Source organism: Fischerella muscicola PCC 7414 (assembly GCF_000317205.1).
Taxonomy (GTDB): domain Bacteria; phylum Cyanobacteriota; class Cyanobacteriia; order Cyanobacteriales; family Nostocaceae; genus Fischerella; species Fischerella muscicola.
This window is the reverse complement of record NZ_AJLK01000028.1, coordinates 1-48,515: the sequence shown is the minus strand read 5'-3', so window position 1 is coordinate 48,515 and position 48,515 is coordinate 1. Positions and strand designations below refer to the sequence as shown.

Here is a 48,515-nt window from a genome sequence, read left to right as displayed (position 1 = left end):
AGGGTGAGGTTTTTTATGATTGCCGATGAATTTTTTTCATCGGGACTGCCCTATTTTCTAGAGTAGTGATCTGTTTCATTAGTTTTGAGGAGTTGCGACGGCTAGATCCGCAACTTTTCAAAAAATTGGGGATCCTCGCAGTCCATCATAATTAATGCGAACCAGTAAGGTTAACAATTGGACAGGCGCAAGATATGAAAGGAGGGGAAGTAGTGAAATATTTTTATTAAGACTGCTTCTACCTATTATATTTAGGCAAATAAATAATAAAAAATTTTTATAGGTAATACATAGGTGTATATCTTTCAGATAGTTTACTTATAACTTGATCTAGAGTGAAGATACTTCATTGGGATGGTGATCTGAAAAATTTGTACCACTATTATTCAATACAGCAGCCTGAAACAGCAAGCTCGCTAAATCATCTCTAACACCAATATACGTCAATGATTTTTTTAGGTTACACTGCTAGTGATAACTCAAAAAGCGAGGTATTATTTTATAACTTAGAGTCTATTTTTTCTTTCTTTAATAGTTGCTTATTATTTGTTGTGTTTTTAACGACTAACAAATAACAAAGGACTAGTGACTCTTCACAGTTGATTTTTTGCTGTACTTGTTGACTTATTACTAGTGGTCTATATCTTAAGTTATAAAAAATATATGGCAGATTCAACTCCAACTCGCGGTCAAGTAGAACGCACTTTAGCACAACGTATACAGGCTTTATATCGCGAACAACTCGGACATCAGCCTAGCAAAGTAACATGTCGCCTATCAGATACAAATCTAGTGATTGTAATTGAAAATTCGATTACACCACCAGAACAGTTGTTGGCTCAAACAGGTAGACACGAATTAGCTGAACAAGTGCGTTCTGATTTAGATGAAGCTATTCAACCTCAATTGAAAGAATTAGTTGAGGATATCTTACATGTGTCTGTAGTAGAGATACTAAGTGATGCTACTTTAGAAACTGGTCGTTCAGGGATTATTGCTATCTTATCCGAAACACCTGATCTTCGTGATTCTGCTTCTAATACCAAAATGAGGAAAAAAGCCTCATGAATAATCAACTCTTCTTGTTTTCACATACTGTGGTCTTAACACAAGTCAACAGCCGAATTATGTTTTAATTTACTACCAAGATGGCGAGAAACGATATCTTCTAAATCTTCAATCATGTAAGGCTTGCTGATGTAATCGTCAAAGCCAGCTTCAAGAATACGCTCTCTATCTTCTAAACTAGCTAAAGCAGTAACCGCAACAACATTAATATTGTGTGTTAGCGGTTCTTGTTTTAAGGAGCGTACTACATCAATACCATTGATTGCTGGTAACAAAATATCTAGTAGTATCAAATCTGGCTGATATTCTTTGGCTACCAGCACTGTTGTAGAACTGTCTGTTTGACAAATTAGCCTACAACCAAATGATTCAAGAGCATAGCTCATCAGTACTAGGTTGTCATCGTTGTCTTCCACCACCAAGATCAACGGCGGTTGGAATATTTGTTTATTTTCATCAGCCATAAACAACTGCGCCAGTTCCATTCCTTCTCCAGGCAATCTCATGTGCATTCGCCGTTCCTCCCGAACGAACAGACGAGGCATTCCAAGAGCGGTAGGATAACGCTCATTCAAGACTGGCTCGTTTATTAACTTTATCAAGTCGGTACTTTTTGCTCTAACAACAAAATTATATAGAGGAAAAAGTGTATCAAGCTGAAAGAATGTAGCTACACCTTCTGATTATAAACAAAATAAAGAAAATATTTAGCAAATAAATTATAAGTACTTAATATATCTAAGAAAATTTTAATATAAGTTCTTGAATTTAAAAGCGAAATTGGCATTGATACCATATGTCAAGCAAATTTTGATGCTCTTTAACATATGTAGGATTTACAAATCAATAATTGTCAAGATATGTGTACTACTTTTTTTGATATAAAAATCCTAATTATATAAGTATAAATACTTTAGAAGCTGACATCTGTAGCGATCGCTCAGAACAATAATTAGACTAGTGTAACATTTAAAAACAGATTATGGAGACTCGAGAAAAATTGCGTCTCTACTTACTTTTTGGGTTAAGTGCAAAACATTAAATTGTGAAAATTGAAAAAACTTTCTTTTACCCCTTGACATCTCTTGTAGTACATTAGTAGTATAGGAGCAACAAACAAGTTAAACAAACACAACAAGTCTTACCTCCCAAAAATCTATATAAAGGAGGTTGTAGTATGGTTCATATTCGCTTTGAAGGTCGTTCTTATGATGTTAGCGAGTCACAACTAGGCTTAACAGCTAACATGAATGACAATATTATTAAACAGCGACTAGCACAACATTTTGATGTGCAACTAAACCGCTTTGAATCTTACATAATTGACCGTAGACCAAGTGGGGATTTAATCGTAAGACCAGAAGCAGTTTACGGATAAAGGATTAAGTTTTTGTCCCGCATCCTCACAGGTGAAGCTTACATACATTCAACTTCGCAAGAAGTTTGTAGGTTCAAACCCTACCACCTCCACTTAATGGGGGTGTAGCCGAATTGGTATAGGCAAAATGTTCATGGCTTTACCAACTTATGCGGGATACGATTATTCCCAATGATTAAATATTCCACTTCGCGCCCTCACAGGAAAAGCTTACATACTAGCCGAATAGGTACAGGCACTTGATTTCCACTCAGGATAATGTAGGTTCAAATCCTACGTATGAACAAACGGCTTTTTCAACTTGCGCGAAGTGACCTATAAATTTCACAATTCAACCCGTGTCCTAACCTGAAAAGCCTACACACGTGATAACGATCCTAAGGTAGCGAAAATCGGGCAACCGATCTAGTGACAGCGTTGTTAATCTCACGCCAGATGCGGAATGCACGCCCACTGCTCGAGAATCAAACGGGTAAGAGCGATCGTAAGTTGGAAAAAGCTTTTTAAACTTGCATGGGTGATCAAATATTAATGATGTTCTTGAATAATTTTTGCCGTACCCTCATCGAGGAAGCTTACACACTCCTAATATAAACAACTTAAAAAACAGAGTCTTACGTCTGAAGCCGTCTTCAGGCTTATGCTTCCTCAACTTGTGCGGCAATTTTATACTAAGTCTAAATGTAGCATTTGACATCTAGTCTTCTTGCAGTTACAACAGTAGTTGTCACCGCGCCCTAACAGAAAAAGCTTACATACTAGCTCAATTGGTAGAGCAGTCGGCTATTAACCGATGGGTAACAGGTTCGATTCCTGTGTATAAACCAACAGCTTTCTCAACTTGCGCGGTGATTTTATTCACCTCGTAGCGTGTGACAACTACACTCCACAGTTTTAGATTTTGGTTGCAATTAAAGTTTAGGCTGGCGAAGATATTTGTTAGAAATCGAACATCGTGCAAGGCGATACACACGGATTGACACATATAGATTATGAGTGTGTATTTATGTTTTCGTGATCTAACCTCCGGGAAGCCGCCTGAGGCTAAAAGCAACAAAATCTAAGAACCAAAATTCTTAATGGAGGTAGTACTTATGAATACAGCAGAACGCGATTTGCGTTTAGAACTTCTCAACAGCTTGCTGACTACGCCTCACCGCGAGTTGGAGAAGGTAGCAGAATTTCACAAGTTAATGATAGAACTTGATCCGATTTTCTATGGACACCTGGCTGTATGGTATCAGCATAATGGTGATGTCCGCGACCACAAGGAAGTGTTTTTGGGACATCTGCTAACAAGCAATGTAACTGCACACCGTGACGCTGGTTTTGTCTTGCTACAAGAATTTCCGCCTTATCAAGTAGCGCGAATTGTGGATTTTATGAAGCAGCAACGCGGTAAAGTTCCCCGATCTGCACGTACTGCTGTACAGCGCTATTTGCGCGCGCGAGAAATAAACCCTCAATTTTTTGACCGCGCTGCTTTACGGGGACGTAAGGCGATGAAACATCTGTATGCAACTTTGCATATTAAACCAAGTATGCGTGCAGATGCAGTGTTATTCAAAGATGCACCCCCAGAAGATAGCTTGGCATATATGCTTAAGCAGGTAGCAAAGGCAGAAACACCAGCTGCACAAGCTGCTTTGATTGTTGAGCATAACATCCCTTACACCATTGCGATTGGTGCAGTTAAGCAACTTACCCCAACGGTGTTGGTGGCGTTGATAAACTCTATGTCACCACAGGAGGTAATAAACAACCTCAAATCTCTGAAGCAGCGCGGTGCGATGGATCATCCAGAAGTCAAGGCGTTGATTGATGGGAAGTTAGAACAAGCGGCTAAGAGTGATAGGATATCTGCGTTCAAAGCCACGGTTGCAGCTGATGTCACCCAGCTGGATACAGAAACTGCGGTCCGACTGGAAAATGTTGCCAACGAACAAGTCAAAAAGCGCGGTAAAATTGCCAAGCCGACAGCTTTGTTGGTTGATAAGTCTGGAAGTATGGATGTAGCACTAGAAGTTGGTAAGCAAATAGCTGCTTTAATTTCTGGTATTACCGAAGCAGATTTATTTGTCTATGCTTTTGACACCATTGCTTACCCAGTCAAGGCTCAAGGGAAACAACTATCAGACTGGGAAAAGGCATTCCAGCATATTTTCCCTAATGGTGGAACCAGTGTGGGTGCAGGTCTAGAAACCATGCGCTTGAAAAAGCAGGTGGTAGAACAAATCATTATTGTCACCGACGAAGGCGAAAACACCCAACCCTACTTTGTCGCCGCTTACCAAGCTTATCAGCGCGATTTAGGAGTTATGCCTAATGTGATTATCGTCAGAGTTGGTGGATGGTGTGATTACATCGAACGCAACTTGAAGGAGAAGCAAATACCTGTGGATACCTTTACTTTTGCGGGTGACTACTACTCTCTGCCGAACTTAGTGCCATTGCTGTCTCGTCCATCCCGGTTAGAATTGCTGATGGAGATTTTAGAAACTCCGCTACCTGTGCGGGATGACAAGTAATATCATGTCCGCTTAAACAGTTATATTATCCGTCCTTGTCGGTAATTGGTGAGCCAGCGCACTGGCTCCTCAATGCCCAAGCTTTATATCGTAAGCTATTAATCGGACATCATAATAAATTACGTCTAGCGGCACAGCCGCTAGATGTCATTTAGGTATATTCATGCTAAATGTACAAAAATTAAGAAGAGCGGAAACGTTTCTTATACCGTCTAGAATTAGCAACCGCTTTTGCTTTCCGCTTGTTTTTCTCAAGAGGAGTTTCAAAGTGACGATGTTTCTTTAAGTCAGGCATAATCCCTGCCTTGGAAACTTGGCGTTTAAATCGGCGTAAAGCCGACTCTAGTGCTTCATTTTCGCCCACTACTATTTGGGTCATTTTATCTCCTTAGATATTAGTACTGGGTAGTGATAAGCTCATAAACATTCAATTTGCATTTTTGGGTAGAGGGGATTTAACCATGCTTCCCTATTTCCCTCAAAACCAAAAATATCCAATTAAAATGCACTTTCGCTTTACTCATCCAGTCAGCTGAGAACAAAAAAGGGCAGACTCCTAGCCTGCCCAAGAGACTTAAAAGTTAAACTTGGGTTTTAAACCTTAGTAACGTCGGGAGTAGCCTCCACCATTGTTGCCACCACGTCTACCACCACCAAAGGAACCTCCCTCTGATTTAGGTCTTGCTTTGTTAACTTTCAGGCTACGACCCATCCATTCAGCAGTATCTAGGGCTTCAATTGCCGCAGCTTCTTCTGCCTCTGAACCCATTTCTACAAAAGCGAATCCTCGCACACGACCAGTTTCCCGGTCTACAGGTAGTTGAACGCTCTTCACAGTTCCATACTCGGAAAATACCTGCTTGAGGTCATCTTGCTCAACCTCATAGGACAGATTACCAACGTAAATCGACATAAAACATCTCCAGAATCAAATGGCGTAGAGTTTTAGATCCGGAGAAGTCTGTAATACTAAGTACAAATAAAAACAAACCGCACAACCGAATTTAAACTTCTTTTCTTAGTTTATCACAAATTCCTAAGATTCAAGCAAATTTATTAATATCAAAATTCTATGAAACCTCTTATCGCCTTTTGTGACTATCGGCAAAGTATAATCAGGAAGAAAGCCATAAGTTAAGTATAGTTAAGTAATAAGGATTGTTACACCACGCAGACAGGCAGTGAACACAGTAGAGATTCTTCAACAGTTGAAAGAATGGGGATTTAAAATCAAGTTGGTTTTAGCACATAGTATATAAGTACTATATTTGGATGACTATTAAAGGATTAAATGTTTCAATCCCTAATAGGGATTAATGTTAGTTGCAACCAAGCCTGTGGTTTGAAGCCTTGCGATGTCTCGCGTTTCAATCCCTAATAGGGATTAATGTTAGTTGCAACAACCAGGATTTAAGCCGTACTTGTTAGCGTACTGTTGGTTTCAATCCCTAATAGGGATTTGTGTAAGTTGCAACTTAAGTGCTGTAATAACTGCTGTAGCTGTAGGCGGAAGTTTCAATCCCTAATAGGGATTTGTGTAAGTTGCAACCGACAAGGCTCCGCAAAGAGCGGAAGCCTTGCTTCTCGTTTCAATCCCTAATAGGGATTTGTGTAAGTTGCAACCCGCCGGCATTGCCAGATTCTTCTTCACCAGGATTGTTTCAATCCCTAATAGGGATTTGTGTAAGTTGCAACCTCTAAATCTATCTGTGTATTCAGATATAATCTGATGTTTCAATCCCTAATAGGGATTTGTGTAAGTTGCAACGCGGAATTGAAAAGATATTACCCACAACTGTGGCGTTTCAATCCCTAATAGGGATTTGTGTAAGTTGCAACTCTACCTCAAGCAATGCAAGGTTGCAGTAGAGGGCGTTTCAATCCCTAATAGGGATTTGTGTAAGTTGCAACGCAACCAGAGTCAGAAGCTAAGTAATAGAATCCGTCGTTTCAATCCCTAATAGGGATTTGTGTAAGTTGCAACATTCCCAGGGATGGGTGGCAATGAAAGCCATTAAAGTAAGAGTTTCAATCCCTAATAGGGATTTGTGTAAGTTGCAACTTGATTGATGCCTATCTAATTGGCGCCAATTTAAGTCGTGCGGTTTCAATCCCTAATAGGGATTTGTGTAAGTTGCAACATTGGGGATGGCGGCCACCTGCATGGTTGCATTCAGTTTCAATCCCTAATAGGGATTTGTGTAAGTTGCAACACCAGCAAAGAATCTAGTGATGGTGTCCAATCATCATAAAGTTTCAATCCCTAATAGGGATTTGTGTAAGTTGCAACCGCTCTGTCACCCCTAGCGAGATCCTGTCCTGGGTGTTTCAATCCCTAATAGGGATTTGTGTAAGTTGCAACTTTTGAGGATTTAAATCAAGCCAAAGCTTACTTTGCAGTTTCAATCCCTAATAGGGATTTGTGTAAGTTGCAACCTATTGGTTGCCTTACCCAAGAAACAAGAGGGAAGTTTCAATCCCTAATAGGGATTTGTGTAAGTTGCAACTTCTTTTAGATTTATATTCCATAATTAATTAAATTAAAAACGTTTCAATCCCTAATAGGGATTTGTGTAAGTTGCAACTTTGCAAAGAATGCACGCTTCGCAAAGACAACAATTCAATGTTTCAATCCCTAATAGGGATTTGTGTAAGTTGCAACGTGTCAACCTGTAGCTTATCCAGCTGGCCCGCTCTGTTTCAATCCCTAATAGGGATTTGTGTAAGTTGCAACCCAACTTTGTTGTCGGTAAGTGCCAGCCTCCCGAGGGAGTTTCAATCCCTAATAGGGATTTGTGTAAGTTGCAACTTACTTGAGTACGATCGCGCTCAGTTTGAGAAGCGTTTCAATCCCTAATAGGGATTTGTGTAAGTTGCAACTGGTGATTTTTACGCCAAAGGGCGTACCATTCCGGTTTCAATCCCTAATAGGGATTTGTGTAAGTTGCAACCCACCGTGTACTATCGCGGCGATGCTGAAGCAGTGGTTTCAATCCCTAATAGGGATTTGTGTAAGTTGCAACGGGAATCCGCATTAATAGTTTTTTCCCACATAGAGATCGTTTCAATCCCTAATAGGGATTTGTGTAAGTTGCAACTATTCATGGAAGGCTTATGACCGCTCCAAGTCCTGTTTCAATCCCTAATAGGGATTTGTGTAAGTTGCAACCCTAGGGAGCCCTGGGGAGTGCCTAAGGACGCCCTGTTTCAATCCCTAATAGGGATTTGTGTAAGTTGCAACGTCTGAGTATAAATACCTAGCATATCCCAAGGAGTGTTTCAATCCCTAATAGGGATTTGTGTAAGTTGCAACCTTTTATACAAGGATAATCCTGATGCTCTTGTCCCGTTTCAATCCCTAATAGGGATTTGTGTAAGTTGCAACGCTGATTGCGCTCTAAAGAGATTTTGTTGATCAAGTTTCAATCCCTAATAGGGATTTGTGTAAGTTGCAACATATGAGATGTCACCAGTGCCGCTAGCTGCCCCCGGGTTTCAATCCCTAATAGGGATTTGTGTAAGTTGCAACGTTTTTAGACTAAAAAAAGCTGTAAGTCTTGCCAGTTTCAATCCCTAATAGGGATTTGTGTAAGTTGCAACTCCGTGACAGCAACTCCCACAGCAACCCTAGAGTTTCAATCCCTAATAGGGATTTGTGTAAGTTGCAACCATATTCCCAAAGAGCATTTGCTGATAGCTTTTTTGTTTCAATCCCTAATAGGGATTTGTGTAAGTTGCAACCCAAAAAATTCTTATCCGAAAAAATCCGAATTAATTGTTTCAATCCCTAATAGGGATTTGTGTAAGTTGCAACATGCGGGCAAGAAGGAAGGATTTGAGAAAGAATTATTTGTTTCAATCCCTAATAGGGATTTGTGTAAGTTGCAACACGACTTGGGGCATCCAGTTGGCCATCCCAGGCCGGTTTCAATCCCTAATAGGGATTTGTGTAAGTTGCAACGCAATTTATAAATTCTTTTCCTTGGGTGCCATTTGTTTCAATCCCTAATAGGGATTTGTGTAAGTTGCAACGTTTCTTTTGTTTCTTTATAATCCGCTAAAGTTGTGGTTTCAATCCCTAATAGGGATTTGTGTAAGTTGCAACTGGCCCAGGCTCAGGCGGGGTTCCCTAGGAACGGTGTTTCAATCCCTAATAGGGATTTGTGTAAGTTGCAACAGGATATAAAGTGACCTCATTTACTCCTGGTGGTGTTTCAATCCCTAATAGGGATTTGTGTAAGTTGCAACTTGAGAGGATCCTTACAAGTTTGCTGTTGTTCCGGGCGTTTCAATCCCTAATAGGGATTTGTGTAAGTTGCAACTCCAGCCGTATATCCGGCACGTGGACTTCGGAGTCTCGTTTCAATCCCTAATAGGGATTTGTGTAAGTTGCAACGGAAAGATAAAGGCATTTCCTCCGTTTCCTCCCCGGTTTCAATCCCTAATAGGGATTTGTGTAAGTTGCAACTAATGCGCCCAAGTTAGCATGCTTCTAACTGTTTTTGTTTCAATCCCTAATAGGGATTTGTGTAAGTTGCAACTTTAAAATCACCCAGAATTTATTATGCAAAATTTTGTTTCAATCCCTAATAGGGATTTGTGTAAGTTGCAACATAAATACCTAGGGATCCTTAGAGGACTCCCTTGGTTTCAATCCCTAATAGGGATTTGTGTAAGTTGCAACTTCCGCCATTGCCGCCATCGTTTGGCGTTACAATGTTTCAATCCCTAATAGGGATTTGTGTAAGTTGCAACTTGATCAGGGCATCCACTTGGATTCCTCCCGCATCCGTTTCAATCCCTAATAGGGATTTGTGTAAGTTGCAACGCGCCATAGAGGTTTGCATCCCGCAAATCTGCACCAGTTTCAATCCCTAATAGGGATTTGTGTAAGTTGCAACTCAAGGATACAATTACCGCCTTGGGGTTCTCTTGGTCGTTTCAATCCCTAATAGGGATTTGTGTAAGTTGCAACTCTCTACTCTCAGTCAGGGAACTGCTAGATACCTTAAGTTTCAATCCCTAATAGGGATTTGTGTAAGTTGCAACGCCCTTTGACCACGTAGACCAGAGGTGTATCATCGGTTTCAATCCCTAATAGGGATTTGTGTAAGTTGCAACCAGCTAAGTCCCTAGGGTTTATCCAGGGGGGTATCGTTTCAATCCCTAATAGGGATTTGTGTAAGTTGCAACTATCTATGGCCGCACTCTTTTTTTGAGTTGCGTAAGTTTCAATCCCTAATAGGGATTTGTGTAAGTTGCAACCCAAATTCCCAGGCGTGAAATAATCGCCAAATGCAGGTTTCAATCCCTAATAGGGATTTGTGTAAGTTGCAACCTGACCACTGGCTACGGTCAGCAGCTCACCATCTGGTAGCCGGTTTCAATCCCTAATAGGGATTTGTGTAAGTTGCAACACCACCCCATTAATTTTGGATTAGCCGTCTGTTGTTTCAATCCCTAATAGGGATTTGTGTAAGTTGCAACTTTTATAGCTTTGAAATTCTAAAACTTTCTGATGGAAATAGTTTCAATCCCTAATAGGGATTTGTGTAAGTTGCAACGGCAGCAAGAAAAAGACCTGCTTTGCTCCATAGGTAGTTTCAATCCCTAATAGGGATTTGTGTAAGTTGCAACCCAAAGCTCCCTATACATTCTTGGTCTTGGATTTGGTTTCAATCCCTAATAGGGATTTGTGTAAGTTGCAACAGATGTATCTCCATTTTTATCAGGTAAATTTACGTTTCAATCCCTAATAGGGATTTGTGTAAGTTGCAACTTGAAGCGCAAAATGTTTGAAGATTACAACATTTTTGTTTCAATCCCTAATAGGGATTTGTGTAAGTTGCAACCTAAGAGGGTAATAAGTTGTTATAAGTGTATTTGTGGGTTTCAATCCCTAATAGGGATTTGTGTAAGTTGCAACAAAGAGCCCTGTGGAATCCTACCAATCACCACAGAGTTTCAATCCCTAATAGGGATTTGTGTAAGTTGCAACAAAATAATATGCTTAAAAGCACCTCTGCAATATTAGTTTCAATCCCTAATAGGGATTTGTGTAAGTTGCAACCAAACCCTCAGCAGCACTTTGAACGACTCTAGGCGAAGTTTCAATCCCTAATAGGGATTTGTGTAAGTTGCAACGGAGTACCCGATGGAGGACAGTGGCAACAGATTCATCGTTTCAATCCCTAATAGGGATTTGTGTAAGTTGCAACAATTCTGCAATTTCAATTCTTGCTCAGCTATTTTTTGTTTCAATCCCTAATAGGGATTTGTGTAAGTTGCAACTTCAATATCCATGTCACCCGTATCTGGCAAGTATCCAGTTTCAATCCCTAATAGGGATTTGTGTAAGTTGCAACGGTAAAAAATTTCTCTTAAATTAAGCACGATTTGCCGTTTCAATCCCTAATAGGGATTTGTGTAAGTTGCAACCCTAATGTCCCTATTTTTCCAGATATTAAGACTTACCGTTTCAATCCCTAATAGGGATTTGTGTAAGTTGCAACGCCAAAGGGTTTCTCTCTAAAAATAAGAGAGAGTTTCAATCCCTAATAGGGATTTGTGTAAGTTGCAACATTCGTACTTTCATGCCTTGGATGTCTGTACTAGGGTTTCAATCCCTAATAGGGATTTGTGTAAGTTGCAACTCAAAGAAAAATTATTCTAGAAGCTTCCAAAGAGTTTCAATCCCTAATAGGGATTTGTGTAAGTTGCAACGCTTAAAATTCTAGATTCTTATTTAGGCGATCGCCGGTTTCAATCCCTAATAGGGATTTGTGTAAGTTGCAACTGCAATCAATTGAAGAGTTATTGCTTTTATGAAAGTTTCAATCCCTAATAGGGATTTGTGTAAGTTGCAACGAGCATCAATAAGCATATTATTTAAAAAAAGACTTGTTTCAATCCCTAATAGGGATTTGTGTAAGTTGCAACTCAAGTTTTGCTGGAGGCATAAAGCCAGGCCCGTATGTTTCAATCCCTAATAGGGATTTGTGTAAGTTGCAACTAATTCTTTCTTTATCTTTATGTTTTTGTGCAGCGTTTCAATCCCTAATAGGGATTTGTGTAAGTTGCAACAGTAAGGGCGATCGCAGCGGCTAAAGACGATTGTTTCAATCCCTAATAGGGATTTGTGTAAGTTGCAACTCTTACAACCACCACAAAGGTATCCTAATCCTTTTAGTTTCAATCCCTAATAGGGATTTGTGTAAGTTGCAACGGAATCCGCATTAATAGTTTTTTCCCACATAGAAATCGTTTCAATCCCTAATAGGGATTTGTGTAAGTTGCAACTGCTCAATTTGGAAGCCTTGCTGTATTTGATTTTCAAGGTTCAGTGGTGCAGACCTGGAGTAAATATAGCGTTTGAGCGATCGCACTGTCAAGAGCAAATGAGTATAAAATGGCTCAAATGTAGTCAGGGCAATAATTACAGAAAAGGTGCAGATCCCATTTAGCATCTATTCAGCCTCTAACTTAGACAGGATCAGTATTTCAGCCCCAAAAATTGACTGCTTTTTTTCTACACCTACTGATTTGCACCATCATCAAGCAAAAAACACCGTAGTATCCATTGGCATTTCACCACCAATGCGCTCAATTTTACCCTGACAGCAAGCACAAAGAAAATAGAAGCGGATGCTGTCTTCATCAGGTTTAATGAGTTTTGCCAAACGCGCCCTCAGTTTAGCATACTGGGTTTCAGTTAAGTTGCACTCAAACACAGAATACTGCATCCACTGTCCGTAAGACTTGAGAATATTGTGGATTTTGGTACGACGTTTATCTTCGGGGATATCGTAACTGACGACAATAAACATGGGGAGGTGGGGAGGTGGGGAACTCGGGGTCCCCTCTGGGGATTAGGGGCAGTGGGGAGATGGGGAGTCTGAGGAGTGTGAGAGGTGTGGGGAGTAGTAAACCACTAACTACTAACTACTAACCACTAACTAGATAAATTACTTCATTATCAATGGCGGATATTTTTCAATTTCGCCCATGAGGTATTTTGCAAGTAATCTTGCTTGCAATTCAAAGGATTCCTGATAGGTGTATTGCTTTTGCATGACGGGATGTTTAAATTTTGTTTGCTTCTTTTCTTGATAGAGACGCAAAAATTTATGTAAGCCTTCTTTGGTCAGAGAAACAGCGTTACTGACTGGTTCGGTAATAAAGTCTGTAGGTACGAGAATCCGACGATTGATTGTTGTTAAAACTACTGCATCGACAATTACAGGACGAAATTCTTCCATTAAATCTAGTGCTAATGATGGTCTGCCATAACGCTCTGTATGTAAATATCCTAAATAGGGATCGAAGCCAACAATATTAATTGCACCCTGCACATCATGACGTAATAATGCATAACCCAAACTCAACAAAGAGTTGACTGGATCAGTTGGGGGACGACGATTGCGAGTGTGGAATTGAAAGTTATCAACGCGGATCAGTTGATTAAAACAACTAAAATACGCAGCACTACCTGCACCTTCTAAACCTCGGATAGAATCAATAGATGTGGCTTGATCAAGATTTGCGATCGCAGTTGCTAATTGATTTAGTCCTCCGTTCAAATCTAAATCAGGATAACTGCGTTGTGACTTTAGGAGAGAATAACGATAGTTTTTTAACTTTCCTCTCACAAAACCTTTACTAGCATGAATCGCTTGTGGTGATTCTCCCCTAGCTTTCCACTGGGCAGAACGTAAGAAAATATTCTTACTCATTTCTGGTTCTAGCCGCGCAATATATTTACCGTTATTTGTCAAGAAAGTTAGAGGAATTTTTTGATTAACTAATTCGGCAATAGTAGCAGGAGAAATACTTGCTCTCCCCATAACTACCAAACCATCAATTTTGATCAATGGCACATCTAAAATTGTTTTTTTCTCATATTTAACGTTGAGTCTTTCATCAACTTTACCGATAAAAGCATCTTCTTGTGTGATGTATACTGTACCCATGATTGATTTTTAAATTATGTGAAGGAATTGGGAATGAGGAGTGTGGGGAGACAAGAAGGACAAGGAGCAACAGGGGGACAAGGAAGACAAGGGGGATAGTTAACAAATAACCACTAACCACTAACTAATGTACAGACGTGCCATGGCACGTCTCTACAACCACTAACAAGCAACAACCAACAATTAACTTAAATTTCTTCTTGATACCGCCTGACTTTTTCTGGTAATTGCGGTAAACATTGGTTGTAAAAACTGCATCCTTGGCAACGTTTGCTATAGGTTGCTATTGGCATGATGCCAGCTTCCAGGAGATTTTTTACTGATTTAATTGTAGCGATCGCACTTTGTCTTAATTCCTCAGAAATCTCCACTAATTGACGTTGATGGGAGTGAGCATAATAAATATATCCTGTGGTGACGGGTTTTCCTGTCATCTCTTCTAAACACAATGCTTGGGCGCATACTTGCAACTCATCGTTATCCCATTCACCTTTACGTCCTCGCTTATATTCTATGGGATACCATTCACCATTTTCTAATTCAATTAAGTCTGATTTTCCAATGAGTTGATATTTTTCGGATTTCAAATAAATTGCTCGAATTTGCCAAGTGTCTTCCCGATTGCCATCACTCAAAGTATGTACACGTTCATGTAAACTTGTACCCTCAATTGTGTATTGATTATCAATAAATTCATCTGCACAAAACATGCGCCAGCAGCGATGCGGACAATAGGCATATTGATTTAATGCCGCAATCGGTATATATTCTGTATTATTCATATAACTACTAACCACTAATTACTGTACGGGCGGGTTTAACGAGATATTGCTTTCACCAAAAGTAATTCACCCTTGCAAAAACCCACCCCTACTAACTACTGTACAGGCGAAGCATTTGTACGAAGATATTTCGCTTTGATTGAAAGATAACCATACAAATGCTTTGCCCCTACCCACCAACAACCAACAACTAACTACTAACTACTAACTACTAACTACTAACTATTAATCCTACGTGTCATACCCATACCCATCGTTGTTTTTCGTCCAACTCCAGCATATAAAGCAAAGTCAGCTAAAGTATTAATTTGCTTGATTTGAATAGGTTCAGCTTCTCCCAAAATCCGATAATCAACTTCCCCAACAATGCCAATAAATTTACTACGAGAGTCTGCTAAGATTTCTGTATGAATGTTGACAAAACTGGGAAAGATAGCATCAAGAAAAAGATTTTCAAACTCAATACCACTATATTTATTCCAACGCGCTAGTAAAGAATTAAATACGCATTCTCTAGTCGGGAGAGTAGTATCATACTTTCCTTGGCGGAAGGCGGTGGGTGTAGTGAAGGTAAGGGAAATTGTGCGATCGCTCTCACTTGCTTGCTCATATAATTGCTTGTAAGTACAAGCATTAGCCCAAGGTTGAGTGGATTGGGCAGTACCGAGAATACTGGTAATATACAAATCCGCAGAACCCAAATGCCAAGCATGTTCGGGATTAATATTCAGCCAAAGTGGGGTGAGTTGGCTAAAAAGATTGTCATCTAACAATGAGATACGCCACCAACAGGGAGTACCTGGGGAAATGGGTTTATCTTGTTGCCATTGCAAGGTGTAATTTTTTTGGTTTACGTATCCTCGCTTGCCACTACCATTACCTGTATAACTTGACTTTACTTGTAAAGGGGAAAGAGTAAAAGCTTTGTCGGCGGTGGAATCATGGAGTAAGTCACCCAAACTTCTATCTACCGAACTCACAAGATTCAAAAACAGGGCGTGGTAATGTCTACCAGTCAGATAATTAGGATAAATGGGGGACTGAGGAATGAGATTGAGAACAAGACTATGTGGCATGAGATGCTTTTAGATTAGGAAAAATCATTCAAGGAGAAGATAAAATCCCCTTGCTGCTGAAGTGCAGAGATACCAACGCCAGCGTACCCGCAAACTAATGCTGGAACATCAAGGAGGTTTTAGTGCAGAGTTGCTGGCGCAAGCATCAGCGAAGAAAAGAAAACGTACTTCGGGTTTTGGGAAGTGATTAATTTTTAAAACGGTATGCCATCCGCACGGGAATTTGTTCTTTGATATCCTCAAAGTAGTAGTATTGTCCGCGCATTTGGACATTTTGAATGAGACTAACTGGAGGTATATTCACCACATCATAGCTAATCACTTGATTAGTGAACATGACATCCAAAGGATTTAAAGGATGAGTGCAAGTGAATACACCTTCAGCGATTTTAGGTTTTGGTAATTGTTTAACTGTGACTTCAGCTTTACTCATCCATTTACCCAAGCGAATCCATTTTGGTAATTTGAGTTCTTTTTGAGAAATTACAAAAAACTCAAACTGACTTTCAGGTGCAATTTCTTTTGCCCTACCAAAACTAGGAATATTTTTCTGGGTTTTTTCCATCTCAACATGATAGTTGTTATTTGCATACTTCCAAGTGTTGAGAATAGCAGTATGATTGAGCGATCGCGCTGGGGTAATATAGATTCCCTGTTTATTTAGCGGTGTTAAATGTTCCTCATATTTGGGGACTTGTTCAGGGCAAAAGTAGCGGTAGGAATGTTCTTCAGAAACTGTGGTGGAGTAAATTTCACTATCAACTAATCCGAGTGCGTAACAGAGGGCATAATTGTGAATTACTGGTTCTGTTTCGTATAATCTTCCTATTTCGCGACTGGCATGATATAAACTATCATGTAATTCAATTTGACAACAGTAAATAACTGCCATAATTTTTACTCAGCTGCTGCACTTGCTTTTTTAGCTTTCTTACCTTTTTCAGAACTCTTGAGGATGTGTTTCTGTGCATAAGCAGATGATTCTGCATTTGCTTGAGTCAATAATTCTTTGAGTTTATTTTCATCACTAGTAATAGCTTTGACTTCATTTAGAAGAGGTAGAAAGCGATCGCCAATATAATCAGTGTGGGAAATAAACTCTTGAGTCATGAGTTCAGCAATGGCTTTGATTGCAGCATCTCGAACATCATCTTCATTCAGCGGATCGGGAGGATTTATTTTTCCTGTATAGCTCAATAAATCATAAATTTTTTGAGTCCAACGTAGGTTACTGGTAATTTCGCCATCAGCAAAAATTATCCCAATTAATTCATTACGAACTCTACCAGTACGGGTTGTTTGTGCGCCATAGTGACGAGTTCTAAGGATATTGTTAAAAACGTACAAAAATCCGGCTTCTGTAGGGTCTTTGAGTGTCACAATACTAGGGAAGAAAACTTGGGGTAAGATATGATCTTGGCTATTAATTCTGCTGGTAACTTCCCCGTTTCTACTCATAGTCCCGTTTTCAAATGGTGCATTGAGGGTGAAGTTAAGATGGGAATCTTCAAAGGGAGTGATTGAATAAGCAGTGTCTACAACTACTTTTGATTTTTCCGAACCGGCATCACCAATTGCAAAACCATAGAGAATACAATCAGGAGTTGTTTTGCTGAAATCTACGTTGTAATCGCACTTTTCCCAGTCACCAATTTTATAGTTACGCAGTAATTCTCGTCCGGTTAAACGTTCTGGTGTGGATTGTTTGCGCTTAAACATTGCCAAACGGCTAATGGATTCTGGATATTGAATTCCTGCACGTACTTTAGCTTTATTGAGTTCTCCGTCAGTCTGAAACAATGGATAAGATTCAGTTACACGGACTGTGATGAAATGTGCATATTTACCCATTGGTTTTGCAGGGATTTCGTTGTGGAAGAATTTAGCGTCAACGGTTTTTAGAAAGTTCATATTTTTCTCCAAGATTAAGTTGCAAAAAAGATAGATTTTGTAGAGACTAAATATATCGCGTCTCTACATATTTAGGCTGCATCATCAACATCCAAATCAGGAATATCTTCGGGTTCTGCTTGCGGGAGATTCTTGCGTTCTTCATCGTCTGCGAGGCGATAGAGGTATTCACAGGTATCTCGAATTAAGTTGAGTTGAGTACCTGCTAAACGTGCGCGATCGCATTTGAAACTTACCTCAAAAATCTCTTTGACAAAATAATTGGCGAAGTCATATACTGCTTGACGTTCCTCTTCAGAAGTAAGTGCAGGTTTCCACTTTCCATCAACGAAAGCAAGGGTTGGTTTTCCTTCAGCAGCCCTGCGTCTGACGTTATTCATTAATTTAGCTAAACGTGCAGCCACAACATCTGTTAATGATTCAGTGTCAGCAGCTAATGCTTTATCAATTTTTAAAATCACATCCGCAGCTTCGTCAATAGGTTTAAGGATTGCATTGGCTTTAGCATAAGAACTTTTCGCACGATAAAAACGGCGATAGAGTTCTGTTAATTGACGCAGTTGATTCATTGTTTCTTCTCCTGGTTCAAAGTATTTATACAAATCCATGTAAAGACGAATTTTTGCTACTGGTACAGCATCCAGAGTTTTCTGTTTATCGTCTTTATCTTTCTTGGGTTTACGTAGCCATTTAGTGAGATAATGAAAAACATATAAGGGACTTGTTTCCAAATCTCTGGCTAAATCTGACAATTTACCCCAATCTGGATCACCATCCTTTTTCCGATTAACTTCTAGGTGAATACAGTAAGCAGCAGTTAGTGCATTTAATGGTGAAAATTCACGTTTTTCTGAACTGCTCGGAAGAATACTATCTAAACGATAAGTATCTTTTTTGATCAAAGAACGAATTGCTTGATGCTCTCCATCTAATAACACAGTTTCTTCAAAATCTGCACCACTAATAAATGGTGGTACAGGAGATTCCGATGCGACTACTTTCACATCGAGAACAAGTGGTAAAGTTAATGCTAGCCATGCAGGTGTTACCCAAGATTCGGTGTCTGTTGGTTCTCTTCCTGGGGGTAATCCTAAGAAGAAAAATGTGAGAGTTTCCTTTTCAGGAAAGCTGATTTTAAAAGTGCGATCGTCATCTGGTTGTAAATTCTCTTTAATCAGCAGCGTGTCGACTTGCTGATAATTTTGAATGCTGAATTTGGCAATTTGTTTATCAGTGATGAAATGCTTTCGCAACTCAGCATCAAATCGCGTCCTCGCGAATTGATTGTAGGCTAATTGCAAAAATTTATTGGTTTCAGGTGTGAAGAAATAGGTGGGATAAAGATAAAGATAGCGATATTTGCGGCTTTCAAAATCTGCACCCACAGCATTAGTTTGATTCATTAAAATCTGTCTCAACATGATTTCAATCGACCAAATTGAGCAGATTTGTCGTTTTGCAGCCTGCCCGTTAAATAAAATCTGACGGTTGCTGTAAACTTGTGGTGCAAATAAAGTTGCTGACTCCATCTGTTCAGTGACAGTATAAGCAGAACTCGACATTGCACAAACGTTTTCTCTTCCTCTTCCCGTTACTTTTGCGGCGTTGTAACGTTTTAATTCCAGTAAAAATGGTTCAGTTTCTGGTGCTACAATTGCTCCTGTTGGTAATGATATTACACGCTTAACGTAGGTTTTTAAATCCTCCCAACCATCCGGAATATCTTGAAATTCTTGAAGAATTGGCTGAATTAAACTTGCAGCATAATTTACCATTCCTCGCATTACTTCCAAGATTTGAGCAAAATCCTTACCGGGATGCTTGCGGAAGTATTGTGCTGCAAGATAGTACCAATCTAAAGGAACACCACCAGTTTTCTTCAGGGATTGAATTTGTTTAACGGCTGGTATTTCATCAGATAATTCCAAATATTCTGCCAACTTTTGAGTTAAATCCAATTCGGGGTGTATTTTTCTTTTCGCTTTTGGTATATCTTTCTGTGCTGCTTTTACCCTTTCACACCAGCTATCCCAAATTCCCCGACACAAAATATCACCAAATTCAGCTAATCTATCAATACGAATGTCACTGGGAAATTGCAAGTTGAGATTTAGTGGTAACTCACCCTGGGTTTGATAGCTTTGTAAACTTTCACCCCGTTTCCCACTAGAGGCGGTTTTACTATCAGGAAGTAATCGACAAGCTGCATCGATACTGACTCTCATTAATCCGATCGCATCAAAGAATAACCAATAGTAATCTGCAAATTTGAATCCTTTTCCACCCCGATTAAATCCAGTTTGTCTTTCCCTTAATTTGTCAGCACAAAGAGATTTCACCTTATCAACTACTCTTTCAGGAATGCGATCGGTGCTAATTTCCTTTGCATCTTGACTAGCCAAGTAAACAACACCATCAGGTAAGTATAGAAGTGGGGTATAAAATTCTTCGGGGTGCGCTTCAATGATGGCATTATTGAGGATATTCGTGAGAACACCACGATTTTCGCAAAGGGAATGATATGTGAGTTTTAATTGATGGTTACTGAGTCTGCTAATGAGATTCGGTAAACGACCAGTTTCTACATCTCTAGGATGTTTGACGACAGAAGCAAATAAATCAGATACTGAAACTAAGTCGATTAAAACCTGTCGAATTCTACTATCTATCCTTTCATCATCTAAGGTTTTTAATCCACGAGTAGCAAGACCTAAATCGGAGTCATGTTTAACGCCAGAATTATTACTAATTTCGATGATATCGTCAATAAAATCTTGCCAATCATCACCTAATAAATAATGCAAGCCAAAGTCTAGTATTTTCTTAGTGATGTATCCACGTCCTAAATTTGGTGCATCTTCTTTTTTAGGTGCGTCTAATTCCCAATCCCTTTCGGCTATGTTATTCTCAATCAACCATGCTTTATAATCAGGGAATTTTTCATAATCATGTAGTAGATAAGCAGTGATGAAAATACAAGCTTGTAAATCTTCACAATTTCGCTTGACTGGATTTGTTTCTTTTGCTGTTTGCAGTTTCCTTAAAATTCGATAGGTGGGAAACAAGCCATTGAGTAAATGTGCAACTATCGATTGATCGCCTGCATTTCTGCTGCTATCAACAGGAGGTTTACCTGCTTTAGCGCGTTCAGCGTTAATTTTGGGAATAGTGACATCAAAAAACTTACCACCCTTAGCAGTTGCACCTGCTAACTGTTGAATGAGATTAGGTAAGACATATTCTGCAAACTTTTCTAAAATTGCATCCCTTTGATTATCTCTCGATTTTTTCACTGCTTCTTTGAACAAGCGTATTGTTAGCAGTTCTTTTTTTATCGGCGATTCATCATCATCTGTGCAATCAAAATCTGGAACTTCTTCCGGTAAATCATGAAAATTATCTTCAAAATCTGTCATGGATCTTTTTCCTCTAATGCAAGTGGTTGATATTCTTGAACTTTTCCTTGCTGGATAATCCACAATTTTCCTGTGACATCTGCTGCTTCTAATCCAGCAATTAATGTCTCAATCGTTTCACGCCAGTCTGCAAACGTGTAACGTGGGGGTAGGCGAATAATTACAATTCCTGAATAGTCTGATGGATTGTATCTCAAACGATTACCAAATCCTCTGTCGCACGTAACTAAACATCTACCCTCACTGCGACAAACTTCAATCAATTCCTCATCCGGTGCTGAACTTAAACCTTGTCCTGGTACTGTTGTAACATCGTGTCCTGCTAACCGCAACAAAGTTACAACACGTATGTCGATATTTTCATCTAGACTTTAACTTCATGCACTCGCTTCTTTTTTTTGTCTAGAGGAAGTTCTACAAAAGCACCTCGCGCCATTTCTGAACCATAAGCGATACAAGCAAGCACATCTTCGCGTTCGATGCTTGGGTATGCTTCAAGAACTTCCTCAATTGTTGTACCGCTTGCAAGATAATCAAGAATCAGAGAAACCCAAATCCGATGTCCGCGAATGCAAGGTTTACCAAAACAGATATTTGGATCAATGGAAATGCGAGAGAGTAAATCATTTCTTGTCATTTGTGCTTCTCCAAATTTGTCGTAATTCTTCTAAACGAATCCATTGGTCGTTTTTCTTTACTTCGATGTATTCCCACCCATTAGCTTCACTACCGTTAACCTTTGCTGCTAGAGGACTTGGTTTATCAAATTCTTCACCGTTATAGACATTAGGGATTGAAACACTGTAGCCTTCTGATTTCGGGCAAAGCCCTTTCTCCACAATCTTTTTAACATATCCATCCTTCATCATCCTTGGGTTTCCAATGCCAGGTTAGGGTTTCTAACAACAACGCATCCTGTCCAAAGGCTATGGAATACCAGGAACCTCGATTTTCTGGTTCATTGGTGACGGGGTAAAGTTGAAAGTGCATTGGTAGTCTGAGGGTAGCGCGTAAATAGTTGCGATCGCGATCCGAAATAAAGCACACTAATTTACGCCGACTGACTGCATCACTTATTTGTTGGATACCGTAACCGTGGGGTTGGCAAATCTCCAAATCTTTAAGAACTTGCACCTTACTGGTTTTCGCCAATTCACGGATATTTCCTGGATAGTAAAAATGCCAATCTTCCCGCACTTCTCGAAAATCTTTTAACTTCAAATAACACAAAGCCTTTTCAAATCTTTTGGTTGTTACTCCTGTTTTCTTCGCTTTTTCCATAAAGCTTTCCTTATCCCACAACTCAAAAATAAAGTTGCTGAGAATACCAGGAAGGTTATACATTTTAAACCTATCCACTTCTGGATCATCAGGATTAGTTAAATCGTAAATTGCACAATCTAATTGACTACTTCCTCTAAAACTCCTCGCCTCATCAATAATTTCTGTTTTCTCTTCACTCTGACAGCGATAAACCTGTCCGTTCATTTGTTTGATACTAATTTCTAATGCTTTTTGAATATCTGTACCAAACTTTTTCGCCACATCGGGATATTTTTCTTTCATGTGCGGATTGCCTTGCAGCTTAGAGTAAATGTAAGCTGACTGTATCCCACCCCATCGCTTTGGATATCTTTCAAATTCGTTTCTGTCTATCCACGAATTACGAATAGCGTTCGTAAAAGTTATCCGATCATAAGTTTCATTCTCCTGTAATGGGTGCGATTGCTCTTCAAATAACCTCGCAACTAAAAAATTCGGAATTAATGCATAAGCTTGATAGGTTTCAAAACCTTCATGTCTGCCAAGTCTACCAAAACGCTGAATAAAATTACCTGCATCCGCAGCTTCAAAAACTAAAAAATTAATCTTAAAATCAACTCCAACGTCAATTGTTGAGGTTCCAAGGAGTAAATCAGCTTCTGCAACTGAATTTCTTTTTTCAGTTTCCCCTGTTAGTCCTGTATTTTCTCTCACCTGCCATCGCGGTTCAAAAATAGCCTTAAATTTAGGCAATAGTTTTTTCACTGCTGCGATCGAATTGAGAATAATTGCACCTTTACTGTTGGGATAGTCTTGGAAAAATTTCAAAATAACTTTTTCAGCATTTTCTTCTAGCCATTCGTAACTCGAACGCAAATTCGGTTCCAAGCTTTGGGGAAAAGTTAAATTTATTGGCTGACTAATCTGTCGCCAACCTTGATTTTCAGTATCACCATCAAATTTATATGCACCAACATCTACCGGGTTAATAATTTTTGGTGTTATTCCAGCTTTTTCTAGAAAGCCTTGTAATAATTTATTCGGTGTAGCAGACAGAAATAGAAATTTCTTTGGGTCGTTTGCTGTATTTTTAATTAGCAAGATAGTATTAATTACACTCGCAATCTGTGGAGAGGAAAAGATGTGAAACTCATCGTAAATAAACAGTTTGTATCTCTCATCAATCCGGCGAAATAACCTATCTGGGTTATCTATCTTACCTCGCAGATAGTAGAAATTATGAATGTAGTGAAATAGGTCTGGGTTAGTTAAGAGTATTTCATACAAAGTCGAAATATTATCAAGTCCTTCCAGCTTAGAAGGTAACTTCCCTGTATCCACATAGTCTTCCAAAATCGCTGCTGTAAGGCGATGTATCTGCGGGTCATATTTTGGCTGAAACTGCGCCTTATACCCTTGTACCTGTTTTTCTTGATCGCGCACCAGTTCATTTGTTGGGTACATTGCCAAAGTGTACGTACGATTATTCATCGCTGACAGAAAAGCCGCCAAACTCTTGCCATCACCAGTCATCGCCGTGTTGAAGATGACTTCAATATTTGGATCTTGTAGTGCTTTAAAAGTTTCGACTTGATGCCAAGAAAGCGACCAATTCCCAGGTAATTTCAAACCTTCAGGCGTTGACACAGTCTGGGAATATACAGGCTTAAGCAAAATGCTGTAATTGGACATATCCTTAAATAGTGTCCGTAAGTTGTTGTTAAATCCTATACTATATTGGCACGCAAAATAGAGATTGACAAGATATGTCCATATAAAAGTGTCCGTATAAAAATGAGTCGTAAAGGTCAGTCGATAACACTGTCACTTGGCGATCGCGATAAAGCCGAATTAGGAAACCTGGCGCGGGAATTCGGGATGATGTGGGGCGATCGCCCAAACATCTCTAAACTAGTAGAAGCGATCGCTCGTCATCAGTTAACCATCGGTAAAAATCACGATTGGTCAGAAACACGCATTAGAGCGCTAGACAGAGCGATGCGTGCATTAACCGACATCGGTCAAAATGAACAAGCGCAAGAAATTGCTAAACTACTTCTAGAACGCAGCGAACTATCAATACCACTGCGAACTGAAATAGAGCGTTTTTTAGAAAATTTACCTCCACCCTGGCGTTTAGAGATTGACCGCTTTATCCTGCGTCAACAACCCTTTCAACTTTCCTATCAAGACGCAGCACAGCGAGTATGGAACTTCACTGTCCGTTACGCCAAAGTTACACTCCACGAAAAGCGCCAATATCTTGATTGCTGGTGTGAGGAAATCCAAGGAAATCTGGATGTAGAAGAGTTACGCAATAACTGGAGTTTGCGTTTAGATAGAATCCAAGACGCTGCTGTCATCGCAATTGCTGGTGAATGGCGTTCTCGATTGGCAGAAATAGAGGTAGAAACGCACTTATTTAACGGTTTAGCCTTTGCTTACCAAACCAAACCAGAAGATATATTGAATGAATGGCTACCAGATACTCCACGGGTGCGGCGAGTAATTAGGCGTGTATCCAACACCTTTTGGTTTATGCGAGAAGTCATGCAGTATGCGCCAGATTGCGTAATTGTATCACCAGAAAACGTGCGATCGCTCGTCCGTGAAAAACTCCAAACCCTTTGTCAGCGTTATGATTTGAACCTTAATTCCTAAGAATACAAGCGTAGAACAGTTATCAGTTAAAAACTGTTAACTGTTAACTGTTCACTGATTTCAGGGTGTAGGGTTTTTATTCCCCTTTAATCTTGCCCTTGTTTATCAAGCATTTTTCGCTGAAACCTCAGTAATAATACTGAAAATAACTACTCTAAAATTGTTTTCATTAACTCAAATCTATGATTCTCTGCTCAGTTCAAAACTACCTATGCAATTCTTCTCTTCTTTGTGTTCTTTGCGGTTCGTTATACACTTTCTGGACAAAAAGAGAATAATAAATTCTGAACAGTTGGATTTGGTATTTGTATTATTACCAAATATACTGAAAGATTAAGGTGTCAATAATTTGACAAACAAATGCTACAATAGTTAACAAATGCTGCGGATGTGTAATTTAGGTTAACTATTGAATAGAAATTCTCTCAGAATGAGTAGAATGACAGAACAGTTACAATTACTCAAGGGCTATCCTATGGATTAGCTACCCTAGATATAGACCTTTATTTTAGTCCTCAGATATTTTTAATGTTCCTGAGGCAGATTACACAATACCAAACTCAATTCTTAACAAAGAGCTGCCACAAATCATAATGCCAGTGACTGAGAAAAAAAGAACTCGCGATTTGCCCCAAATTAATGAAAGAATTCGCTTTCCGAAAATTCGGGTCATCGATACCGATGGAGCCCAGCTGGGGATTCTGTCTCCACAGGAAGCGCTGCAACTAGCCGAGGAAAAAGAGCTAGACCTAGTGCTGCTCAGTGACAAGGCCGATCCGCCGGTTTGTCGGATTATGGATTATGGGAAGTACAAATTTGAGCAGGAGAAGAAAGCGCGGGAAGCTAGGAAGAAGCAGCATACAGCTGATGTGAAAGAAGTGAAAATGCGCTACAAAATTGAAGAACACGATTACAACGTCCGTGTTAAGCAGGCAGAACGTTTTCTCAAAGATGGCGATAAAGTGAAAGCCACCGTCATGTTCCGGGGTCGAGAAATACAACACAGCGATCTGGCAGAAGATTTGCTCAAGCGGATGGCGACTGATCTAGAAGCAGTTGCAGAGGTGCAGCAAGCACCCAAAAAAGAAGGACGAAACATGATGATGCTTCTTTCTCCGAAGAAATAATTTAAATTGGTTAGTGGTTAGTAGTTAGTGGATAGTGGTTAAAAACCCACTACTAACTACTAACTAATAACTACTAACAAATTCACATAAAATTGATAGTCCTGAGTTCTGAGTGGGAAAAATAATACTCGGTTACTCAGGACTTTTGCTATGTACTCACTTTGAGGTTCAAGGGGAAAGAGTTTTTTTAATTCCTTTAACTTTTATCCCTACCCTACGGGAAACTGCTTATACCATTTCACTAAAACCTTGATACAAATACAGGCGTGTAGAGACGCGCCATGGCGCGTCTCTACAAATTTATATGGATCGTGATTAACGTGAAATGGTATTACGCGTCTATACCTTTTCCCGATTTTTGCAACAAGTTTAATACTGGTCATGCAGAACTGAGTAACTAAGGTTTTGTGTTGTGTGTTGTCTGATGTTTGAAATACCAACAATCAACAACCAACCACCAACCATCAACAACCAACTATTTTAAAACTGCATGGAACTGAAAAATTACTGGACTGCTCCCAAAAAAGGCATTTTGTCACAATTACTTAAGTGGGTAAATCTCCGACCAGAGGAAGGCGATCGCACTTGGTTGATGTTCGCTTTTTATACCAGTACATCAATAGGATTACGGTGGTCAGAAGACTCTACAGTAGCACTGTTTCTGGATCAGTACGGGGCTAAATCCTTACCTTGGATTTATATCGCTAGCGCCATTATGGGTGCAGTTTTAGTCATCTTGTATTCCTGGTTGCAAAAGATTTTTCCTTTGCGGCGGGTAATTATAGCGATCGCCCCTTGCATGTTCTTACCACTAGTACTATTTCGTATCGGTTTACACGTTTCCTATCTTTCAGTCTGTATCATATTTCTCCTGCGGTTATGGGTGGACGCATTCTACGTCATCAACGACCTCAACACCTCGATTGCAGCTAACCAACTATTTAACATTCGGGAAATTAAACGCGCCTTTCCCCTGATCAGCAGCGGTATTTTAGTAGCTGATGTCATCAGTGGCTTTAGTTTGCCATTTCTATTGCTATTTGTAGGACTAGATAACGTAATTATGCCCATAGCTGGTGTATTCATCGGCTTAGGGGCCTTTATTCTTTTTTATCTCAGTAAAAATTATCCCCAGGCTTTTCCTGATACTCCCCAAATCGAAATAGAAGCAACACAATACTCTCAAAAACGCCGCCTGTTCGGACCGATAAAGCGTTACGCCTGGTTGCTGTTTGCATTTTTCGCTCTTTTGCAAGCAATGGGAGTATTGATTGATTTTCAATATCTTACTCAGTTGAATTCAAATTTTCAGGGTAAAGATATTGCTAGCTTTTTGGGTTTATTAGGTGGGATTACGGGATTATGTGAGTTGGGAATGCAGTTATTTATTTCCAGTCGTGCCCTTGAGCGCTTTGGAGTATTTTACACTGCTGCAACTTTACCAGTCACCGTAGGTTTGTTAATGCCTTTAACTATACCCTTGTTAGGTTTATTGCCCTGGGGCAATTCCTATAATCTTTTATGGGGTCTAGTAATTCTGAAATTCCTAGACGAACTTCTACGTTACACCTTTGTTGTCAGTAGTGGGCCTCTACTTTTCCAACCAATCCCAGATAAAATTCGTAGCCATGTTCAATCATTAGCGGGAGGCGTTGCTGATACCTTCGGTGCGGGAACAGCAGGTTTTGTAATTTTATTTACCCTCTGGTTAGGTAGAAAACTGCTACCTATACACGCTTCAATTTTGGTTTTAGAAACCGTACTTGTAGCTTTGTGCTGCTTGGTAGTGATTTGGTTTTTGCGATCGCGTTACATTAACCTGTTAGTTTTAAGTGCAGGACAAGGACAACTTAGTGCTACAAATGCAGACTTACGCGCATTCAAGCAAGCAGTCGTTAAAACCTTGGGAGAAAAAGGCACTGAGACAGATAAACGCTCTTGTATTGAACTTTTATCTCAAATTGATCCCCAAGGTGTAGGTGAAGTCTTAGCTCCTCTACTAGTCAAGTTACCTCCTAGCTTGCAGAAACCCAGTTTGGAAGTCATGCTTGCAGCAGGTGTAAACCCTGCTTATTTGCCAGAAATTCGTACTTTACTGGAACTACCCCAAAATAGTGTTACTCCCGAAGTATTTGCTCTTTCCCTACGCTACGTTTGGTTGGCTGAGTCAAATCCAAATGTCAACCAATTAGAAAAGTATCTTACAGAAGAACACTCTATCATCCGTGCTACAGCTGCTGCCCTATTACTGCGTGAGGGAACACCCATGCAAAAATTAGCCGCTACCAAGACTTTACGACGGATGCTGACTCATCACCAAGAAAAAGAACGGGTGAATGCAGTCAAAGCCTTGAGTGAAGCAGTTCATTTGCAGGCGCTGCGAATTTATATTCCCAATTTATTGCAAGATGAATCCCTACGAGTGCGTTTTGCTGTAATAGACATGATCGCCGCAACTCATTTAGAGGAGTACTATCCAGCCTTATTGGGAGGACTTTATTACAAATCAACCCGCAATGCAGCAATGCAGGCTTTGGTAAAACTGGAAAATGAAGCTCTACCAATGTTGGTTGAGTTAGCTACTAATATCTATAAGCCAGAAATAGTGCGAATTTACGCTTGGCGTACTATTAGTCAAATCCCCAGCTTAGAAGCGATAGATACTTTATGGAAGTTTTTAGAAACCTCACGGGGTAATAGCAGAGATCATATTCTCCGTGCTTTACTCAAAAGGTTACAAAAAGAGGGAATCCTTGGTTCAGTAGAACAATTTTATGAAACCAAAGTCAAGACATTAATTGAGCAAGAACTATATTTTATTGGGGAACTTTATGCTGCTTACATAGACTTTGGGAATCAATTGGAAATCTATAACCAATATATAGATTTAAAAACCCAAGAAACTATAGATACTTATCATTCTGGTATCAGAATTATTGCTGTCATATCTCTGCTAAAGCGTGCCATATTAGAATTAGAAAGTGATATTAAAGAAAGATTATTATTGCTACTCCAGCTACTATATCCCATCGAAAAAATCCAAGCGGCAGCTTTTAATTTACGTTCAGCATCGGTGGTAAATTTAGCACGGGGATTAGAAATTTTAGAGCATACTATCAATTTGCAGAATAAATCCTTGCTGCTGAATATTTTGGATAAGCGATCGCCAGCAGAAAAACTGCAATATCTGATAGCAGCAGAGATGGCAGAATACCAACAAATGGAAGTCAACGAACGTATTCGTAGTTTATTAGTACATAAACATTTACTTTCTGACTGGTGCTTGGCTTGTTGTTTCCATTTTGCTCAAGTTGCCCGCATCCGTCTCACCACAGAACAAGTTTTAGAAAGCTTGAGCCATCCCACAGGTTTTGTTAGAGAAGCAGCGATCGCCTATTTAAGTGTAGTATCACCCCGCATCCTAATCAAAATTTTGCCCCAACTACAAAAAGATCCACATCCGCTTGTAGCTAATCAAGTCAAAGAGTTGATGAAGTTGGTTGTTGATTGTTGATTGTTGGTTGTTGGTTGTTGATTGTTGATTGTTGGTTGTTGGTTGTTGGTTGTTGGTTGTTGGTTGTTGATTGTTGATTGTTGGTTGTTGGTTGTTGGTTGTTTGGAGGAGAAAAAGATGAATAAAGCGAACTTTGAGGATTTGCAGATTTTTCAATTAGCTGAGAAGCTGGCAGACATCATTTGGGATATTGTTATAAATTGGAATTATTTTGAAAAAGATACGATTGGAAAACAATTTACTCGTGCTGTTGATAGTATAGGTGCAAATATCGCAGAAGGTAACGGTCGATATAACTTACAGGAGAATCTCAGATTTATAAAAATTGCTAGAGGCTCTTTGTATGAAACAAGATATTGGCTAAAACGAGCAGATGCCCGTAAATTATTGCTGAATGAACAATTAGATAATCTAGAAGCAATTATTAATGAATTATCACCAAAATTAAATGCTTACTTAAGATATCTTGATAAAACTATCAAAAAACAACACAAATAATAGTTATTCATCACAACCAACCACCAACCCTTCGGGTTCGTCAGTCGCTCATGGGGGACTCGGGGCCCCCACGACCGACAGGGAGTGGGGATTGGGGGCTAGGGGCCCCCTTTGGGGTTGGGGGAGGGACCCCCCTTGGGGCGCGCTGACTCACCACCAACCACCAACCACCAACAAACAATAATTATGCTAACTACCGTTGAACGTTTATTATTTGTCCGCAGAGTACCCATTTTTAAAGAACTACGCGATGATTTTATTGTCCGGTTGGCTTCTGTTATGGATGAATTGTCCTTTCCAGGAAATTACACCATTTTTAACGAAGGAGACGAAGGGCGATCGCTTTATATTGTCGTCTCCGGTAAAGTTAAAGTTCATATAGGTAAACAACAACTAGCTATTTTTCCTAAAGGCGAATCCTTTGGTGAAATGGCAGTATTTGATGCTCAACCACGTTCTGCTTCTGCCACAACATTAGAAGCTTGTGAATGCTTAGAATTAACCCAAGAACAGCTTTACGAAGCAATTGACGAAACTCCTGAAATTGCCGTCAATATTATTGGTATTCTCTCCCGGCGAATTCGAGAACTCAACGACAAAATGAATGCAACATGATTTTCTTTTCTCTCCCTACCAAAAAATACTCTCTTGGCGTTCTTGGCGTCTTTGCGGTAGCCTGCGGCAAGCCGCTCCGCGTCTACATTACTTCATCCCCATATTGTGCAACACCCAAAGCTGGATTAGCGATCGCAAAAGGTCAAACTTATTTTCTCCAAAAATTAACTGCTTTTTTAACTAATACTAAAATGAGATAATAAATTAACTTATTTGCAATGAACAAGGTGCATTCACAAAATATGCAATACTTACCTGAGGTAGAAAATAAGACAAATCATAAAACTTTATCCCCAGAAAAAAACTTCCTGAAACTAGCCCAAGATCATCACCTTTCGGCAGAAGTAGCCTTGGCAAAAAACAATTGGCATGAAGCCAAAAACCAAGCTCAAACAGCATTAGAATTTTTATCTACCCACCAGAACAAAGAACATTGGCAGCAAAACTCTCTCCCTACTCCTTCTGAACTGACGGGTTACTTATTTCTGAAAAGTTCTTGTCTATTGATTCTGGCACAAGCCCAAGAGCAATTAAACGAAATCCTAGCAGCTATCAGCAATTTAGAAGCTGCTAAACAAATTGGTATTGCTGACAATAATCCATATCTTTACATTAGTATTTTAAATAGTTTACAGAGATTATATAAACAGCAAAAACAATATCTGGAAGCCTTTTCTATCAAACTGGAACAACGTTCCTTTGAACAAAAATATGGCTTGCGGGCGTTTATTGGTGCAGGTAGCTTAGAAGCTACACGGCAAGCAAAGTTTATCACAATAGGCACACAACTTATCCCATCCCAAAAAGAAAATATAGCACCAGAAATTACTGCCTCTAGTCGCCAAAAGGATGTGGAACAGTTACTTGAGCGCATTGGTTGCGAAGACTACAAATTAATAATTATTTACGGAAAATCTGGAGTTGGTAAAAGTTCGCTATTAAATGCAGGATTAATCCCGGCTTTGAAAAAGAAAGCGATCGCTACTCAAGATAACTTAGTTGTGTCGATACAAGTTTATGATCATTGGATAGAAGAGTTGGCACAGCACTTAGAACAGAAAGTAGGAGAATTAGAAATAAAAGAAGACACACACACTCAAGAATTTACAGATACGGAAAATACAGACAATAGAAAAAATAACAATTTGAGTTCAGAACTCGAAACTTCTACTTTAGAATTTGAAATCTCGGCCCTAGAACTTGAAACTTCCACCTCAAAACTCAACACTTCGACTTTAGAGGTTGACACTTTAGCTTTAGAACTTGCAACTTTGACTTCTGAACTCGAAATTTTGACTTCTGAATTTGAAACTTTAACCTCAGAACTAGAAATTATTCCAGAACCTCAAACTTTCCCCTTCTCTTCCTTCCCCACTCTGCCAAAATTCCACTTCCTACTAGAGCAACTACACTATAATCACCAGCACAATCTGCGTACAGTGGTGATTTTTGATCAATTTGAAGAATTTTTTCTGATTCACACACAGCCAGAGGAAAGGCAACAATTTTTTGAGTTTCTGGGAGAATGCCTAAATATTTCGTCCGTAAAAGTAATTCTGTCGCTGCGGGAAAATTACTTACATCATTTACTGACGTATAATGATTTACCCTGCATGGAGATCATTAACAATGATATTTTGAGTAAAAATATTCTTTATAAATTGGGGAACCTCACACCTGCTGATGCAAAAACTCTGACGGAAAGTTTAACCGCAGGTACTCGTTTTCAACTTGAGCCTGCATTGATAGAACAATTAGTACAAGACTTAGCAGGAAAACTGGGTGAGGTGCGCCCAATAGATTTGCAGATAGTCGGCGCGCAATTACAAACAGAGAATATTAAAACTTTGGCTGAATATCACCAGTATGGTGAAAAGGCAAAAGAAAAACTGATTCAGCATTATTTAAAGGAAGTCATAGAAGACTGCGGCAGAGAAAATCAAAAAGTAGCAGAACTTGTACTATATTTCCTCACAGATGCAGAAGGTAATTGTCCCCTCAAAACTTGTGCAGAATTAGAACGGGATTTACAGCAACACTTCATCACAGGTGGAGAAAGACAGCAATTCTCACTTGATTTAGTCTTGCAGATATTAATAAAATCCGGCATCGTAGTCTTATTGCGAGAAAACCCTGCTGATCGCTATCAACTAGCCCACGATCATTTAGTTGCCTATATTCGTCAGCAACAACAACCGAAGTTAACACAGCTAATCACTCAACTACAAAGAACAACAGAGTTAAAAAAATCTACTGAAACCGTATTCAATGGTTTTTTCAAACACATACTTGTTGGTTCATTGGCAACAGGATTTGTGTTGGCTGTTATAGGAGTTGTAGGTTTTAAGGGAATCCGACATCAAAATGTTGAACTGAGTGAAATCTATCTGATGCAAGGTGAAAAGTTAGCCAGAGAAGGCGACTTTGAGAATGCTGTTACCAACTTCCATAAAGCGCAGCAGTGGAATGCTGACTTAAAGTTTGACTCCAAGGCAAAAGCACAAGAGTTTGTTAACAAAGGTAAAGCTGAACGCTTGCTTGTGGAAGGACAACAACGCTTACAAACGCGTGAATTGGAAGGCGCAGTGGCTAAGTTCCAAGAAGCATTGAAACTGGATACTCAAATTGGGCGGTTGGTAGCTCCAGTTTTAATGTATGAAGGAAACAAATTTATGAAACAGGGTAAGATTAAGCAAGCAGTGATAGCTTATACCAATGCCCAAAATCTAGATCCAAAAGTAGAAATTTCTGCTGATGCGTGGAGAGAACTTTGCTTACAAGGTAGCCTGAAAAAACAAGCAGCAGATGTCATGCCAGCCTGTGAAAAGGCTGTAAAACTTGCTAATAATAATCAAAAGATTCGAGTTGTGCGTGGTGTTGCTAGAACATTAACTGGCAACAAGCAAGGAGCGATCGAAGACTTTGAAGCATACATTGCCGCAACCGATAGTAAAACAGGAAAATCAAAAGTACGACGTTGGATCAAAGATTTACGCACTGGTAGAAATCCGTTTACAGCTAAAAAGTTGAAGAGGTTACTGGGGGAAAATACAAGAGTTACGTCTAATGTTAATTGAACAGGCAACATAAGGTTTTTGGCAATTTCCAGTTGTTTTTGATTAACGAACACAGATGCACACCGATTAACACAGATAGATTATCAGTGTGCATTTTTGTTTATCTGTGTACCGGAAGTTCCAAACAGCGTCTTAAAAACCTCTCGGGAATTTCTGTACACGCCCCCCAGTGCATATGAATATAAGAGGCGTGAAGATTGAGATATGGTGAATTAGTTCCCCACCCTTCATATCCTGTAGATTCTTCAGTATCAAAGCGATAAGTTTGAAATAGTGGCTGCTCAAAATTGGACATTAAATAGGAACGATGAAACTCATGCCCACAAACTGTTGTTCCTGCACTTACTAAGAAACTATCTTCTAGAACAACAGCACGACGATATCCTAAAGTTAAATGCCCACTCATAACTGCGGTTGTGGGTAAAACTCCCACCATCGCCCAAGATTTACCTGCAAAGTCGACAATTTGCTCACATAAATACATCAACCCGCCACACTCGGCAATTGTAGGCATTCCGGACAGAATTGATGTCTTAATTGCAGCTTTAGCAACAGTATTTTCCGCAAGTTGTTGGGCAAATACCTCTGGAAACCCGCCACCGAAATACATACCCTGTACTCCTTCTGGTAGCCCAGCATCTTCTAATGGACTCCAGAAAACCAACTCTGCACCTAGTTGTTGTAACAAATCGAGATTGTCTTGGTAGTAGAAATTAAAAGCGCGATCGCGTGCCACAGCAATTCTCACCCCAATCCCTCCCCTTACTAAGGGGAGGGGTTGGGGTAGGGTTTCTCCAGACACTTGTAACAAAGGTAACAATCTCTCCCAGTCAAAGCAAAGATCACCCAAATCAGCAAGTCGGTCAATCAAAGCATTGAGTTGAGGGAGTTCGGCTGTGGGTACTAAACCGAGATGGCGGTCAGGAATGGTAATGTTATCCTGACGACGCAGTACACCCAGAATCGGCAATTGTAGTGGTGCGAGAGAATCCTTGAGTAATTGCAAGTGGCGATCGCTACCCACACGATTTAAGATTACCCCGGCTATTTTAATTCTGGGGTCAAAGGAACTATAACCGTGAGCGATCGCAGCAACAGAACCAGACAAGCGACTGCAATCAATCACCAATACTACAGGTAGATCCAATAGCCTTGCTATATGAGCAGTGCTGGCATAATCAGTCATTTGTTCTTGGTGATTTGCGAATGACAAATGACTAGTGACTAATGACGAAACTCCATCAAACAACCCCATCACGCCCTCAACTAAGGCATATTTCACCCCTTGGCTGTGACGGGCAAAACACTGCTGTACGTAGCTTGGTGAAGTTAGTATGGGGTCTAAATTCCGACAAGCACGTCCGGTTACATGCTGATGAAACATGGGATCAATGTAATCCGGCCCGACCTTAAAAGATTGTACTTGTTGCGATCGCCGACACAAAGACGCCAGCAGGGTGAGTGTGACTGTTGTCTTACCCACCCCGCTACGTTCTCCTGCAATAATTAATGGCATTGGTAACTGGTAATTGCTAATTGGTAATTGGTAACTGATTTTCTATCCTATTACCCATTACCCATTACCTATTACTCTTTCCCTAATTTGAGAATTTGTGCTATCACTGCTAGACTTTCTTCAAACAGTGCTTCATGGCCCCAGCGTTGCACCTGTTGACTCAGCAGTACTTCTGCTTTTTGTTCTGAGAGGGAAGTTACCTGCTGGAATAACCCAGTTGATTGGGCGCCGCCTTGGGTTTCCATCCGCATACAACCGCCAGTTTCGGTACAGATCAAAGTACCGCAGTTAGCCTGGGGATTGGTAGAACTTAAGCGTAAAGCGATCAAGTCGCCTGCTACTTCACCCACATCTGCAACAGGGACTCCTGCTAATTCGGCTTCTATTTGCCGTTGGTTATCAGCGGTAAAACTAATGCGGATAATATCGTAATCTCCGCTTTCTACTTGATAGGAAACCGGATGCCAATTTAAACGACTTGCTAACCAACCTAAGAATAGTAAGGCTTGGGCAGAGTTGCCTTTTTCATAATCAATGTTAACTCTGTCAATTTCTACAAGAGCAGCACGACGCTGTGGTGGATCGTAAGCTTCTGCTGTCAATTCTTGCCATGCAGAGAGGCGACGCCAGTTTAAGTCAGCCAAAGGTATACCACTTTCTGCCAATGCTTGCAAGCTGAGCAAATCTGTTTCTGGCTTGTTGAAATTGCAAGAATCTACAATCACATTGTCACACACTGCCGCCAGTCGCTTAAAGAGACTATTATTCGGGTCTGGTGTTGCTTTCCACCACAGAAACTTAGGTAAACCCCCTATTGTTAATGCTGGCACCATACCACCAATTCGTTCTAAAGCGGCGGGGGTTCCGGTAAGAGTTATGTATTCGCAACAAACCAGAGTACTTGATGAACCTTTTTGAATTGGGCAATAGGCAGAAACTTGTGCCTTCACACCTTCGTCTTCTCCCACCACTGGTAAGAGAGTAATAATACGACAAGGGTTACGTAGAGCAATCTCGTCAGCAATTCTAGGACTTTTTGCATCTAAACCATAGGATGCAGTTGCACCATTTTCTGTCGCCCCACCCTTGTGACGTTTAGCAACTTCTTCCCGTAACAAAGTTAAGGTTTCCTCTGTAGCTGTTCCAGTGTCTGTCAACCCATACTTTTTCTGTACTTCCCGCAGTGCTGCTTGTGTTTGCGGACCAGGAATGCCATCAATTGGGCCGTTGTAAAATCCCAAAACTGCTAATAGATATTGAGTTTCTTCTGGTTCATAAACCACCAAAGTAAATGTGGCTGCCCGTGTCGCCGCCGGCAGTGTGCCATCCTCACCGGCGATACCGTAACTTTGCCAAATTTGACTTAGTTCCGCTTCAATATCTGTTAGGGAAACATCTTTGGGAGCCTGTAGTGAAAAAATAGTAGGAGCTTGGGGAGTCATAGGAATAATTTTGTCAATTATCAATTGTCATTGGTCATTGGTCATTTGTCATTGGTCATTGGTCATTTGTTTTTACTAATGACTAATGACTAATAACTAATGACTAATTTCTAAAGTCTGCGCCAACGGCGACCATCTCTGTTGATTAATAATTCCGCTTCCACGGGTTCCCAGGTTCCGGCTTCATACTGGGGAATGGTTGTTGGATCTGTAGGTGCATCCCAAACAGAAAGGGCTGGTGTTACCACCTGCCAAGCTGCTTCTACTTCGTCTCCGCGTGTGAACAATGTTTGATCACCCATCATACAATCCAAAAATAGGCGATCATAAGCATCAGAAGTTGCTTCAATGCCAAAGGAACCATAACTAAAGTCCATATCAACCGAACGAGTACGAAAATCTGCCCCAGGCATTTTAACTTCAAACCGCAGAGAAATACCTTCGTTTGGTTGAATCCGCATTGCCAAAATATTGGCATTCATCTGTTGGGCTGCGGATTGAAACATCCGAGAAGGAACTTCGCGGAAGTGGATAGAAATCTCACTAACTTTTTTCGGCATTCGCTTGCCAGTACGCAGGTAAAAGGGAACCCCTTGCCAGCGCCAGTTGTCTACGAGAAACTTCATCGCAACATAAGTAGGCGTGGTCGAGTTAGGGTCGACTCCTGGTTCTTGTCGATACCCAGGTACTGGCTTTCCTTTCATCCAACCAGCGCTGTATTGCCCACGTACAGCCGAAAGGCTTAAATTATTGATATCTGCTAAGCGTGTAGCTTGGAGTACTTTTACTTTTTCCGTACGGATACTATCAGCATCCATAGCGTTAGGAGGTTCCATTGCTGTCAAGCAATAAAGTTGCATCAGGTGGTTTTGCAACATGTCTCGCAGCGCACCGGAGGTTTCATAGTAGCCAGCCCGGTCTTCTACTCCTACGGTTTCGGCGACAGTAATCTGGACGTGGTCAACAAAGCGGCGATTCCACAACGGTTCAAAAATCGCATTGGCAAAGCGAAATACTAGTAAATTTTGAACTGTGTCTTTGCCTAAGTAGTGGTCAATACGGTATACTTGTTGCTCTTTACAATATTTTTGCACTACTAAGTTGAGACTTTTAGCAGAAGCCAAATCTCGACCGAAGGGTTTTTCAATTACTAGACGATGTTTGTAGGGGTCGTCCAGCATTCCCGCAGTTCCGAGTTGTTTGATTGCTTCTGCAAAGAAGTTGGGTGCAACCGAAAGGTAGAACATCCGATTTCCTCGGGTTCCTCGTTTTTCATCCAACTCCTGCAAAAAAGTCTTCAATTTTTGGTAACTTTCAGGATTGTCTATATTACCAGAACAATAGAATAATCCTTGAGAAAAGTCCTGCCAGAGTTCCTCCGGGCCAACACCGCCATGAACCTCTTCCATACCTTTTCGCATTTGTTCACGGAAGTATTCATGCGTCCAGTCCCGACGTGCTACGCCAACGATGGTTGTCTCTGGTGGAATGCGTCTCTCGCGTCTTAATTTATATAGTGATGGCACAAGTTTGCGCCAGGTAAGGTCTCCAGAAGCACCAAAGATGACTATAATTTGGGGTTCGGCCATTCCTTGCTGTTGTAGACCTACCCGCAAAGGATTTTCTAGCAGACTGACCATATGAATTTTAGATTTTAGGTTTGAGATATTGGGATTTGTTGGCTGTTGGGGGTTGGTTGTTGTTTGGTAGTTCCAAACAACAAACAACTATCACCTAACAACAATTACTTACACTGGTGACAACTGCTTGACCTTTTTTTCTAAAGAATCCATTAAGGATTGGAAGGGCTTGACAAATTTGTCAATTCCCTCTGTCAACAGTTCATCCATCACTTTGTCGATGTCGATGTTCACGTCTGGATCTTTGAGGCTTTCCATCAGGTTGTAAGCCTCCTGTACGTTTGTTTCCACCCGGTTAGCAACATCGCAGTGATCGGCGCAAGCCTCGATGGTTGCTGGTGGTAGGGTGTTGACGGTGTCCGGGCCAACCAACTCATCAACATACATGACGTCGCTGTAGTTGGGGTCTTTGGTGCTGGTACTAGCCCACAACAGGCGCTGCACTTTTGCACCTTTGGCCGCCAAAGCTTGCCAACGATCGCTTTGCACAATCTTTTTATATTCTTGATAAGCAATCTTTGCGTTAGCGATCGCTACTTTTCCTTTAATTGCTTTTAGCTTGGCTTCAACATTGAGATCATCAACGCCTTTTGCTAGTTTGGCATCAATTTTACCATCGATGTTGCTGTCAATCCGGCTCAGGAAGAAGCTTGCTACAGAAGCAATTTTGCTGATATCCTCACCTCGGGCTGCCCGTTTTTCTAAGCCGCGAATATAAGCCCAAGCAGTGTTAATATAGCTTTGTACGGAGAATAACAGCGTAATATTAACATTGATACCCTCGGATATTACCTGTTCAACTGCTGGCAAACCAGAATCTGTACCGGGTATTTTAATCATGACATTTTCCCGACCAATTTCTTGGAAGTAGCGGCGAGCCTCAGCAATTGTGGCTTCGGTGTCATGAGCAATTGTTGGTGGTACTTCGATGCTGACATAACCATCCAACCTATTCGAGGCTTCATAAACTGGGCGTAAAATATCACAAGCATCGCGGATATCTTGAAAAACCAGCGATTCGTAGATTTTGTAAGTTGGCAATCCAGCCCGAACCCCAGCTTCGATATCGCGATCATACATGGCATTATTAGCGATCGCTTTTTCAAAAATCGTAGGATTAGAAGTAATCCCACAAATACCTTTATTTTCCACTAAGTCTTTCAATTCACCAGACTTAATAATGTCACGGCTCAAGTTATCCATCCAGATACTCTGACCGTAATTTTTTATCTCTAATAAATGATTTGTCGTCATTTATATTTTTCCCTCCTGCTTGTTCTATTTTGGTGAGAAATTTGTCAAACCAAGTTAGTTGTTGATTGTTAGTTGTTGCTTTTTCCCACTAACTACCAACTACTAACCACTAACCTTTACTACTAATGCCCGTTCTGAATAAAAGACTCTACCTTCGCAACATCCTCTCTACTACCAATAATCAGAGGTGTACGTTGATGCAGTTTCTTTGGTATTACGTCCAAAATATTCTCATGTCCGGTTGTTGCTCGACCACCTGCTTGCTCAATCACATAAGCTAGGGGAGCTGTTTCATAAAGTAAGCGTAGTTTACCTTCTGGTTTTTGAACAGTTCCAGGATAGAGAAACACACCGCCTTGGATCAGCACCCTGTGGATATCGCTAACCATTGCCCCGCTATAACGAGCGGTGTAACCTTCTGTACGATGAACATAACGAATATACTCGCGAATTGATTCATCCCATTGCCAGAAGTTCCCCTCGTTTACGCTATATACTGGGCCGTGGCTAGGAATCTGGATATTCTCTTCCGTGAGAATAAACTCTCCTAAACTAGGGTCAAGGGTAAAAGAATGAACGCCTCTTCCTATAGTATAGACCAGCATCGTACTGGGGCCATACAGGATGTATCCAGCAGCAATTTGCTTACGTCCTGATGCTAGTAAATCTTTTGCCGAACCATCAAGATCTTCCCCTTCCTGTTGACGAATCGAGAAGATAGAACCCAAACTTAAGTTAATGTCAGTATTGGATGAGCCATCAATGGGGTCATACAACAGAGTGTAGCGACCAATTGGACAGTTTTCGGGGATATAGTATGGATTTTCCATTTCTTCAGAAGCCAAGCGGCACACTAACCCGCTTTGCTTGAATACCGCAATAAACACATCATTGGCGTAGACATCCATTTTTTTCACGGATTCACCTTGGACATTCGTCTCGCCTGTAAATCCGAGAACACCTTCCATTAAACCAGCGCGACTGAGGTGACGGGCAATGAGTTTGCCAGCCAATGCAATCCGATTCATCAACGCACTTAAATCCTGTGCCTGTGGCGAAAAAGTCTGGAGTTGTTGCAGGACGTGACGGGATAAAGTAGTACAATCACGATCTAAGCCGCGCTCTGCTGTAGCGTCTTTAATAGACTGCTCTAAAGATTCTGCCGCTTTAGTCATTATCTTTGTCCTCCATAGCAATTAGCTATTTGTTGGTTTGCTCCCGTGCCTTGCAACTTGTGGTTGCTGCCTCTATCTTAGAAAGGTAATTTGACAATTCAGATGTGACTTTAGACAAACTAAAGAAATCAACCTTTTGGCGCTCTCAACTAAGGTTATTTGCTTATTTGAGATGATATTGTCAGGAAAATTTACCTAGTCTTACAAGTAATCTATATTTATTGACCATGCACCAGTCATTGGTAAGAATGACCAATGACTACTCACAAAGAAAGAAAATAACCCCTCCCCAACCCTCCAAATACTAAAATAACTACAGAGGTTTATTAAAGCCGTCTAACTCACGTTATAATTAATGCCCTAACCATTCACAGGCTGCTTTTTGCTTGCATTAGACTTCGTGGCATTAGTTGGGGGAAAGGTTAAGGGGGAAGGGGAAGGAGGAAGGGAAAGGGGAAAAGGGGAAAGGGAAAAGGAAGAATTAAAAAAATCCTTTACCCTTTAACACCTTTCCCCTTTGCCCTAAAAGATGCATCCCTACTCTTGCAAAGGGTACTTTTGCAAGATTTCTATCATCTTTACAAAATCCGTATAAAAAAATAATGGAATGATAGCTTGTGATTGCTATCATCCCATCTGAAGCAGAGAGTCGGTAGTAAGCCGGGTTCTGTTCTCTTAATTCAAGAGGGCGGTTATCTATCTGGGACGGCTGTTACCAGACGTCTCTAGCGGCTCTGATTGCAGAACTGGTAAAAGACCAACCGTAGTTCCATTTGCCTTGCTCCCAACCGGGGTTTACCGAGCCAACACCTCTCGGTGTTGCTGGTGCGCTCTTACCGCACCTTTGCACCCTTACCATATAAGGGGCTTGGGGAACTCACCGGCCCCTGGAGGGGATTAGGGGCAACGGGGATCGGGGATTGGGAAAATTCCTCCCTAGTCCCCAGTCCCTAGTCCCTAGTCCCCAGTCCCTTTTTCTGGCGGTATCTTTCTGTGGCACTATCCTCGCGATCGCTCGCACTGGGCGTTACCCAGCAAGTTTGGTCTTTCGGGAGCCCGGACTTTCCTCAAACTAGCCACAATTTGGCTAGTCTGCAACCGCCTACGCCTACTCTCTACCAATACTAGTGTAGTCCTGAATGACCTTTTAACGCCTTCTATTCCAAGGCATAGCGTAATACCAAGGCAGTTTTTTGATTGTGAAAGGACAATCGATAATACACATAGGAGGTTTATTCTCACCTGGAACTAGACCAACCCGCAATTCGGAGATTCTCAATACTAGCTGCAAAGAAAATTTTAATTCTTTTTTTCTATCTATAAAATCTTGAAATAATAACCTTTGGGCTTTCACAGGGCTTTTTTCTAGCGCACTAATATTAATCAAAGGAGTATTTACTTGGTATGTTTTTGTTAACTCATCCAATTTAAAAACATCTTCAGCAGTCACTGCTGCTGAGAGGGTTTTGGTAGGGGCGATTAAGCTAGGACTTTGCGGTACACCAAGGTCACGCGTGACATCTGGTGATTTGCGAATTACTCGTCGCGATTGCTTGTTATATTCAACTACTAAAGAGCAATTATCCCAATCTACGTATAAGGCAAGATTTTGGGATTTATTTTCAATACTTACAGACAATTCTTTCAATTCATCAATGAAATATGAGGGACTAAGCCTAAAAGATATACCAATATCGTTTTGCAGGTCTTTATCTTTGAGTTGCTCATCGACAAATTGCTTCTCGTAAATAAACTTGATTTTGTCGTCGATGGACTCAATCATTTTCGTAAATGTATACGTGACGCCGATAATATACAGCGTCAAAAAAATTAAATTACTTTCATTTATAGCTACCATGTATATAAACTCCTGTAAACATTTTCATGGGTGATAATTTTTTAAACAGTTATCAGTTATCAGTTATGTAGTAGTTTACTGATCACTGATCATTGTTCACTGATTTAACGGTTTAACCTCGAGCTATTTTCTAGCCATCCCTTGTGCCAAAAAATATATAGCAAGACAGCTGCTATTACTGCCATCACTGCTAAACAAGCCGGGTATCCCCAATACCAGTTCAACTCAGGCATATTATATGGTGATTTTTCTGTATTAAAGTTCATCCCATAGACGCCAGCAATAAAAGTTAGAGGAATAAAAATTGCTGAAATCACGGTGAGCAATTTCATAATTTCATTCATTCTATTACTGACCGCTGAAAGATAAACGTCCATTAAGCCTGATGCAAGTTCTCGATAGGTTTCTACCATATCTATGACTTGTACTGCATGGTCATAACAGTCTCGCAAATAAACTCGCACTTCATTACTAATTATTTCATTGTCGTCCTGAATCAAAGTATGAAGTAGGTTGCGTTGTGGCCAAATTGCACGACGTAGTTGGAGTAATTCTTGCTTAACTTTATAGATTTTCCTTAAGGTTTTAGGTGTCGGTTGAGAGATGACTTCATCCTCTAAATCTTCAATGCGTTCGCCATACTTTTCCAAAACCGGAAAAAAGCCATCAATAATTGCATCAATAAGAGCATAGGCTAGATAATCTGATCCATTTTTGCAAATAATACCTTTATTTTTGAAAATGCGCGATCGCACTGGTTCAAAACAATCTCGTTTTGGTTCTTCTTGAACTGTCAGCAAGTAATGTTTTCCTAATACAAAGCTAACTTGTTCACTATGAAAACCATGATTTTTTTTCTTAGGCATGACCATGCGTGCAATAATCACTAATTGGTCTTCATAATCTTCTACTTTTGGGCGTTCTGGCACATTCACAATATCTTCTAAGACTAAAGGATGTAACTCAAAAACCTGCCCTAATCTTTGTAAAATATCTTCATTACCTAAACCACGCACATCTACCCAACTTACTGATTCAGTATCTAGGTAAGGAATACACTCTTCTGGTGTATCTATTTCTTTGCTAATAGCTTCGGTTGGACTATAGTCAATTAATACTATCTTTGGTGGTGGTGCGTTGGCATCAACAATAATGGTTCCTGGTATAGTTCCAGGTTGATGATAAAAATCTTCGTTTTCTGGTTCAGTTGCTATTGAATTTAAGTGATGCTTTTTTTTAGCCATCTTATTTTGCCTAAATAGTCAACGATAAAGTGTTATTACTAATAATGACTGAACAATAAAAATCCTAACATTAGATAGTTTATTCAGAGTTAGTAATGATTAAAAGATTAATTAAGCAATTAAAAATGCATAATTTAGAAAATGCAGGACTTATGCGAAAAGTGCCGAAAAGCTTAATTTATTAAACTGCCAAGATGCCAAGAACGCCAAGTATGCATAGAGTATGCATAGAGAATGCTTAAGTCCTAAAATCATAAATTGGTCAGCATTATAGCTAAGTTTGTTATATAAATAAAACCAGGTGAGAATTGTATAAAAAAACAGTTTGCCTTGGCAAGACAAACTGTTGACAAATATTTTTAGATACGGACAGTATGAGACTACATCATACCCATACCACCCATACCGCCCATGCCACCCATACCGCCCATACCGCCCATATCGGGTGCGCCACCAGCGGGTTTTTTCTCAGGTTTTTCAGCAACTACAGCTTCGGTAGTTAAGACCATAGAAGCAATAGAAGCGGCATTTTGCAAGGCAGAACGTACGACTTTGGCAGGATCAAGAATACCTGCGGCGATCATGTCTTGAAACTCACCAGTCGCAGCATTGTAGCCGACGTTGAATTCTGTAGTACGAACTTTTTCAACGATGACAGAACCTTCGACACCAGCGTTGTCTGCTATTTGGCGCAGGGGTGCATCTAGCGATCGCCCAACAATATCAGCACCAATCTGTTCTTCTTCGTTAAGGTTCTTTTTAATTTCGGGGATTTTTGTAGACAGGTGAATCAACATTGTACCACCACCAGGTACGATACCCTCTTCTACGGCTGCTTTGGTGGCGTTGAGGGCATCTTCAATCCGCAATTTGCGGTCTTTGAGTTCGGTTTCTGTGGCTGCGCCGACTTTAATCACAGCTACACCACCAGCTAGCTTGGCGATGCGTTCTTGGAGTTTTTCTTTATCGTATTCGGAGTCGGTTTCTTCCAACTGCTTACGAATTTGAGCGATGCGCTTTTGTACGTCGTCTGTGTGTTGGCCATCAGCAACGATGGTTGTGTTTTCTTTGTCAATGGAAATTCTACGGGCAACTCCCAGCATTTCCAAAGAAGCTATATCTAAACTTAAACCAATTTCTTCGGAAATTAATTGTCCGCCAGTGAGAATAGCAATATCTTGCAGCATGGCTTTGCGGCGATCGCCAAATCCAGGTGCTTTAATCGCAGCAACTGACAGCACACCCCGCGCTTTGTTGACTACCAAAGTTGCTAAAGCTTCCCCTTCTACATCTTCAGCGATAATCAATAGGGGTTGACCTAAACGGGCAACTTTTTCTAAAACAGGCACTAAATCCTGAATACTGCTGATTTTTTTATCGGTGATCAGAATGCGGGCATTTTCAAATTCCACCGTCATCCGTTCGTTGTCGGTGATAAAGTAGGGGGAAATATAACCCCGGTCAATCTGCATCCCCTCAACTACTTCTAATTCTGTAGTTAGGGATTTCGATTCTTCTACGGTGATTACACCATCTTTGGTGACTTTTTCCATTGCTTCGGCAATCATGGCACCGATTTCTTCATCGTTACCAGCCGAAACAGTCGCGACTTGAGCGATCGCACTTCCTTCTACTGGTTTGGCGACTGCTGCAATCTCCTGCACTAGCCTTTCAACGGTTTTTTCGATCCCATGTCTTGTTGCGACTGGATTTGCTCCAGCTGCTACATTTTTCAAGCCTTCGCGAATCATTGTTTGAGCCAGCACAGTTGCTGTAGTCGTGCCATCGCCAGCGACTTCTTTAGTTTTGGAAGCAACTTCTTGGATGAGTTTTGCACCTGTATTTTCCAGGGGATCTTCTAGTTCAATTTCTTTTGCAACGGTGATCCCGTCATTCACAATTTGGGGTGTACCAAACTTTTTTTCTAAAAGGACGTTGCGGCCCTTTGGCCCCAAAGTAATTTTCACTGCATCAGCAAGAGTATTAATGCCCCTTTCTAAGGCACGCCGGGAGTCTTCATCAAATGCAATAATTTTGGCCATATTTTTAGTTTGGTTTAATTTGTGAGTTCTTCCATTAGACAATTTAGCACTCACAAGGCAAGAGTGCTAAGTCAACAAGCCATAAGCTGTTGAGTTTATTAATCTTTACTAGGCTATAGGAGGATGTAGGTTTAGGGATGTAGGGGAATCCACCCAAAAAAATCTAAATTTCCTCCTATTCCCTTAAAAGGCTACGGAAACCCAAACAATGCAGTCCATACATCCTCATATTTGTAGTGAGAAAAAAAAATGATTGTTATACACTTGATGCTGATATTGGATACTGGCATTAATGGTGGAAACGGGAGATGAATATATACAGCTCCCTTGAGGCGCTTGGTATTGCTGAACCCAGCGGTTCCGGCTGGTTAGCAGTAGTGTTTACATTTCTATTGGCGTGGGTTGTAACGTGGCGTTTGATTCCAGAGGTACGTAAATTTGCCTTACGAGTTGGTTGGGCTGATCAACCAAATGCACGGCGTTTAAACCGAGAACCTTTGCCTAATGCAGGGGGTCTGGCTATCTACGCGGGAGTAATAGCGGCTTTGATCTTGGCAAGTCTGTTAAGACCAATTGAACTACAAGGTGTACTAGCTCAGGTTTTAACCATTCTTTTGGGAGGTTCAATACTGGTACTAGTTGGCTTTATCGACGATCAATTCGGCTTACCTCCCTCAGTTCGTCTGTTAGTACAAATTCTGACGGCTCTGCTGTTGGTTGGGAATGGCATTAGCATTAAAGTTATTTTTGGTACTCCCCTCGACTCGCTACTCTCCACATCGCTAACGGTGTTTTGGGTAGTAGCAATTACTAATGCCATCAATTTGATGGATGGTATGGATGGTTTGGCAGGAGGAGTTAGTTTTATAACTGCTATGAGTTTACTAGCTGTTTCGGCGCAGTTTCCCAACTGGGCAGCAGCGACATTAGTTTTAGCAGCCTTAGCAGGAGCAGCACTAGGTTTTTTACGCCATAACTTCCATCCGTCGCACATTATTATGGGTGATGCCGGAGCATATTTTTTTGGCTACGTACTAGCTGCAACTGCTATTGTCGGTGAACTACAAGCTACTACAATTTTTTCTTTAGTACCACCTGTTTTGTTTTTGCTTTTGCCAGTACTAGATACTACCCAAGTGGTAGTGCGGCGACTTCTAGCGGGAAAAAACCCCATGAAAACTCCAGGGAAAGACCATTTACATCATCGCTTGCTGGCTTGGGGCTTATCTCAGCGCCATGCAGCGTTGACTCTTTGGTCAATTGCTTTAGTTTGCAACTGGCTGGCAATGACAATCCGAGGCATGAGTTTGGTAGTTATACTTGCTACAACCCTCAGTATTATTATCCTGTTAGGTTTTACCGTTTGGCAAAGGATAAAGGCAAAATGATAAATGGGAAAAGGTGAAAGGTTAAATGGCAAAGGGAAGATTCTCTTCTTACCTTTCCTCCTTACCCCTTACCCTTTCCCCTTCATTTAATTACGCCATCACCATACCGCCATCTACGTTAAAAACTTGTCCGGTGATGTAGGCTGCTGCGGGATCGGCAGCAAGGAAACGCACCATGCCAGCGATGTCTTCTGGCTGACCATAACGACCAAGGGGAATATACTTGAGAATACCTTCAGCATCGAGATTGCTGGTCATATCGGTGGCGATAAAACCAGGGGCAACGGCGTTAACAGTAATGCCACGAGATGCCAATTCTTTCGCAACAGTTTTAGTAAAACCAATCACACCTGCTTTAGCAGCACTGTAGTTGGCTTGTCCGGGATTACCCATAAGTCCAGCAACGGAGGTAATGTTAATTATCCGTCCTGAACGCTGTTTGAGCATGATTTTACTGGCAGCACGTGTGCATAAAAATACACCATTTAAATTGAGATTAATTACTGCCTGCCAATCTTCTAGCTTCATTCTTAGTAAAAGAGTGTCACGAGTTATACCGGCGTTATTAACTAAAATATCAACGCGATTAAATTTTTCGATCGCAGCGTTGATTAAAGCATCGACTTGTTCTTCTTTGCTCACATCAGCTGCAAGCGCGATCGCGCTTCCACCTGCTTGAGTAATTTCTGACACTAATTCATCAGCCGCTTGACTAGAACTGGCATAGTTGACAACTACGCTAGCACCAAATTTAGATAATTCCCGTGCGATCGCTCTTCCAATTCCCCGTGAAGCGCCCGTTACAATTGCTACTTTTCCTTGTAAGGTTTGTAAGTTTTCTGGCAACAATTCCATAACTATTCTTGTTGATCGTTTTACCGCGCTAATCATCATAGGGCGATTTGGGAGCGCAGGGGAGATGGGGAGGTGGGGAGATGGGGAGATGGGGAGATGGGGAGATGGGGAGATGGGGAGATGGGGAGATGGGGAGATGGGGAGATGGGGAGATGGGGAGATGGGGAGCTAGGGGTCCCCACTTTGTGGGGTTGGGGGCAATGGGGAGATGGGGAACT

34 protein-coding genes, 2 tRNA genes, 1 other RNA gene and 1 CRISPR repeat array are annotated in these 48,515 nt (G+C 40.6%); of the genes, 13 read left to right on the top strand and 24 right to left on the bottom strand.

Going from position 1 to position 48,515, the window contains the following annotated elements:
* The first annotated feature begins 663 nt into the window (after nucleotides 1–663).
* The gene (locus UYI_RS0103885; RefSeq protein WP_016865360.1) at nucleotides 664–1,068 is read left to right on the top strand and encodes a DUF2294 domain-containing protein; all 405 of its coding nucleotides are present in this window, start codon (nucleotides 664–666) and stop codon (nucleotides 1,066–1,068) included.
* A gap of 35 nt (nucleotides 1,069–1,103) precedes the next feature.
* Here UYI_RS0103885 and UYI_RS0103880 read toward each other — a convergent pair whose 3' ends face one another.
* A complete protein-coding gene (locus tag UYI_RS0103880) occupies nucleotides 1,104–1,580 on the bottom strand; it encodes a response regulator (protein WP_026085722.1) in 477 nt (158 codons plus the stop codon).
* A gap of 665 nt (nucleotides 1,581–2,245) precedes the next feature.
* Here UYI_RS0103880 and UYI_RS0103875 point away from each other — a divergent pair.
* From UYI_RS0103875 to UYI_RS0103865, 4 genes are all read left to right on the top strand, one after another.
* Nucleotides 2,246–2,446: a hypothetical protein gene (locus tag UYI_RS0103875; protein ID WP_016865358.1), complete on the top strand. Its 201-nt coding sequence runs from the start codon at nucleotides 2,246–2,248 to the stop codon at nucleotides 2,444–2,446.
* 211 nt (nucleotides 2,447–2,657) lie between these two features.
* Nucleotides 2,658–2,728 (top strand) — tRNA-Gly (locus tag UYI_RS36455).
* A 472-nt stretch (nucleotides 2,729–3,200) separates the two neighbouring features.
* Nucleotides 3,201–3,269, top strand: a tRNA-Asn gene (locus UYI_RS0103870).
* A gap of 271 nt (nucleotides 3,270–3,540) precedes the next feature.
* The gene (locus tag UYI_RS0103865) at nucleotides 3,541–4,974 is read left to right on the top strand and encodes a vWA domain-containing protein (protein ID WP_016865357.1); all 1,434 of its coding nucleotides are present in this window, start codon (nucleotides 3,541–3,543) and stop codon (nucleotides 4,972–4,974) included.
* 181 nt (nucleotides 4,975–5,155) lie between these two features.
* Here the strand turns inward: UYI_RS0103865 and rpsU are convergent, their stop codons facing one another.
* From rpsU to cas3, 13 genes are all read right to left on the bottom strand, one after another.
* Entirely contained in the window at nucleotides 5,156–5,353 is a 198-nt protein-coding gene (gene rpsU, locus UYI_RS0103860; protein WP_009453736.1) for a 30S ribosomal protein S21, read from the bottom strand.
* A 222-nt stretch (nucleotides 5,354–5,575) separates the two neighbouring features.
* The gene (locus UYI_RS0103855; protein ID WP_016865356.1) at nucleotides 5,576–5,887 is read right to left on the bottom strand and encodes an RNA recognition motif domain-containing protein; all 312 of its coding nucleotides are present in this window, start codon (nucleotides 5,885–5,887) and stop codon (nucleotides 5,576–5,578) included.
* Nucleotides 5,888–6,267: 380 nt separating this feature from the next.
* A CRISPR array of direct repeats spans nucleotides 6,268–12,273; the repeat unit is 37 nt; unit sequence GTTTCAATCCCTAATAGGGATTTGTGTAAGTTGCAAC.
* A 254-nt stretch (nucleotides 12,274–12,527) separates the two neighbouring features.
* Nucleotides 12,528–12,800, bottom strand: a complete 273-nt coding sequence (gene cas2 / locus UYI_RS0103850) for a CRISPR-associated endonuclease Cas2 (RefSeq protein WP_016865355.1) — start codon at nucleotides 12,798–12,800, stop codon at nucleotides 12,528–12,530.
* A 138-nt stretch (nucleotides 12,801–12,938) separates the two neighbouring features.
* The gene (cas1d, locus tag UYI_RS0103845; RefSeq protein WP_016865354.1) at nucleotides 12,939–13,943 is read right to left on the bottom strand and encodes a type I-D CRISPR-associated endonuclease Cas1d; all 1,005 of its coding nucleotides are present in this window, start codon (nucleotides 13,941–13,943) and stop codon (nucleotides 12,939–12,941) included.
* A gap of 188 nt (nucleotides 13,944–14,131) precedes the next feature.
* Complete coding sequence (cas4, locus tag UYI_RS0103840) at nucleotides 14,132–14,725, bottom strand: CRISPR-associated protein Cas4 (protein WP_016865353.1); 594 nt, start codon at nucleotides 14,723–14,725, stop codon at nucleotides 14,132–14,134.
* A 218-nt stretch (nucleotides 14,726–14,943) separates the two neighbouring features.
* Nucleotides 14,944–15,801: a CRISPR-associated endoribonuclease Cas6 gene (cas6, locus tag UYI_RS0103835; protein ID WP_016865352.1), complete on the bottom strand. Its 858-nt coding sequence runs from the start codon at nucleotides 15,799–15,801 to the stop codon at nucleotides 14,944–14,946.
* A 187-nt stretch (nucleotides 15,802–15,988) separates the two neighbouring features.
* Nucleotides 15,989–16,693, bottom strand: a complete 705-nt coding sequence (gene cas5d, locus UYI_RS0103825) for a type I-D CRISPR-associated protein Cas5/Csc1 (RefSeq protein ID WP_016865350.1) — start codon at nucleotides 16,691–16,693, stop codon at nucleotides 15,989–15,991.
* A gap of 5 nt (nucleotides 16,694–16,698) precedes the next feature.
* Nucleotides 16,699–17,712 (bottom strand): type I-D CRISPR-associated protein Cas7/Csc2, encoded by a 1,014-nt coding sequence (gene cas7d / locus UYI_RS0103820; protein ID WP_016865349.1) that lies wholly within the window; start codon nucleotides 17,710–17,712, stop codon nucleotides 16,699–16,701.
* Between the two features lie 71 nt (nucleotides 17,713–17,783).
* Nucleotides 17,784–21,128, bottom strand: a complete 3,345-nt coding sequence (gene cas10d, locus UYI_RS0103815) for a type I-D CRISPR-associated protein Cas10d/Csc3 (RefSeq protein WP_016865348.1) — start codon at nucleotides 21,126–21,128, stop codon at nucleotides 17,784–17,786.
* The gene (locus tag UYI_RS0103810) at nucleotides 21,125–21,463 is read right to left on the bottom strand and encodes a DUF5615 family PIN-like protein (protein WP_016865347.1); all 339 of its coding nucleotides are present in this window, start codon (nucleotides 21,461–21,463) and stop codon (nucleotides 21,125–21,127) included. Before UYI_RS0103810 ends, cas10d begins: the two co-directional genes overlap by 4 nt.
* Nucleotides 21,464–21,492: 29 nt before the next feature.
* Complete coding sequence (locus UYI_RS0103805; protein ID WP_016865346.1) at nucleotides 21,493–21,765, bottom strand: DUF433 domain-containing protein; 273 nt, start codon at nucleotides 21,763–21,765, stop codon at nucleotides 21,493–21,495.
* Nucleotides 21,752–21,997 (bottom strand): hypothetical protein, encoded by a 246-nt coding sequence (locus UYI_RS31885; RefSeq protein WP_016865345.1) that lies wholly within the window; start codon nucleotides 21,995–21,997, stop codon nucleotides 21,752–21,754. The genes UYI_RS0103805 and UYI_RS31885 overlap by 14 nt, the downstream gene beginning before the upstream one ends.
* Nucleotides 21,975–24,083, bottom strand: a complete 2,109-nt coding sequence (gene cas3 / locus UYI_RS0103795; protein ID WP_016865344.1) for a type I-D CRISPR-associated helicase Cas3' — start codon at nucleotides 24,081–24,083, stop codon at nucleotides 21,975–21,977. Before cas3 ends, UYI_RS31885 begins: the two co-directional genes overlap by 23 nt.
* Nucleotides 24,084–24,185: 102 nt before the next feature.
* On the opposite strand from cas3, the gene UYI_RS0103790 reads away from it, so the two are divergent.
* From UYI_RS0103790 to UYI_RS0103760, 7 genes are all read left to right on the top strand, one after another.
* Nucleotides 24,186–25,052, top strand: coding sequence for a helix-turn-helix transcriptional regulator (locus UYI_RS0103790; protein ID WP_016865343.1), 867 nt, complete (start codon nucleotides 24,186–24,188; stop codon nucleotides 25,050–25,052).
* 593 nt (nucleotides 25,053–25,645) lie between these two features.
* Nucleotides 25,646–26,179, top strand: coding sequence for a translation initiation factor IF-3 (gene infC / locus UYI_RS0103785; protein ID WP_009458803.1), 534 nt, complete (start codon nucleotides 25,646–25,648; stop codon nucleotides 26,177–26,179).
* A 490-nt stretch (nucleotides 26,180–26,669) separates the two neighbouring features.
* Nucleotides 26,670–29,693, top strand: coding sequence for an MFS transporter (locus UYI_RS0103780; protein ID WP_016865342.1), 3,024 nt, complete (start codon nucleotides 26,670–26,672; stop codon nucleotides 29,691–29,693).
* Between the two features lie 117 nt (nucleotides 29,694–29,810).
* Complete coding sequence (locus UYI_RS0103775; RefSeq protein WP_026085720.1) at nucleotides 29,811–30,191, top strand: four helix bundle protein; 381 nt, start codon at nucleotides 29,811–29,813, stop codon at nucleotides 30,189–30,191.
* Nucleotides 30,192–30,377: 186 nt separating this feature from the next.
* Nucleotides 30,378–30,806 (top strand): Crp/Fnr family transcriptional regulator, encoded by a 429-nt coding sequence (locus tag UYI_RS0103770; protein ID WP_026085719.1) that lies wholly within the window; start codon nucleotides 30,378–30,380, stop codon nucleotides 30,804–30,806.
* Nucleotides 30,803–31,006 (top strand): hypothetical protein, encoded by a 204-nt coding sequence (locus UYI_RS37515; protein WP_016865339.1) that lies wholly within the window; start codon nucleotides 30,803–30,805, stop codon nucleotides 31,004–31,006. The genes UYI_RS0103770 and UYI_RS37515 overlap by 4 nt, the downstream gene beginning before the upstream one ends.
* Before the next feature lie 18 nt (nucleotides 31,007–31,024).
* The gene (locus UYI_RS0103760; protein WP_235147904.1) at nucleotides 31,025–33,883 is read left to right on the top strand and encodes an nSTAND1 domain-containing NTPase; all 2,859 of its coding nucleotides are present in this window, start codon (nucleotides 31,025–31,027) and stop codon (nucleotides 33,881–33,883) included.
* A 100-nt stretch (nucleotides 33,884–33,983) separates the two neighbouring features.
* Here UYI_RS0103760 and UYI_RS0103755 read toward each other — a convergent pair whose 3' ends face one another.
* From UYI_RS0103755 to groL, 9 genes are all read right to left on the bottom strand, one after another.
* Nucleotides 33,984–35,399, bottom strand: coding sequence for a cobyrinate a,c-diamide synthase (locus UYI_RS0103755; RefSeq protein WP_016865337.1), 1,416 nt, complete (start codon nucleotides 35,397–35,399; stop codon nucleotides 33,984–33,986).
* 71 nt (nucleotides 35,400–35,470) lie between these two features.
* Nucleotides 35,471–36,841 (bottom strand): glucose-6-phosphate dehydrogenase assembly protein OpcA, encoded by a 1,371-nt coding sequence (gene opcA / locus UYI_RS0103750; RefSeq protein WP_016865336.1) that lies wholly within the window; start codon nucleotides 36,839–36,841, stop codon nucleotides 35,471–35,473.
* 110 nt (nucleotides 36,842–36,951) lie between these two features.
* Complete coding sequence (gene zwf / locus UYI_RS0103745; RefSeq protein ID WP_026085718.1) at nucleotides 36,952–38,481, bottom strand: glucose-6-phosphate dehydrogenase; 1,530 nt, start codon at nucleotides 38,479–38,481, stop codon at nucleotides 36,952–36,954.
* A 108-nt stretch (nucleotides 38,482–38,589) separates the two neighbouring features.
* Nucleotides 38,590–39,735 carry a transaldolase gene (gene tal, locus UYI_RS0103740; RefSeq protein WP_016865334.1) on the bottom strand — a complete coding sequence of 382 codons (1,146 nt, stop codon included), beginning with the start codon at nucleotides 39,733–39,735 and terminating at the stop codon, nucleotides 38,590–38,592.
* 122 nt (nucleotides 39,736–39,857) lie between these two features.
* A complete protein-coding gene (fbp, locus tag UYI_RS0103735; RefSeq protein ID WP_016865333.1) occupies nucleotides 39,858–40,910 on the bottom strand; it encodes a class 1 fructose-bisphosphatase in 1,053 nt (350 codons plus the stop codon).
* A gap of 640 nt (nucleotides 40,911–41,550) precedes the next feature.
* An RNA gene (gene rnpB, locus UYI_RS34060) (RNase P RNA component class A) lies at nucleotides 41,551–42,026 on the bottom strand.
* 31 nt (nucleotides 42,027–42,057) lie between these two features.
* Nucleotides 42,058–42,768, bottom strand: coding sequence for a hypothetical protein (locus UYI_RS0103725; RefSeq protein ID WP_016865331.1), 711 nt, complete (start codon nucleotides 42,766–42,768; stop codon nucleotides 42,058–42,060).
* A gap of 104 nt (nucleotides 42,769–42,872) precedes the next feature.
* A complete protein-coding gene (gene corA / locus UYI_RS0103720) occupies nucleotides 42,873–44,012 on the bottom strand; it encodes a magnesium/cobalt transporter CorA (protein WP_016865330.1) in 1,140 nt (379 codons plus the stop codon).
* Between the two features lie 380 nt (nucleotides 44,013–44,392).
* Complete coding sequence (gene groL, locus UYI_RS0103715; protein WP_016865329.1) at nucleotides 44,393–46,054, bottom strand: chaperonin GroEL; 1,662 nt, start codon at nucleotides 46,052–46,054, stop codon at nucleotides 44,393–44,395.
* 308 nt (nucleotides 46,055–46,362) lie between these two features.
* Here groL and UYI_RS0103710 point away from each other — a divergent pair, with 308 nt between their 5' ends.
* Nucleotides 46,363–47,442: an MraY family glycosyltransferase gene (locus tag UYI_RS0103710; RefSeq protein WP_016865328.1), complete on the top strand. Its 1,080-nt coding sequence runs from the start codon at nucleotides 46,363–46,365 to the stop codon at nucleotides 47,440–47,442.
* Between the two features lie 90 nt (nucleotides 47,443–47,532).
* Here the strand turns inward: UYI_RS0103710 and fabG are convergent, their stop codons facing one another.
* Complete coding sequence (fabG, locus tag UYI_RS0103705; RefSeq protein ID WP_016865327.1) at nucleotides 47,533–48,297, bottom strand: 3-oxoacyl-[acyl-carrier-protein] reductase; 765 nt, start codon at nucleotides 48,295–48,297, stop codon at nucleotides 47,533–47,535.
* Nucleotides 48,298–48,515 lie beyond the last annotated feature (218 nt).

What these genes read in the sequence shown, in the direction of transcription:
- UYI_RS0103885 (WP_016865360.1), top strand. Translation starts at nt 664, where the DNA reads ATGGCAGATTCAACTCCAACTCGCGGTCAAGTAGAACGCACTTTAGCA.
- UYI_RS0103880 (WP_026085722.1), bottom strand. Translation starts at nt 1,580, where the DNA reads ATGCACATGAGATTGCCTGGAGAAGGAATGGAACTGGCGCAGTTGTTT.
- UYI_RS0103875 (WP_016865358.1), top strand. Translation starts at nt 2,246, where the DNA reads ATGGTTCATATTCGCTTTGAAGGTCGTTCTTATGATGTTAGCGAGTCA.
- UYI_RS0103865 (WP_016865357.1), top strand. Translation starts at nt 3,541, where the DNA reads ATGAATACAGCAGAACGCGATTTGCGTTTAGAACTTCTCAACAGCTTG.
- rpsU (WP_009453736.1), bottom strand. Translation starts at nt 5,353, where the DNA reads ATGACCCAAATAGTAGTGGGCGAAAATGAAGCACTAGAGTCGGCTTTA.
- UYI_RS0103855 (WP_016865356.1), bottom strand. Translation starts at nt 5,887, where the DNA reads ATGTCGATTTACGTTGGTAATCTGTCCTATGAGGTTGAGCAAGATGAC.
- cas2 (WP_016865355.1), bottom strand. Translation starts at nt 12,800, where the DNA reads ATGTTTATTGTCGTCAGTTACGATATCCCCGAAGATAAACGTCGTACC.
- cas1d (WP_016865354.1), bottom strand. Translation starts at nt 13,943, where the DNA reads ATGGGTACAGTATACATCACACAAGAAGATGCTTTTATCGGTAAAGTT.
- cas4 (WP_016865353.1), bottom strand. Translation starts at nt 14,725, where the DNA reads ATGAATAATACAGAATATATACCGATTGCGGCATTAAATCAATATGCC.
- cas6 (WP_016865352.1), bottom strand. Translation starts at nt 15,801, where the DNA reads ATGCCACATAGTCTTGTTCTCAATCTCATTCCTCAGTCCCCCATTTAT.
- cas5d (WP_016865350.1), bottom strand. Translation starts at nt 16,693, where the DNA reads ATGGCAGTTATTTACTGTTGTCAAATTGAATTACATGATAGTTTATAT.
- cas7d (WP_016865349.1), bottom strand. Translation starts at nt 17,712, where the DNA reads ATGAACTTTCTAAAAACCGTTGACGCTAAATTCTTCCACAACGAAATC.
- cas10d (WP_016865348.1), bottom strand. Translation starts at nt 21,128, where the DNA reads ATGACAGATTTTGAAGATAATTTTCATGATTTACCGGAAGAAGTTCCA.
- UYI_RS0103805 (WP_016865346.1), bottom strand. Translation starts at nt 21,765, where the DNA reads ATGACAAGAAATGATTTACTCTCTCGCATTTCCATTGATCCAAATATC.
- UYI_RS31885 (WP_016865345.1), bottom strand. Translation starts at nt 21,997, where the DNA reads ATGATGAAGGATGGATATGTTAAAAAGATTGTGGAGAAAGGGCTTTGC.
- cas3 (WP_016865344.1), bottom strand. Translation starts at nt 24,083, where the DNA reads ATGTCCAATTACAGCATTTTGCTTAAGCCTGTATATTCCCAGACTGTG.
- UYI_RS0103790 (WP_016865343.1), top strand. Translation starts at nt 24,186, where the DNA reads ATGAGTCGTAAAGGTCAGTCGATAACACTGTCACTTGGCGATCGCGAT.
- infC (WP_009458803.1), top strand. Translation starts at nt 25,646, where the DNA reads ATGCCAGTGACTGAGAAAAAAAGAACTCGCGATTTGCCCCAAATTAAT.
- UYI_RS0103780 (WP_016865342.1), top strand. Translation starts at nt 26,670, where the DNA reads ATGGAACTGAAAAATTACTGGACTGCTCCCAAAAAAGGCATTTTGTCA.
- UYI_RS0103775 (WP_026085720.1), top strand. Translation starts at nt 29,811, where the DNA reads ATGAATAAAGCGAACTTTGAGGATTTGCAGATTTTTCAATTAGCTGAG.
- UYI_RS0103770 (WP_026085719.1), top strand. Translation starts at nt 30,378, where the DNA reads ATGCTAACTACCGTTGAACGTTTATTATTTGTCCGCAGAGTACCCATT.
- UYI_RS37515 (WP_016865339.1), top strand. Translation starts at nt 30,803, where the DNA reads ATGATTTTCTTTTCTCTCCCTACCAAAAAATACTCTCTTGGCGTTCTT.
- UYI_RS0103760 (WP_235147904.1), top strand. Translation starts at nt 31,025, where the DNA reads ATGAACAAGGTGCATTCACAAAATATGCAATACTTACCTGAGGTAGAA.
- UYI_RS0103755 (WP_016865337.1), bottom strand. Translation starts at nt 35,399, where the DNA reads ATGCCATTAATTATTGCAGGAGAACGTAGCGGGGTGGGTAAGACAACA.
- opcA (WP_016865336.1), bottom strand. Translation starts at nt 36,841, where the DNA reads ATGACTCCCCAAGCTCCTACTATTTTTTCACTACAGGCTCCCAAAGAT.
- zwf (WP_026085718.1), bottom strand. Translation starts at nt 38,481, where the DNA reads ATGGTCAGTCTGCTAGAAAATCCTTTGCGGGTAGGTCTACAACAGCAA.
- tal (WP_016865334.1), bottom strand. Translation starts at nt 39,735, where the DNA reads ATGACGACAAATCATTTATTAGAGATAAAAAATTACGGTCAGAGTATC.
- fbp (WP_016865333.1), bottom strand. Translation starts at nt 40,910, where the DNA reads ATGACTAAAGCGGCAGAATCTTTAGAGCAGTCTATTAAAGACGCTACA.
- UYI_RS0103725 (WP_016865331.1), bottom strand. Translation starts at nt 42,768, where the DNA reads ATGGTAGCTATAAATGAAAGTAATTTAATTTTTTTGACGCTGTATATT.
- corA (WP_016865330.1), bottom strand. Translation starts at nt 44,012, where the DNA reads ATGGCTAAAAAAAAGCATCACTTAAATTCAATAGCAACTGAACCAGAA.
- groL (WP_016865329.1), bottom strand. Translation starts at nt 46,054, where the DNA reads ATGGCCAAAATTATTGCATTTGATGAAGACTCCCGGCGTGCCTTAGAA.
- UYI_RS0103710 (WP_016865328.1), top strand. Translation starts at nt 46,363, where the DNA reads ATGAATATATACAGCTCCCTTGAGGCGCTTGGTATTGCTGAACCCAGC.
- fabG (WP_016865327.1), bottom strand. Translation starts at nt 48,297, where the DNA reads ATGGAATTGTTGCCAGAAAACTTACAAACCTTACAAGGAAAAGTAGCA.